The sequence below is a fragment of the Mesorhizobium sp. WSM4830 genome (genome assembly GCF_055811495.1).
In genome coordinates this window covers 34158-89320 of the sequence record NZ_JBVVQI010000013.1, presented here as the reverse complement: position 1 = coordinate 89320, position 55163 = coordinate 34158, and the positions used below count along the sequence as shown (strand labels likewise).

Annotated in this window: 55 protein-coding genes (1 of these 55 only partly in view); 28 read left to right on the top strand and 27 right to left on the bottom strand. The window is 64.5% G+C overall.

Translation table 11 applies throughout. From position 1 onward, the window contains the following. Positions 1–612, bottom strand: partial view of a FadR/GntR family transcriptional regulator gene (locus AC0L2Y_RS18050; protein WP_473558297.1) — the 5' portion only. Its footprint begins 102 nt before the window's first position; the window shows 612 of its 714 coding nt (coding positions 1–612); its start codon is at positions 610–612; its stop codon lies beyond the left edge, outside the window. A gap of 97 nt (positions 613–709) precedes the next feature. Here AC0L2Y_RS18050 and AC0L2Y_RS18045 point away from each other — a divergent pair, with 97 nt between their 5' ends. The 11 genes from AC0L2Y_RS18045 to AC0L2Y_RS17995 all read left to right on the top strand — a co-directional run bounded on the left by AC0L2Y_RS18045 (position 710) and on the right by AC0L2Y_RS17995 (position 10851). Beyond that, positions 710–1681, top strand: a complete 972-nt coding sequence (locus AC0L2Y_RS18045; RefSeq protein ID WP_352492233.1) for a Gfo/Idh/MocA family protein — start codon at positions 710–712, stop codon at positions 1679–1681. Then, the gene (locus AC0L2Y_RS18040; protein ID WP_352492234.1) at positions 1678–2673 is read left to right on the top strand and encodes a Gfo/Idh/MocA family protein; all 996 of its coding nucleotides are present in this window, start codon (positions 1678–1680) and stop codon (positions 2671–2673) included. Before AC0L2Y_RS18045 ends, AC0L2Y_RS18040 begins: the two co-directional genes overlap by 4 nt. Further along, positions 2663–3613: a dihydrodipicolinate synthase family protein gene (locus tag AC0L2Y_RS18035; RefSeq protein WP_352492235.1), complete on the top strand. Its 951-nt coding sequence runs from the start codon at positions 2663–2665 to the stop codon at positions 3611–3613. The genes AC0L2Y_RS18040 and AC0L2Y_RS18035 overlap by 11 nt, the downstream gene beginning before the upstream one ends. A 97-nt stretch (positions 3614–3710) precedes the next feature. Then, positions 3711–4790 (top strand): LacI family DNA-binding transcriptional regulator, encoded by a 1080-nt coding sequence (locus AC0L2Y_RS18030; protein WP_352492236.1) that lies wholly within the window; start codon positions 3711–3713, stop codon positions 4788–4790. Between the two features lie 61 nt (positions 4791–4851). Then, positions 4852–5958 carry an ABC transporter substrate-binding protein gene (locus AC0L2Y_RS18025; RefSeq protein WP_473558293.1) on the top strand — a complete coding sequence of 369 codons (1107 nt, stop codon included), beginning with the start codon at positions 4852–4854 and terminating at the stop codon, positions 5956–5958. Between the two features lie 55 nt (positions 5959–6013). After that, positions 6014–6856 (top strand): ABC transporter permease, encoded by an 843-nt coding sequence (locus AC0L2Y_RS18020; protein WP_473558290.1) that lies wholly within the window; start codon positions 6014–6016, stop codon positions 6854–6856. Further along, positions 6853–7650 (top strand): ABC transporter permease, encoded by a 798-nt coding sequence (locus AC0L2Y_RS18015; protein ID WP_473558288.1) that lies wholly within the window; start codon positions 6853–6855, stop codon positions 7648–7650. Before AC0L2Y_RS18020 ends, AC0L2Y_RS18015 begins: the two co-directional genes overlap by 4 nt. A gap of 43 nt (positions 7651–7693) precedes the next feature. Beyond that, on the top strand, positions 7694–8701 hold the full coding sequence (locus tag AC0L2Y_RS18010) for a dimethylarginine dimethylaminohydrolase family protein (protein WP_473558286.1): 1008 nt from the start codon (positions 7694–7696) through the stop codon (positions 8699–8701). A 47-nt stretch (positions 8702–8748) separates the two neighbouring features. After that, positions 8749–9828 carry an ABC transporter ATP-binding protein gene (locus AC0L2Y_RS18005; protein WP_473558283.1) on the top strand — a complete coding sequence of 360 codons (1080 nt, stop codon included), beginning with the start codon at positions 8749–8751 and terminating at the stop codon, positions 9826–9828. Between the two features lie 17 nt (positions 9829–9845). Further along, positions 9846–10520 (top strand): cysteine hydrolase family protein, encoded by a 675-nt coding sequence (locus tag AC0L2Y_RS18000; protein WP_473558281.1) that lies wholly within the window; start codon positions 9846–9848, stop codon positions 10518–10520. A 1-nt stretch (position 10521) separates the two neighbouring features. After that, positions 10522–10851 carry a GYD domain-containing protein gene (locus AC0L2Y_RS17995; RefSeq protein ID WP_352492243.1) on the top strand — a complete coding sequence of 110 codons (330 nt, stop codon included), beginning with the start codon at positions 10522–10524 and terminating at the stop codon, positions 10849–10851. Between the two features lie 15 nt (positions 10852–10866). Here AC0L2Y_RS17995 and AC0L2Y_RS17990 read toward each other — a convergent pair whose 3' ends face one another. Then, a complete protein-coding gene (locus AC0L2Y_RS17990; protein ID WP_473558278.1) occupies positions 10867–11832 on the bottom strand; it encodes an LLM class flavin-dependent oxidoreductase in 966 nt (321 codons plus the stop codon). A gap of 130 nt (positions 11833–11962) precedes the next feature. After that, a complete protein-coding gene (locus tag AC0L2Y_RS17985) occupies positions 11963–12118 on the bottom strand; it encodes a hypothetical protein (protein WP_023678176.1) in 156 nt (51 codons plus the stop codon). A 266-nt stretch (positions 12119–12384) separates the two neighbouring features. Here AC0L2Y_RS17985 and AC0L2Y_RS17980 point away from each other — a divergent pair, with 266 nt between their 5' ends. Beyond that, positions 12385–13152 (top strand): SDR family NAD(P)-dependent oxidoreductase, encoded by a 768-nt coding sequence (locus AC0L2Y_RS17980; protein ID WP_352669369.1) that lies wholly within the window; start codon positions 12385–12387, stop codon positions 13150–13152. Between the two features lie 14 nt (positions 13153–13166). Here the strand turns inward: AC0L2Y_RS17980 and AC0L2Y_RS17975 are convergent, their stop codons facing one another. The 10 genes from AC0L2Y_RS17975 to AC0L2Y_RS17930 all read right to left on the bottom strand — a co-directional run bounded on the left by AC0L2Y_RS17975 (position 13167) and on the right by AC0L2Y_RS17930 (position 24191). Next, complete coding sequence (locus tag AC0L2Y_RS17975) at positions 13167–14111, bottom strand: ABC transporter permease (RefSeq protein WP_473558275.1); 945 nt, start codon at positions 14109–14111, stop codon at positions 13167–13169. Next, entirely contained in the window at positions 14108–15163 is a 1056-nt protein-coding gene (locus AC0L2Y_RS17970; RefSeq protein ID WP_473558273.1) for an ABC transporter permease, read from the bottom strand. Before AC0L2Y_RS17970 ends, AC0L2Y_RS17975 begins: the two co-directional genes overlap by 4 nt. Continuing rightward, on the bottom strand, positions 15163–16653 hold the full coding sequence (locus AC0L2Y_RS17965) for an ABC transporter ATP-binding protein (RefSeq protein ID WP_473558457.1): 1491 nt from the start codon (positions 16651–16653) through the stop codon (positions 15163–15165). Before AC0L2Y_RS17965 ends, AC0L2Y_RS17970 begins: the two co-directional genes overlap by 1 nt. Before the next feature lie 205 nt (positions 16654–16858). Then, positions 16859–17890 carry a BMP family protein gene (locus tag AC0L2Y_RS17960; protein WP_352451297.1) on the bottom strand — a complete coding sequence of 344 codons (1032 nt, stop codon included), beginning with the start codon at positions 17888–17890 and terminating at the stop codon, positions 16859–16861. 169 nt (positions 17891–18059) lie between these two features. After that, the gene (gene pcaF / locus AC0L2Y_RS17955) at positions 18060–19265 is read right to left on the bottom strand and encodes a 3-oxoadipyl-CoA thiolase (protein ID WP_473558270.1); all 1206 of its coding nucleotides are present in this window, start codon (positions 19263–19265) and stop codon (positions 18060–18062) included. A 126-nt stretch (positions 19266–19391) separates the two neighbouring features. Continuing rightward, on the bottom strand, positions 19392–20153 hold the full coding sequence (locus AC0L2Y_RS17950) for an SDR family NAD(P)-dependent oxidoreductase (protein ID WP_473558267.1): 762 nt from the start codon (positions 20151–20153) through the stop codon (positions 19392–19394). A 10-nt stretch (positions 20154–20163) separates the two neighbouring features. Further along, positions 20164–20976, bottom strand: a complete 813-nt coding sequence (locus AC0L2Y_RS17945) for an ABC transporter permease (protein WP_473558266.1) — start codon at positions 20974–20976, stop codon at positions 20164–20166. Then, positions 20976–21839, bottom strand: coding sequence for an ABC transporter permease (locus AC0L2Y_RS17940; protein ID WP_473558263.1), 864 nt, complete (start codon positions 21837–21839; stop codon positions 20976–20978). The genes AC0L2Y_RS17945 and AC0L2Y_RS17940 overlap by 1 nt, the downstream gene beginning before the upstream one ends. 77 nt (positions 21840–21916) lie before the next feature. Further along, a complete protein-coding gene (locus AC0L2Y_RS17935) occupies positions 21917–23080 on the bottom strand; it encodes an ABC transporter substrate-binding protein (RefSeq protein WP_473558261.1) in 1164 nt (387 codons plus the stop codon). Next, the gene (locus AC0L2Y_RS17930) at positions 23061–24191 is read right to left on the bottom strand and encodes an ABC transporter ATP-binding protein (protein ID WP_473558258.1); all 1131 of its coding nucleotides are present in this window, start codon (positions 24189–24191) and stop codon (positions 23061–23063) included. Before AC0L2Y_RS17930 ends, AC0L2Y_RS17935 begins: the two co-directional genes overlap by 20 nt. Before the next feature lie 114 nt (positions 24192–24305). Between AC0L2Y_RS17930 and AC0L2Y_RS17925 the strand changes: the two genes are divergently transcribed. After that, positions 24306–25118: a helix-turn-helix domain-containing protein gene (locus tag AC0L2Y_RS17925; protein ID WP_473558256.1), complete on the top strand. Its 813-nt coding sequence runs from the start codon at positions 24306–24308 to the stop codon at positions 25116–25118. 8 nt (positions 25119–25126) lie between these two features. Here AC0L2Y_RS17925 and AC0L2Y_RS17920 read toward each other — a convergent pair whose 3' ends face one another. The 5 genes from AC0L2Y_RS17920 to AC0L2Y_RS17900 form a co-directional block, all read right to left on the bottom strand. Further along, entirely contained in the window at positions 25127–27196 is a 2070-nt protein-coding gene (locus AC0L2Y_RS17920; RefSeq protein ID WP_473558252.1) for a 3-hydroxyacyl-CoA dehydrogenase NAD-binding domain-containing protein, read from the bottom strand. A gap of 121 nt (positions 27197–27317) precedes the next feature. After that, positions 27318–28265, bottom strand: a complete 948-nt coding sequence (locus AC0L2Y_RS17915) for an ABC transporter permease (RefSeq protein ID WP_352492256.1) — start codon at positions 28263–28265, stop codon at positions 27318–27320. 2 nt (positions 28266–28267) lie between these two features. Next, a complete protein-coding gene (locus AC0L2Y_RS17910) occupies positions 28268–29242 on the bottom strand; it encodes an ABC transporter permease (protein WP_023678190.1) in 975 nt (324 codons plus the stop codon). 1 nt (position 29243) lies between these two features. Further along, a complete protein-coding gene (locus AC0L2Y_RS17905) occupies positions 29244–30737 on the bottom strand; it encodes a sugar ABC transporter ATP-binding protein (RefSeq protein WP_473558249.1) in 1494 nt (497 codons plus the stop codon). A 74-nt stretch (positions 30738–30811) separates the two neighbouring features. Then, on the bottom strand, positions 30812–31825 hold the full coding sequence (locus tag AC0L2Y_RS17900) for an ABC transporter substrate-binding protein (protein WP_352468173.1): 1014 nt from the start codon (positions 31823–31825) through the stop codon (positions 30812–30814). A 236-nt stretch (positions 31826–32061) separates the two neighbouring features. Here AC0L2Y_RS17900 and AC0L2Y_RS17895 point away from each other — a divergent pair, with 236 nt between their 5' ends. The 6 genes from AC0L2Y_RS17895 (at position 32062) to AC0L2Y_RS17870 (ending at position 39980) form a co-directional block, all read left to right on the top strand. Continuing rightward, positions 32062–34473, top strand: a complete 2412-nt coding sequence (locus AC0L2Y_RS17895; RefSeq protein ID WP_473558246.1) for a glucan 1,4-alpha-glucosidase — start codon at positions 32062–32064, stop codon at positions 34471–34473. A gap of 100 nt (positions 34474–34573) precedes the next feature. Next, the gene (gene gnd, locus AC0L2Y_RS17890) at positions 34574–35590 is read left to right on the top strand and encodes a phosphogluconate dehydrogenase (NAD(+)-dependent, decarboxylating) (protein WP_473558245.1); all 1017 of its coding nucleotides are present in this window, start codon (positions 34574–34576) and stop codon (positions 35588–35590) included. A gap of 22 nt (positions 35591–35612) precedes the next feature. Next, the gene (gene zwf, locus AC0L2Y_RS17885) at positions 35613–36989 is read left to right on the top strand and encodes a glucose-6-phosphate dehydrogenase (protein WP_473558243.1); all 1377 of its coding nucleotides are present in this window, start codon (positions 35613–35615) and stop codon (positions 36987–36989) included. Between the two features lie 19 nt (positions 36990–37008). Next, on the top strand, positions 37009–37713 hold the full coding sequence (locus tag AC0L2Y_RS17880; RefSeq protein WP_473558240.1) for an ROK family protein: 705 nt from the start codon (positions 37009–37011) through the stop codon (positions 37711–37713). Between the two features lie 164 nt (positions 37714–37877). Continuing rightward, the gene (locus AC0L2Y_RS17875; RefSeq protein WP_473558238.1) at positions 37878–38342 is read left to right on the top strand and encodes a Ros/MucR family transcriptional regulator; all 465 of its coding nucleotides are present in this window, start codon (positions 37878–37880) and stop codon (positions 38340–38342) included. 396 nt (positions 38343–38738) lie between these two features. Next, positions 38739–39980: an MFS transporter gene (locus tag AC0L2Y_RS17870; RefSeq protein ID WP_473558236.1), complete on the top strand. Its 1242-nt coding sequence runs from the start codon at positions 38739–38741 to the stop codon at positions 39978–39980. Here the strand turns inward: AC0L2Y_RS17870 and AC0L2Y_RS17865 are convergent, their stop codons facing one another. The 6 genes from AC0L2Y_RS17865 to hemC form a co-directional block, all read right to left on the bottom strand. After that, positions 39981–40697, bottom strand: a complete 717-nt coding sequence (locus AC0L2Y_RS17865) for a glutamine amidotransferase (RefSeq protein WP_473558234.1) — start codon at positions 40695–40697, stop codon at positions 39981–39983. It lies immediately after the preceding gene. Positions 40698–40715: 18 nt separating this feature from the next. Further along, positions 40716–41195, bottom strand: a complete 480-nt coding sequence (locus tag AC0L2Y_RS17860) for a tellurite resistance TerB family protein (protein WP_473558232.1) — start codon at positions 41193–41195, stop codon at positions 40716–40718. 39 nt (positions 41196–41234) lie between these two features. Next, a complete protein-coding gene (locus AC0L2Y_RS17855; protein WP_473558229.1) occupies positions 41235–42851 on the bottom strand; it encodes a heme biosynthesis HemY N-terminal domain-containing protein in 1617 nt (538 codons plus the stop codon). Between the two features lie 8 nt (positions 42852–42859). After that, the gene (locus AC0L2Y_RS17850) at positions 42860–44365 is read right to left on the bottom strand and encodes a COG4223 family protein (RefSeq protein WP_473558228.1); all 1506 of its coding nucleotides are present in this window, start codon (positions 44363–44365) and stop codon (positions 42860–42862) included. A gap of 350 nt (positions 44366–44715) precedes the next feature. After that, on the bottom strand, positions 44716–45426 hold the full coding sequence (locus AC0L2Y_RS17845) for a uroporphyrinogen-III synthase (RefSeq protein WP_473558226.1): 711 nt from the start codon (positions 45424–45426) through the stop codon (positions 44716–44718). A 1-nt stretch (position 45427) separates the two neighbouring features. Further along, positions 45428–46354, bottom strand: a complete 927-nt coding sequence (hemC, locus tag AC0L2Y_RS17840) for a hydroxymethylbilane synthase (RefSeq protein WP_473558224.1) — start codon at positions 46352–46354, stop codon at positions 45428–45430. 103 nt (positions 46355–46457) lie between these two features. Here hemC and tsaD point away from each other — a divergent pair, with 103 nt between their 5' ends. The 6 genes from tsaD to AC0L2Y_RS17810 all read left to right on the top strand — a co-directional run bounded on the left by tsaD (position 46458) and on the right by AC0L2Y_RS17810 (position 50597). After that, positions 46458–47543, top strand: coding sequence for a tRNA (adenosine(37)-N6)-threonylcarbamoyltransferase complex transferase subunit TsaD (tsaD, locus tag AC0L2Y_RS17835; protein WP_473558455.1), 1086 nt, complete (start codon positions 46458–46460; stop codon positions 47541–47543). Next, on the top strand, positions 47540–48550 hold the full coding sequence (locus tag AC0L2Y_RS17830; RefSeq protein ID WP_473558223.1) for an NAD(P)H-dependent glycerol-3-phosphate dehydrogenase: 1011 nt from the start codon (positions 47540–47542) through the stop codon (positions 48548–48550). Before tsaD ends, AC0L2Y_RS17830 begins: the two co-directional genes overlap by 4 nt. A 26-nt stretch (positions 48551–48576) precedes the next feature. Then, positions 48577–48873 (top strand): YciI-like protein, encoded by a 297-nt coding sequence (locus tag AC0L2Y_RS17825; RefSeq protein ID WP_473558221.1) that lies wholly within the window; start codon positions 48577–48579, stop codon positions 48871–48873. A gap of 180 nt (positions 48874–49053) precedes the next feature. Continuing rightward, on the top strand, positions 49054–49479 hold the full coding sequence (locus AC0L2Y_RS17820; protein WP_352468158.1) for an EVE domain-containing protein: 426 nt from the start codon (positions 49054–49056) through the stop codon (positions 49477–49479). Continuing rightward, on the top strand, positions 49476–50132 hold the full coding sequence (locus AC0L2Y_RS17815; protein ID WP_473558453.1) for a class I SAM-dependent methyltransferase: 657 nt from the start codon (positions 49476–49478) through the stop codon (positions 50130–50132). The genes AC0L2Y_RS17820 and AC0L2Y_RS17815 overlap by 4 nt, the downstream gene beginning before the upstream one ends. Before the next feature lie 48 nt (positions 50133–50180). Beyond that, complete coding sequence (locus tag AC0L2Y_RS17810) at positions 50181–50597, top strand: DUF1761 domain-containing protein (RefSeq protein WP_292663792.1); 417 nt, start codon at positions 50181–50183, stop codon at positions 50595–50597. 3 nt (positions 50598–50600) lie between these two features. On the opposite strand, the gene gcvA is transcribed toward AC0L2Y_RS17810, so the two are convergent. Then, positions 50601–51521, bottom strand: coding sequence for a transcriptional regulator GcvA (gene gcvA / locus AC0L2Y_RS17805; RefSeq protein WP_473558217.1), 921 nt, complete (start codon positions 51519–51521; stop codon positions 50601–50603). A 162-nt stretch (positions 51522–51683) separates the two neighbouring features. Here gcvA and AC0L2Y_RS17800 point away from each other — a divergent pair, with 162 nt between their 5' ends. Further along, complete coding sequence (locus AC0L2Y_RS17800; RefSeq protein ID WP_473558215.1) at positions 51684–51929, top strand: hypothetical protein; 246 nt, start codon at positions 51684–51686, stop codon at positions 51927–51929. Between the two features lie 69 nt (positions 51930–51998). Here the strand turns inward: AC0L2Y_RS17800 and AC0L2Y_RS17795 are convergent, their stop codons facing one another. After that, complete coding sequence (locus AC0L2Y_RS17795; RefSeq protein WP_245274862.1) at positions 51999–52535, bottom strand: L,D-transpeptidase family protein; 537 nt, start codon at positions 52533–52535, stop codon at positions 51999–52001. A 144-nt stretch (positions 52536–52679) separates the two neighbouring features. On the opposite strand from AC0L2Y_RS17795, the gene AC0L2Y_RS17790 reads away from it, so the two are divergent. Then, positions 52680–53363, top strand: coding sequence for a response regulator transcription factor (locus tag AC0L2Y_RS17790; RefSeq protein ID WP_254817802.1), 684 nt, complete (start codon positions 52680–52682; stop codon positions 53361–53363). Between the two features lie 125 nt (positions 53364–53488). Continuing rightward, positions 53489–53944 (top strand): Crp/Fnr family transcriptional regulator, encoded by a 456-nt coding sequence (locus tag AC0L2Y_RS17785; RefSeq protein WP_473558212.1) that lies wholly within the window; start codon positions 53489–53491, stop codon positions 53942–53944. A gap of 149 nt (positions 53945–54093) precedes the next feature. Here the strand turns inward: AC0L2Y_RS17785 and AC0L2Y_RS17780 are convergent, their stop codons facing one another. Next, positions 54094–54987, bottom strand: coding sequence for a sugar phosphate isomerase/epimerase family protein (locus AC0L2Y_RS17780; protein WP_473558209.1), 894 nt, complete (start codon positions 54985–54987; stop codon positions 54094–54096). Between the last annotated feature and the right edge of the window lie 176 nt (positions 54988–55163).

The window sequence follows — 55163 nt, the reverse complement described above, 5'->3', positions numbered from 1 at the left end:
GATCTCGTGATGGTCGCGCCATGTCGCCAGCGGCGTTGGATTATCGAGATTGGTGAAATTCGAGGCCTTGTTGAACGCCGTCCAGAAGATGTCGATCAGCGCGCTCAGCATGTGATTGTTCTGGCAGCGGAATAGCAGCTGATGGAATTGCTGGTCCTCTTCGGCGAAGCTCTCATGTCGCTCGGCACGTTGCCGCATGCGCTCGGTCAACTGGCGCAGCGCCTCGATGTCCTCGGCACTGATCATCTCGATCGTCTTGGCGATGAGGCCGGTTTCCAGCACGCGGCGGATTTCGCGCAGCTCTTCGACATCGCGCAGCGAATCCTGCAAACCGTAGGCCAGGTTATCCAGCAGCGGCTTGAACGAGAACTCCTTGACGAACACGCCGATGCCGCGCCGCGTCTCCAAGATGCCGATCGATTCCAGCGCCTTGATGGCTTCGCGAACAGAGTTGCGGCCGACGCCGAGCCGCTGCGCCAGGAATGTCTCCGGCGGCAAGGGATCGCCTGCCTTGAGCTGGTTGCTTTCGATATAGGCCCTGAGGCTTTCCTGCACGGTGACGTGAAGAAGCGGCGGTCTGCTCAACGGTTCAATCGACTTCAGTTCCGCCATCCCACTGCTTTCATCATCGTCCGGATTAGCCTGCCCGCTTGTCGTATAGCTACTTGTAGGATATCCTGCAAGCCCATAACAACCCTGCTGCCTTCGAATGAAGATTGCCCTCGCCGGCTCGAGCCACTGGCACGCCGAAATGCACCTCGACGCCGCACGCTTTTGCGGTGCGGAGATCGCTGGTATCTGGGACGAGGATCCTGGCCAAGCGCATGCGTTCGCCGCGCACCACGACCTGCCGTTTATCGAAGATTTCACGGAGATCCTCTCCAGCCCGCCGGATGTGATCCTGTTGATGGGGCACCCTTCGACGGTGCCGGCACGGGTTCGTGCGATCATCGCGGCAGGGATACCGCTGATCCTCGAGAAGCCGGCGGCCAGCCATACGAGGGAACTGATGGCGCTGCGCGACCTTGCCAGGCAGTACCAGGCTTTTGTCGCTGTTCCCCTGCCCAACCGTTTCGGACCGGCCGTCACGGCGTTTGAACGGCTGCGCCGGCAAGGTCGCGCCGGCCCGGTGGCGCATTGCCAGTTCCGGCTGGTCAATGGCCCGCCGCAACGCTACGTCGCCGACGGTGTCGCCTGGGTCGTCGACCCGGCGGTTGGTGGCGGGGGTGCGTTGAGGAATCTCGGCATACACGGCGTCGACGCGGCACTCAGCCTCGCAACCGGCAAGCTCGACCTGAAAAGCGTTTCGATCGCGAACCGCATTCATCCCGGCCCGGTCGAGGATCATGCGCTGCTGGTGCTGGAAGACGAGGCCGGCGCGCTGTTCATCGTCGAGGCCGGTTATACCTTTGCCTCGATGCGCCCCGGCGGTGACTTCGAGTGGCGCATCGTCAGTGCCAATGCCACCCTCATCGATCATGGCGACCGGACCATTTGCGCCACGCTCGACGACGCGGCAATCGTCGACTTGCCGGTCGAACTGCCGGCAACGCGCTATCGTCTGTTCATGCGCGATACGCTTGACCGGCTGGCCAAAAAGGCGCCTCCGCCGGTGTCCATCGAGGATTATGTTGCGGCGATGTCGCTGATCGACGCCGCTTATCAAAAGGCAGGATCATGATTGGAATAGGAATTATCGGCGCCGGCGATTTCGGCGCAGCCCATGCGCGGGCAATCCGTGAGGTTGGCGGCATTCGCCTCGTTGCCGCTTCTCGTGGAAATGCCGACGCGCTGCAGCGCTTCACCGCCGAACATGGCGGCCGCGGTTACGCCGACTGGCGCAAGCTCCTGGACGACAAGGAGGTGGACACGGTGCTCATCGCCAGCCCGCACCACCTCCATGCGGAAATGGCCATCGGCGCGGCAAACGCCGGCAAGCATATCCTGCTCGAAAAGCCGATGGCGCCGACGGCGGCCGCCTGCGATGCGATCAATGCCGCCGTGGCCAAGGGCGGCGTCAAGCTGATGGTCGCCCATCTCATGCATTTCGCCCTGCCCTGCATCGCGGCCAGGCAAATTCTTGAGGGAGGCGAGCTAGGCCGGCCGCTCACCGGATCGAGTTGGATCATCAAGCTGTGGATGGAGCACAATCGCCGCGACTGGCATCTGCGCAAGGCGACCGGCGGCGGCATGCTGTTGACGGCCGGCATCCACGCGCTCGACCGCCTCGTCTGGCTGATGGATGACGATGTCGTGTCGGTGAGCGGCATGCTCGGCGCCAAGTTCCATGACCAGGAAGCAGACGACAGCGCCTTGCTCGGACTGCGCTTCGCCGGCGGCGGCGTCGGCCAGGTGCAGAGCGTCGGCTATCGCACCGGCGCTTCCACCTACGCCATGGATCTGGTCTGCGAGCAGGGAACGCTGCGCATCGACATGGACCGCGGCACGATGCTTGGCCGCGATACGGTCTGGACCGAGTTGCCCGGTTCCTTTGAGCCGAACTGGATGCATAACGCGCTGGTGCGCGAATGGAGCGCAATGCGCGATGCCATTGCCTACGATACGCCGGTGCCGGTCGACGGTATCTATGCACGCAAGATGATCGCCATTATCGAGGCTGCCTTCGCATCGAACGAAACCCGCCGCGAACACGAGATCGCCGGTGCACGCTGACCCTAACGACCATCTGGCCCGCTTGCCCACACACGCGCCGCGCGGCGTCTGGGGTGCGGTGATGTTGGCCATCGACCATCGCGGAGCGATCGACTGGCAGGCGACGGAAGAGACGATCGCCCGGCTCTGCGCCTCAGGCGTCGAAGGCGTCTATTCCAATGGCACGGCCTGCGAATTCCATTGCCAGACCGAGCCCGAATTCGACCGGCTTTGTGAGTTGGTCGCAACCATAGCCGGCCGCGCGCGCCTTCCTTTCCAGATCGGCATCAGCCAGTCCAATCCGCGCGTCGCGCTGGAGCGGCTGACACGGGTGGCCGTACTTCGCCCGGCGGCGGTGCAGTTCACCTTGCCCGACTGGTGGCCGCCCAGCGACGACGAGGTCATGCGCTTTGCCGGCGGCCTGTGCGAAGTCGCGCCCGAAACGCCGCTGGTGCTCTACAACCCGCCGCACGCTAAGCGTCGGCTGACGCTCGACGGCATCGCCAGGCTGCGTGCGGCCGTGCCATCGCTGATCGGCGCCAAGCTGCCGGGCGGCGACGCCGGCTGGTATGCCGACATGCGCCGCAAACTGGACGGATTTTCCGTTTTCGTCCCCGGCCACACGCTGGCAACAGGTTATGCCGGGGGAGCCCATGGCAGCTATTCCAACGTTGCCTGCCTCAACCCGAAGGGCGCGGTGATGTGGTGGCGGATGATCCGTACCGACATGGCCGCCGCTGCCGAGGTCGAGGCCCGCATACAGGCCTTCCTCGCCGCACATGTCCTACCGTTTCGCACCCGTTACAATGTCAGCGATGCGGCACTCGACAAGGCGATGGCGGCGGCCGGCGGCTGGGCGCCGCTCGGCCCGCGACTGCTCTGGCCCTACAGCTCCGTTCCCGATCAGGAAATCCCGACACTGGCCAGGGCCGCTCACGCGGCTTTCCCGGAATGGTGGTAGCGCGCGATTTCACGAAACCGGTTTAGTAAAGCGGTTTACAAGCGTAAATTCCTGTGCTGAACTCTGCCCATCGGCAAACGCTGGGCGAAGTCGCCTCATGAAGAAACCCACAGCATCCACGATCAGGAACGTCGCACATGCGGCCGGCGTCTCGGTCACCACCGTGTCGCGTCACCTGAACGGCCGCATCAAGCTCCCGGCGGAAACCAGCGAACGCATCAGGGCGGCGGTGGCGGAACTGGAATATCGCCCCAACGCCATCGCGCGACGGCTGAGCAAGGGCCGTAGCGAAACCATCGGCCTGATCGTTTCCGACATCTCCTACCCATTTTTCGCCGCCATCGCGAGTGCGGCCGAAGAGGAGGCAAGCCGGCTCGGCTACAGCCTGGTGATGTTCAACAGCCGCAACATCGCCGCCAAGGAACTGGGCTTCCTGTCGCGCATCGACGACGCGCAGGTCGACGGTATCCTGCTGATGACCAACCATCCGGACGATGGCGCACTGGTCCAGAAGATCAATGCCTGCAGCAACGTCGTCCTGGTCGACGAGGACGTTCCCGGCGCCATTGCGCCGCGCCTGTTTGCCGATAACCGTCGCGGCGCCAGGCTGGCGACCGAGCATCTTCTGGATAGTGGCCACCAGGCGATCGCCTTTGTCGGCGGCCCACCGGCGCTGCTCAGCAGCAGGGAGCGGTTCGGAGCCTTCGAGGAATGCCTCGAACGCAGAGGCCTGCAGCTCGAGCCCGGCTACGTCTTTTTCGGCGACTATGACGAGGAGTCCGGCCTGCGCGCGATCCGGCGGTTCGCTGCACTCGACAACCCGCCGACCGCAATCTTCGCCTCTGCAGACATGCTGGCGCTGGGGATTTTGCAAGGCTGTCGCAAGCTCGGCATCAGCGTGCCCGCCGATCTGTCGCTGGTCGGTTTCGACGACATCCGCAATGTCGACCTGCTCGATCCGCCGCTGACGGCCATCCGTCAGTCGGCGGAGGAATTCGGCCGTCGAGCCGTCGGCCTGTTGATCGACCACATCAACGGCGTCGAAATACCGGACGCGGCGCCGGTTGCGGTGAAACTTGTCGTGCGCCACTCCGTGGGCGCGCCGCGCAGGACGCATTGGAAACTGGCTGGAAACGCCTCAGCGGAAAACCGACCGCCGGCAAGAGTGGGAATTTGAACAGAGACGGATCAAATCCGCGAAGACATGCAGTCCACCATCAACAATGGGAGAATGAAAAATGACAATCTCGCATTTCGCACAAGACGCGGCGCAGATCGCGCTGGAAAAATTCAACCGCGGTGAGATCGATCGCCGCTCTTTCCTCTTTGCTCTCGGCGGCCTCGGACTTGTGACCGCCTTCAAGCCCGGCGTTGCCCAGGCCGACGCCTCCGAAATCGTCGTCTGCAACTGGGGAGGGGCTGCGGCGGACGCCTTCGCCAAGGCCTATGGCGAACCTTTCACCCAGAAGAGCGGCATGAAAGTGGTGATCGACGGGGCAGGGCCTGCGATCGGCACAATCCGGGCCATGGTCGAGTCCGGCAAGGTCATCTGGGATGCCACCGACGGCGGCATGATCGATTCCCTGACGCTGGGCAAGGGCAATCTGGTCGAGAAGATCGACTACACGATCGTCGACAAGTCGCAGGTGCCCGAGAATTTCGCCGGCGAGTTCGGCATCTCGAACTACGTCTATTCGAACGTGCTTGCCTACGATGCCGACGCAACCAAGGGTGTCGCGCCGACAGGGTGGGCCGACTTCTTCGACACGGCCAAATTCCCCGGCAAGCGCACAATGTGCAAATGGATCCAGGGGCAGCTCGAATTCGTCCTCATGGCGGACGGGGTCGCGCCCGCCGACCTCTACCCACTCGACGTCGACCGGGCGTTCAAGAAGTTGAAGCCGATGCTCGCCGACATCATCTTCTGGGAAGGCGGCGCGCAGACCCAGCAACTGTTCCGCGAGGGCGAAGTGGCGATGGGCAACATCTGGCACACCCGCGCCAATCTCCTGCACAAAGAGACCCCCGACAAATTCAAGTGGATCTGGGAACAGAACATCCTTTCGGCCAGCGCGTGGTCGGTTCCGAAGGGCAATCCCGCCGGCAAGAAAGTGTTCGACTTCATCAATTCGACGCTCGATCCGGCCGGCCAGCTCGTGCTGCTGCAGATCATGGGCAACGGACCGTCCAACCCCAAGACGCTCGCCTTGATGACGCCGGAGGACGCCCTCGTGAATCCGACGACGAAGGAAAATGCTGCCTCGCAGATCATGCTCAATCCCGCTTATTACGCGGAACACGAGACCGAGCTCCAGAACAAATACCTAGACTTCATCTCGAGCTGAGAGGGCGAGCCAACAAGGAAAGGCCGCCCCCGGCAAAGTTGGCGGCCTATGTCCGATGCGAAATTTCAAAACAACAGCTTTGCTGCTGACGGTTCCCGCCAGCCTGGTGGCAATCGGCCTGTATGCGGCGCCGATCCTGCAGGTTCTGGCGTTGAGCCTGACCGAGCCGAAGCTCGGCCTTGCCAACTACCAGAACCTGTTCGCCAACGCAGCGGTCGGCCGCGTCGTCATGACGACGCTCAAAGTGTCCGTCATGACGACGGTGATAACGGTGCTGGCAAGCTATGTCGTCGCCTTCGCCATCATCCATATGTCGGCGGGCTGGCGCCGCATCTCGCTGTTCCTGGTGCTAGTGCCGTTCTGGATATCGGTGCTGGTCAGGGCGTTTTCCTGGATCACCATCCTGCGCCGGCGGGGCGTCCTCAACAGCGCCTTGATGGATATGGGCGTGATCTCGACGCCGCTCGACCTCGTCTACAATCTTTTCGGCGTCACCATCGGCATGGTGCACTATATGATGCCGTTCGCCATCCTGCTGCTCTATGCCAATCTGTCCGATATCGACCGCCGCATCATGCAGGCGGCACGCTCGCTGGGCGCGCGTCCGGCAACGATCTTCTGGCGCGTCTGGCTGCCGCTAAGCCTGCCCGGCATCGCGTTGGCGACACTGTTCGTCTTCGTTTTCTCGCTTGGCTTTCTGGTGACGCCGGCCCTGCTCGGCGCCGGCAAGACCCTGATGATCGCCGAATATATCTCTGTGCAGATCTCGAGCACCTCGCGCTGGGATCTAGCGACATCGCTGTCGACCATGCTGCTTCTGGTGGTCGGCATCATCGTCTTTGCCGCCATGCGCAGTCCGGCGCTGCGCGCCGCCTTCGTCGCCAGGCCGCAGCAATGAAGCCGCGGCGCATCCTCGAGATCGGACTGCCGCGCCTTGTGGCATGGTGCTTGCTCGGCTTCCTGTTCGTACCGATCCTGGTGGTGATCCCGGTCGCATTGACCGACCGCGATTATCTGTCGTTGCCGCAGGACGGCATTTCGATGGAGCATTTCGCGGCGCTCGCCGACTGGAGTAAGGGTTGGCTACCCAGCATGCTGACCAGTGCCGGCATCGCGCTTGCCTGCGCTGCGATCGCCACCGCGCTCGGCGTCGCTTTCGCCGTCGGCGCCTGGGCGGCAGGAGGCTGGTGGCCATCCCTAATGCGCATACTTCTGCTGTCGCCGATGATCGTGCCGCCGATCATATACGCCGTCGGCATGGTCAAGCTGTGGGCGCGTCTGTCGCTGCTCGACAGCTATACCGGCGTTATCCTTGTACATGTCGTGCTGGCCTTGCCGTTGACCGTGCTGGCGATCGGTGCCTCGCTGTCCAATCTCAATCAGAAGCTGGTACAGGCTGCCAGAAGCCTCGGCGCCAGGCCGATGACCGTGTTCGGCAAGGTGATCTTGCCGAACATCGTGCCTGGCGTTGCCGCGGGCGCGCTGCTCGCCTTCGTCGCCTCCTGGGACGAGATCACGGTGACGCTTTTCATCACCGGGCGCGCCGTCGTCACGTTGCCACGCCGCATCTGGACCAGCATCCAGGATGCGGTCGATCCGGCGCTGGCGGCGATAGCCACCGTCCTGCTCGTCATAACGGTGCTGGCGCTTGCCGCACGCGCGCTGGCCGCACGCCGACAACGGAAATCCTAGTTCAAGCCCCGGTCGCCGGGGACAATCGAGGAAAGGAAGACCAATGAGCACCGCAATGAGCGACAACGAGTACCGGGAGAATAAGTTCTTCAGCATATTCGGCTCCGTCCCTGAGCCGGGCTTCGATACGGCTGAGGAACAGATCCCGGTATGGGGGCGCCATTGGGGCTGTTCGAACGATGTCGGCCGCTTGCGTGCCGTCCTGATGCACCGACCCGGCGACGAGCTCTCCGTCGTCGAAAACAAGCCGATGCCCGAAGTCGGCGGCTTCGGCGATCCGGAAAAAGGCTGGTACTGGATGGGCCGCACAATGCCCGATTTGCCGGCCATGCAGCGCGCCCATGACGAGTTCACCAGTTTGCTGCGTGCGGAAGGCGTCGACGTCATTCTCGTTGACAGGGCCGCTCCCGGAGCGATGAAACAGATCTATACGCGCGACAGCGTCATCGGCGTTCCGGGCGGCGCCATCGTCACGCGCCTGGCGCGGCGGGTCCGTCGCGGCGAGGAACTGCCGGTGACCCGGGCGTTGGCCAAGGCCGGCTGCCCGATCCTCGGCACCATCCACGGCTCGGCCGTCTTCGAAGGTGGCGGCTTTGCCTTCATCGATTCCAAAACCGCCGTCTGCACCGTCAGCATCGCCTGCAACCCGGAAGGCGTGCGGCAGGTCGAAAGCATCCTCGCCGGGCTGGGCGTGGAGCTGATCAAGGTGCCTATGCCCGGATACCGCATTCACATCGACGGCGCCTTCATCATGGTCGATGTCGAGACGGCGATCGTCAACGTCAACGAACTGCCCTATCCATTCATCGAATATCTGCAGAAGCGCGGCATCAAAATGATCGAACTGCCTCCCGAGGACAGCGCCATGTCGCTCAACTGCCTGGCCGTCGCGCCCGGGCGCGTGATCATGCATGGCAGCCGCTCGCAGCGCCTGTCGGACCGGCTCGACGCCGCCGGCATCACCGTGCTGACCTGCAACTACGAGCCGGTCGAGCTGGGCGGCGGTGGCCTGCATTGCTCGACCGCGCCGCTGATCAGGGACCCGATCTGATGGTTCCGAACTGACATGGCCCCGAACTGACATGGCGCTGGTCTGACATGGCATTGCTGGTCATCGACGATCTGACAAAGACCTATGACAAGGTCACCGCATTGACCGGGATCAACCTTTCGGTCGAAGCGGGCGAGTTCGTCACTTTGCTCGGGCCATCCGGGTCCGGCAAGACGACCTTGCTGATGTCGCTGGCCGGCTTCACCACGCCGACCAAAGGGGCGATTCGCCTCGATGGCACGGACATAACCCACGTCGACCCCGAGGACCGCAATTTCGGCTTCGTCTTCCAGGGTTATGCGCTGTTCCCGCATCTCACGGTCGCCAACAACATCGCCTTCTCGCTTCGCGTCCGCAAATGGGACAAGGCGAAGATAGCCGCACGGGTCGCCGAGATGCTGTCGCTGGTCGGCCTCGACAATCTTGCCGAGCGCAAGCCGCGCGAATTGTCCGGCGGCCAGCAGCAGCGCGTCGCCATAGCCCGCGCCTTGGCCTTCGGGCCGCGGATCCTGCTTCTGGACGAGCCGCTTTCGGCGCTCGACCGTATGCTGCGCGAAGCGATGCAAAAGGAGTTGAAGCGGCTGCATCGCGAGACCGGGGTGACGTTCGTCTACGTCACCCACGACCAGGAAGAGGCGATCGCAATGTCCGACCGGATTGCGGTGTTCAACCACGGCCGGATCGTTGAAGTCGGGCCGCCGCGAGAGCTCTATAAGAAACCCTCGACGCGTTTTGTCGCCGGCTTCCTGGGCGAAAACAACTTCTTGTCGGGGCACTGCGCCGACGACGACGAAACGATGATCGAGGCGTTCGGCACGCGCTTCGGGTTTCCGAAGGGAAGGGTCCGCCGCGAGCGGCCCGGCGATATCCTGACTGTGTGGGTGCGGCCCGAGGACATCCGCATTGGCCAGGCAACGGGTGACGAGATCGGCTTTCGGGCGACGGTCATCGAGAATTCCTTTGTCGGCGCGCTTGAACGCATCCTGCTCAGGACGGCGGCGGGCGAACAGATGGTGGCGACGTTGCGTTCGGAAGCAGCCGTCGCCGCTGCGCCCGGACAGGTCGTCGATTGCCGCGTACATCCCTCCGCCATCGGCGTCCTGCCGAACGAAGCCTCGATATCCTGAATTCTGCGAGAACCAACATGATCAAGGCAGAACCGTTCGACTTTCCCTATGACGGCAGGCTGATTGCCGAAACCACTGCGCTCATCGTCATTGATCTGCAGGAGGATTTCCTGTCGACGACAGGCTATTTCGCCAGGCAGGGCTACGATCCTGGCCCGCTGCGGGCCATTCTGCCGACTGTGAACCGTCTGATCGCGGCCGCGCGGGCGGCCGGCCTCAGGATCATCCACACCAGGCAAGGCTATCGGGCGGATATGGCCGACATGACGCCCTATGAGAAATGGCGGCGCAAGCGGGCAGGCCTCGAAGGAACCGAAATTCTGCTGCGTTCGAGCCCCGGCTTCCAGATCGTTGCCGAGATCGAGGTGGCGCCTGAGGACATCGTCGTCGACAAAACCTGCAACGGTGCCTTCACCTACACGGATTTCGAGCATGTGCTGCGCGCGCAAGGCATCACGCATCTCCTGTTTTCGGGATGCACGACCGACGTCTGCGTGCACACGACCTTGCGCGAGGCCTGCGACCGCAATTTCCAGTGCCTGACCATCTCGGATGCCTGCGCCAGCGGCGACAGATATGCGCATGAGGCCGCGCTGCACATGGTGACGGTCGAAAACGGCATCTTCGGCGCGCTGACCGATTCGACCGCCGTCATTGCGGCACTGTCGCAATTACCGGGCAAGGGGCGCTGATATGTCCGAGGAGACTAGCAACAAGGTGGCGACCAAGCGCCTGTACGTGTCGCTGATGCGGCTGACCGATAAAGGGCTGGCAGAGCTGGCCGGCAGCCCCGATCGCAGAAAGGTCAGCGAGGAGCGCGTTGCAGCACTCGGCGGACGGTCGGTCGCCTTCTATGCCACCCTCGGCGCCTATGATTTCGTCCAGGTCTTCGAAATGCCTGATAACGAAGCCATGCTGCAATATGTACTGACGGCCCGGCGCGATGGTTTCGTCGAGCCGCTGATCCTGCCGGCATTCGACCCGTCGGCCTTCGGCGCAATTGTCGAGCGGGTCTTGAAATGACGCGGTAGCCCTGCCTCAGGAGGGAGCGCGCGCTTCTCCTGTCGCGCGTGACGCAAACGCCCCCGGCTGAGGGACATCGGCCTCGCGCCGTGCCAGCGAATTGCGCAGCAGTGCGATCGCCTCGCGGCCGGCGGTCGCAATCTCGCGTGGCCTGTCGACGCCGACGATCATGAACTCCTTGATCCCCAAAGCGGCGTAGGAAAGCAGCGACAGCGCGACCTGCGCCGGCGGCCCGGCAAGTTCGAGCGCCTTCTGGCAGGAAGCGGCCGGCCTATCTTCCGAACGGATTCGGTCTTCCGTACGGATTCGGACGGGAAGCGCGAAACGCAGCTTGCCGGCCCGGCCGTGTTCGGCGGCGGCGCCGCGTACGCGCTCCATTGACTGGCGGATTTCTGCAAGCGAGCCCGGCGCCAGCTCGAACACGTCCGCATGCCTGCCCGCGACCCTGAGCGCAGTGCCCGACTGCCCGCCCATGCGGATGGTCACATCGGCACCATGCGGCCCCTTGCGCGGCACATAGCCGCCTTTGATGCTGTAAAAGGTGCCTTCATGATCGAACGGCATGTCGTTTGACCACAACCGCTTCAGCAGCACCAGATATTCGTCGATGCGTTGCCAGATCACTGTGTGGCCGGCGGGACGTGTCTCGGCATCGTCGTCGCTCAGCGGCTCACTGAGCATCCTGAGCGACAGCCGGCCACCGCTTCTCTGGTCGAGAGCAGCGAGCTGCCGCGCCGCCACGGTTGGTTCGATCACGCCCGCCCAATGCGTTAGCACGACTTCGAGGGAGGAGGTCCGGTCCAGCGTCTGGGCGGCAAGGTCCATATTGGTCAGCAGTCCGGCCTGGTCGTCGATGACGATCCTCTGGAATCCGGCATCCTCGATCAGTGACAGCTTCGTCGCGGTCTCGACAAAGTCGTAGAAAAAGCTGGCGTCGGCGGCGTGGATCTTACCGGGAACATGCGTGAACTCGATCGGCATTGCCATCTCCTCCATCACGTTGGAATCAGGGCGCGCAAAAGCGCACCGGCATTCGGTTCATCAACTCCGGAATTTCTGCAAACGGCAGGCCGCTACCCCAAGGAAGCCTCGACGATCAAAGCCTCAATAATCAGGGGATCAGCCCCAGTACCACTGCCCCGGTGAATACAAACGCAAGGGCAAAGACGAGATACGCGAAAGCGCCGGCATAGGCCGGCCGCCACACCTGGTCGGAACCCAGCCTTTGGCCTTTGCGGGCAGTCTGAGCGTTCTGGCTATAGGACATATCGACCTCCGTCTCGGCGCTTAATCTATAAAATCAGTAGACTTTGTCGAGTGCTATTTTCGCCCGATCCTTAGAACAATTTTCTCCAAACGGCGGGCAAATTAGTGCTTTTACTGCTTAGCGCTGCCTTTTGAGGCACGCCGGGGTAGCGGCAGAAAACGTCAGGTCCATGTGTCTGTGGCTCCTTGGCCATCCCATGGATGCGGGATAGCATCGCTGCTTCAGCGGAAAGCCGCGACGTCGCGACAAAGCAGCAGGAGCAAAACATGGGCACAAGACTGGCCGGCAAGGTCGCCATCATTTCGGGCGGCGCGACGGGAATGGGCGGTGCGGCCTCGGAGCTTTTCGCGGCCGAGGGCGCCAAGGTGGCGATCATCGACCGCAACGGCGAAGCCGCCGCCGCCACCGCAGCGGCAATCAGGCAACGCGGCCATGTCGCCGAACACTGGGTCGCCGACGTATCGGATGAGGCGCAGGTCGAAGCGGCGGTGACGGGCGTGATGGAAAAATTCGGCCCGGTCACGGTTCTGTTCAATCACGCCGGCACCATCGTTATCAAACCCTTCCTGGAGACCACGCTGCAGGAATGGGACTGGCTGCATGCCGTCAATGTGCGTTCGATGTTCCTGATGACGCGCGCCGTGTTGCCCGGCATGATCGCCGCCGGCGGCGGTTCCATCGTCTGCACTTCGTCGATCTCGGCGGTGGCGGCGACGCCGATGGAGGTGCTTTACGACACCACCAAGGGCGCCTGTCACATGTTCGCGCGTGCCATTGCCGTCGAATTCCGCGACCGCAACATCCGCTGCAATGCGGTCTGTCCAGGCTTCATCAGGACACCGCACGGCCTGCGCGAGGTCGCCGATCTCGACAAACTCGGCGTCGATGTCTCCGACGCGGCAATGGCCGCGCAGCAAGGACGGATCGGCGAGCCGGAAGAGGTGGCGAAGGCAGCCCTGTTCCTGGCCAGCGACGAGGCCAGCTTCGTCAACGGCGCCCATCTGTTCGTCGACAACGGCTTTACCGCTATGTGAGAGGCGAAGCGCCGCTACCGCTCTTCGCGCCGGAATGGCTTGAGCAGCGCCGACGGGGCCACCGCATTGCGCGACATCACCGCCATGGCGACGATGGTGAAGATGAACGGCAGCATCAGGAACGCCTCGTAGGGGATATGGCCAAGCCCGCTCGCCTGCATGCGCAACTGCAAGGCGTCGACGAAGGCAAACAGCAGTGCAGCACCTGCCGATCGCCACGGATCCCAGCGGCCGAAAACGACGAGCGCGATTGCCACCCAGCCACGCCCCGAAACCACGCCGAAGGTGAACGCGTTGAACTGCGCCATCGACAGGAAGGCACCGGCCAGCCCCATCAAGGCACCGCCGAGGATCACCGCCTGGAAGCGCGTAGCGATGACGCTGACGCCGGCCGAATCAGCGGCGCGCGGGTTTTCACCGACCATGCGAACCGACAGGCCCCATGGCGTGCGGTAGAGCACGAAGGCGGCCAGGGGAATAGACAGCATCGCCATGTAGACCAGCGAAAACTGGTTGAACACCGCCGGCCCAAGCACCGGTATGCCGGACAGGATCGGGATCGGCAGCGTCTCGAACCCCTTGATGTTCGGTGGCACCGATTGCTGGCCGAAGATCAGCCGATAGAGGAAGTAAGCAAGACCTGAACTGAACAGCGTCACGCCGATGCCGCAGACATGCTGGCTGAGGCCGAGCGCCACCGTGAACAGCGCGTGCACGGCGCCCATCAGCGCCCCGGTCAGCACGGCGGCGAGCACGCCGAACCAAAGGCTGCCGCTGAGGCTCGCCGCGGTGAAGCCGGTCATCGCCGACAACAGCATGATGCCTTCGATGCCGAGATTGAGCACGCCGGCGCGTTCGGAAAACATTTCGCCCAGCGTCGCGAAGGCAAGCGGCGTGGCGATGCGAATGATCGCGGCCAGGAAGCCGACCTGGAAGATTTGCTCCAGCACCACGCTCATTTGGCTGTTCCCACGCGGCGGATGCGATAGGCGGTGAACAGCAGCGCCACCAGCATGGCGAGCAGCGCCGTTCCCTGGATGACTTCGCTGAGGAAGGCCGGAACGCCGGTCGCCCGCGACATCGCCTCGGCGCCGGTCATGACGGCAGCAAGGAAGATCGCCGCCGGCACCACGCCGAGCGGATTGAGCCTTGCCAGCATGGCGACGACGATGCCGGAATAGCCATAGCCCGGCGAGATGTCGCTCATTACCTGGAAATGCACGCCGCCGACCTCGCCGACGCCCGCAAGGCCGGCCAATGCGCCGGACAGCAGCGCCGTCGAAATCAGCACCCGCTCGACATTGATGCCGCCATAGCGCGCAGCCTCGGGGTTTTCGCCGGTGACCCTGATGCGGAAGCCGAGCGTAGTGCGCGCGACCACGAACCAGATCAGGGGTGCTGCGACCAGCGCCGCGACGACGCCGAGATGCAGCCGCGTGCCTTCGAGCAGCACCGGAAAATTGGCCGTATCCTCGATCGGCGGCGAGATCGGATAGCCGCTGAAACTATCCTTCCATGGCCCCTCGATCAGCGCCATCAGTGCGTAGAAAATGACCAAATTGAGCAGCAGCGAACTGACCACGTCATCGACCCTGAATTTCACCCGCAGCGTCGCAGGGATCAGGGCGACGGCCGCGCCGGCGGCGGCGCCTGCCAGCGCCATCAGCAGCATGGCGAGCGGACCCGGCATCGGAATGGCGCCGACGGCACAGCTCGCCACCGCACCGGCCAGCAATTGTCCTTCGGCGCCGATGTTCCAGAATTTGGCGCGGAAAGCGACCGCCACGGCCAGCCCGGTGAAGATCATCGGGGTGGCACGCACCAGCGTTTCGGTGATGGCATAGCTGTCGCCCAGCGACGCCGAAAACATCACGTTATAAGCCTCGACGACGCCGGCGCCAGCCAGTGCTATGAGGCCGCTGCACAGGATCAGCGTCGCCCCGATGGCGAGCAGCGGCAGCGCCAGATTGAACCAGGCGGGCGTTGAGGTGCGGGCCTCGAGACGGAACATCAAGCCTTTCCCTCTGCCCCGGTCATCATCAACCCAAGTCTGGCGACGCTGGCATCGGCGCTGTCCAGCGTGCCGACGATGCGGCCTTCATACATCACCGCGATACGATCCGAGAGCATCAGCAACTCTTCCAAATCCTCGCCGATGACGATGATGCCGCAGCCCTTGGCGCGCATGTCGAGGAATTTTTCGTGGATGAAGCGCGCCGCGCCGATATCGAGGCCGCGTGTCGGCTGCGAAACGATCAGCACCTTCGGATCGAAGGCGAGTTCGCGTGCCAGAAGCGCCTTTTGCAGATTGCCGCCGGAAAGCGCCCCGGCGCGCGTCATCGGCCCGGGGCAGCGTATGTCATAAGCCTTGATCTGTGCCTCGGTGAAAGCGCGGATCGCATCCGGCTTGAGCAGGCCGTTGCGGCTGAACGCTGCCGTGCCGATGCGCGGCAGCACCATCGAATCGGCAAGCGGCAGATTGGTGACCAGCCCGGTCGTCATGCGGTCTTCCGGGATGCGGCCGAGGCCGAGTGCCTGCACGTCGCGCGGCGAGAACCGCGAAACCGTTTTGCCGGCTATGGTCATCTTCCCGGCATCGGGCGCTCGCACGCCGGAAATCACTTCGGCAAGCGCGCGCTGGCCATTGCCGGAGACGCCGGCGATGCCGAGTATCTCGCAGCCACGAACCGATAGCGAAACATCGCGCAGCGCCATGCCGGAATGATGCGATGTCGAGATGCCGTCGAGGGTCAGCACGGCCGCACTGGGCATCGACGGTCCCCTGGCCGGAGGCACGATCTCGTGGCCGCACATCAGCCGCGCCATCTCCGAGGACGTGGTGCTGGCCGGCGCATCGACCCGGCCGGCAACGCGCCCATGCCTGAGCACGACGCAGCGATGCGTCAGTGCCCGCACCTCGTTGAGCTTGTGCGAGATGAAGATGATGCCGAGCCCTTGTGCCGCCATCGAGCGAAGCGCCGAAAACAGTCCGTCGACCTCTGTCGGCGCCAGCACCGCCGTCGGCTCGTCGAGGATCAGCAGCCTTGCGCCGCGAAACAGCGCCTTGACGATTTCCAGCCGCTGCTGCTCGCCGACCGCCAGCGCCGAGACGGGAAGGTCCGGGTCGAGCGTCAGCCCGTGCTGGCGGCCGATCTCGGCGAGCCGTGCCAGCCCGCCGGCGCGGTCGATCCGGCCCGATCTGCCGGGAATGCCGATCAAAAGGTTCTCCAGCACCGAAAGCCGCGATGCGAGATGAAAATGCTGGTGCACCATGCCGATGCCGGCGGCCAGCGCATCGGCCGAACTGTTGATCGCCACCGGCAGGCCCTGCACCAGGATCTCGCCGGCATCGGGCGCATAAGCACCGAACAGCACATTCATCAGCGTCGTCTTGCCGGCGCCGTTTTCGCCGAGCAGCCCGAGGATTTCACCCGGCGCGACGCTGAGATCGACGGCTTCGTTCGCCTTGACGGCGCCGAAGCTCTTGGAGATGCCGCGCATTTCGATGAGAGGGGCAGGCGTTGACAAGGCGGGATCCTGGTGGCGTTGACGCCGATATCCCTCCCCCTTGAGGGGAGGGTGCCGAGCGAAGCGAGGCGGGAGGGGTAACCTCAGCTGCCTCGACTTTTGACTTAAGACGACGGAGCGCGTCGCCGAGGACCCCACCCGGCCCTGCGGGCCACCCTCCCCTCAAGGGGGAGGGATCTCAGTCCGAGACCGGCGTATTCTCATCGACGTCGACGCGGAAATTGCCGTCGAGGATCTCGGCCTTCTTCTTCTCGACCAGTTCCTTGACCTCGGCCGGCAGCGTCTTGTCGAATTTATGGTAGGGCGCGAGGTAGGAGCCGCCCTTGGCCATGCGCGAGAAATCGCCGTAATCCTGCGCGGTGAAGACGCCGGCCTTGACCAGCTTGATCGCCTGCTCGACGGTCGGATACATGTCCCAGACCGGCCCGGTGATCACCGTGTCGGGGCCGAGGCTCGACTGGTCCGACATGTTGGAGATGGCGAGGATCTTCTTCTCCGCCGCCGCTTCGATGACGCCGAAGCGCTCTGCATAGATGACGTCGACGCCGGCGTCGATCTGGGCAACAGCCGCTTCCTTTGCCTTCGGCGGATCGAAGAACGAGCCGATGAAGGCGACCTTCTTCTTGATGTTGGGATTGACCTCCCTGGCGCCGGCAAAGAAGGCGTTGACCAGCCGGTTCACTTCCGGAATGCCCATCGCCGCGACGGCGCCGATCGTGCCCGATTTCGACATTTTTCCGGCGATCATGCCGGACAGATAGGCCGGCTCGTGGATCCAGTTGTCGAAAACGCCGAAATTCGGCTCGGCCGGCCCGGCGCCGGAGCCGAACAGGAAGGCGGTCTTCGGGAACTGCTTGGCGGTCCTGCGCGATTCGCGCTCGGCGGCGAAGGCATCGCCCAGCACCAGCTCATAGCCGCCCTGCGCATATTCGCGCATGACACGGCTGAAATCGGCGGTCTGCACCTTCTCCGACCATTTGTATTCGATGCCGAGTTCCTTCTCGGCCTTCTGCAGGGCAACGTGGATCTGGTTGTCCCACGGCTCCTCGATCGGCGTGGCGAAGATCGCCGCCACTTTCAGCTTCTTGGTCTTGGCAAAGGCGCTGCCCGGCAGCATCGCCGCCGCCAGGCCGAGCGCGCCCAGCTCCAGCACGTTGCGTCGCGAAAGCCCTTCGCGTTTCGATTGGATTCTGCTCTTCCCGTTGTCCATTGCATGCCCCTCTGATTGGCGCCGTGTCGAGCCGGCTCTCTTCTCTGGAATATCAGCGAAGGAACTATGGAACGGTGCCCGGCTTTTGTCCACATGGTCAAATTTGGCCGGGCGGAACTGCTGTAAACGTTCGTGTAATCGCACCTTTAGAACGACCGGAGCTGCTTGCTCACAATCTCTCCAGCGCCACCGCAATGCCTTGGCCGACCCCGATGCACATGGTCGCTAGGCCGTAGCGGCCGCCGCGTTCGCGCAGTTCCAATGCCGCCGTGCCGGTGATGCGCGCGCCGGACATGCCGAGCGGATGGCCGAGCGCGATGGCGCCGCCATTCGGGTTGACGTGCTCCGCGTCCTCGGCAATGCCGAGTTGGCGCAGCACTGCGATGCCTTGCGAGGCGAAGGCCTCGTTAAGCTCGACGACGTCGAATTGCTGAGGCGTCAGGCCGAGCCGGGCGCATAGCTTTTGCGTGGCTGGCACCGGGCCGATGCCCATGATGCGCGGCACCACGCCGGCGGCCGCACCGCCGAGGATGCGGGCGATCGGCGTCAGTCCGTATCTCCTCGCTGCCGCTTCCGAGGCAACGATCAGCGCCGCGGCGCCGTCATTGACGCCCGACGCATTGCCGGCGGTGACCGTGCCGCCTTGCCGGAACGGCGTCGGCAACTTGGCCAGCGCTTCGATCGACGTGCCCGCTCGGGGATGCTCGTCCTTTGATACGACCACCGGATCGCCCTTGCGCTGCGCGATCATCACCGGCGTGATTTCCTTTGCCAGACGGCCATTGGCTTGCGCGGCTACCGCCTTGTCCTGGCTGCGCACGGCAAACGCATCCTGGTCGGCGCGAGAGACGGCGAACTCTTTCGCCACGTTCTCGCCGGTCTCAGGCATCGAATCGACGCCGTATTGCTTCTTCATCAGCGGATTGACGAAGCGCCAGCCGATCGTGGTGTCGTAAATCTCGGCATTGCGCGAAAAGGCGGTCTCGGCCTTCGGCATGACAAACGGAGCACGGCTCATCGATTCGACGCCGCCTGATATCATCAGCTCCGCCTCGCCGGCCTTGATCGCGCGCGCTGCGATGATGACCGCATCCATGCCCGAACCGCAGAGGCGATTGACGGTCGAGCCGGGAACCTCCTTGGGCAGGCCGGCCAGCAGCAGCGCCATGCGCGCGACATTGCGATTGTCCTCGCCGGCCTGGTTGGCGCAGCCATAGACGACGTCGTCGACAGCAGCCCAATCAATGCCTGGATTGCGCTCGACAAGCGCCCTCAGGGGGATCGCGCCGAGATCGTCGGCACGTACCGCGGACAACGAACCGCCGAAGCGTCCGATCGGCGTGCGAATGTAGTCGCAGATATAGGCCTCGGCCATTATGCAGCCTTCCCTTTTCCCGGCCCGGCCATGTTGGCCGCATTTTTCTTGAGACGAAAGCACATCTCGCCGCCGGCCGTTAGGCCAAGAGCATATCTTCCGCTCCTGCATGCGGGGAGCGGCGGATCAGCCGATGCTTTCACCGCCGTCGATCACCAGCGCCTGGCCAGTCATGAAGGACGAGCGGTCGGAGACGAGGAACAGGATCGCTTCGGCGATTTCCTCCGCGCTGGCCCAGCGCTGCATGGGAATCTTGGTGCGGACATAGTTCTCGATCGCCGCCCGCCCGCCCATCTGCGTGATGAACGGCTCGTTGAAGGGCGTATCGACCCAGCCGGGGCACAGCGCGTTGATGCGGACATTGTGTTTGGCATAGTCGAGCGACATCTGCCGGGTCATCGCCACCACTGCATGTTTTGACGTTGCGTAGGCGATCATTTCGCGGTCGTAGAACACACCCGAATTCGAGGCGGTATTCAGGATCACCCCGCCGCCTTGCGCGATCATCGACGGCATGACCAGCCTGGCCGCGAGGAACTGCGCCCGCACATTGATCCGCCAGGAGGCATCCATGCCGTCGGCGTCGACTTCGGTCAGCGTGCCGCCGACCTGGATCCCGGCGTGATTATGCAGGATGTCGATCCGCCGATGCCGGCCCAGCGTTCCCGCAATGAGCTGCTCGACCGCCGCATCCTCGCCGACATCGGTGGCGACGGCCTCGGCCCGACCGCCGGCCGCACGAATATCGGAAGCGGTTGCTTCCCCCGCCGCCTGGTCCCTGTCGGCGATCACCACGAGCGCGCCTTCCCTGGCCATGATTATGGCGCCGGCACGCCCGATCCCCGACCCGGCACCCGTCACCACGGCGATGCGATCTTTCAGAATCATTTTTTGTCTTTCAGTGGGATGGTTTTCGTTGGCGCAGTTGCCATTGGGCAAGCACCACGAGCAGAACGGAGGCGACGAGCACGATCGTCGCGATGGCGTTGATCTCCGGCGTGACCCCGCGCCGAATCGAGGCGAAGACGTAGATCGGCAATGTCGTCTGCGCGCCGGCGACGAAGAAGGCAACGATGAAATCGTCGAAGGAGAATGTGAAGGCGAGCAGGAAGCCGGCGATCACCGCCGGCATGATCTGCGGCAACACGATGCTACGGAACGTCGTCAGCGGGGTGGCATAGAGGTCGCTCGAGGCCTCGACCAGGTTGCGGTCGAGGCTGCCGAGGCGCGTGCCGACAATCATCGCCACCAGTGCCATCGAAAACAGCCCGTGCGCGGCAATGATCGAGCCATAGCCGAGCGCCAGGCGCGGTGGCTGGTCGTTTGGCCACAGCGAAGCGACAAACGGGTTGACCACCCCGAATAGCTGGACCAGCGCCACCAGCGTCGAGATACCGATGACGACGCCAGGAACGACGATCGCAGCCCCCAAAAGCGCATCGAAAACGGCTCGCGTCCGCGCGCCGACGCGCGCCAGCCCGAGCGCCGCCGCGGTGCCGCAGAGCGCCGCGAGCAAGGCGCTGGTCGTGGCGATGAACAGGCTGTTCTTCAGCGCTTCGACCAGGAACGGGTTTGCCAGCGCCATGCCGTACCATTGCACCGAGAAGCCGGTGAACTCGCTGGCGTGGTGGCCGGCGTTGAACGAAAACAGCACCACCAGCGCGATCGGCAGGTAGAGAAAAGCAAAGACCGCAACGACGAAGGCACGCATCAGATCAGGTCCACCCGGCGGGCACCCGAAAGCCGGGTCGAAATGCGGTTCGCGGCAAGCAGCACGACCACGGAAACCGCCACAAGCGTAATGGCGATTGCCGATCCGAACGGCCAGTTGCGCGATTGCAGGAACAGATCGACCAGCGCGTTGCCGATGAAGAAGACCTTGCCGCCGCCGAGCAGCGTCGGGATCAGATATTCGCCGAGCAGCAGGATCATGACCAGCGAGAAGCCGGTCATCACACCCGGCAAAGAGAGCCGCAGCGTCACGCCGAGGAATGTCGAGATCGGCGTCGCGCCGAGATCGGCGGAGGCCTCCAGCAGCCGGCGGTCGAGCCGCCCGAGGCTGACATAGATCGGCAGGATCATCAGCGGCAGATAGCCATAGACGATGCCGAGCAGAACCGCTCCCGGCGTGTTGATCAGCCGCACGTCCTCGACCCCGACATAGGCCAGCAGAGCCGGGATGCCGCGCCCGCCAAGCACATACATCCATGCATAGGTCCGCATCAGCAGGCTGGTCCAGAACGGGATGACGACAAGCGCCAGCAGGATCAGCCGCCACCGTTCCGGCGCGCGCAAAGCGAGGTAATAGGCGACCGGATAGGCAACGAGAAGACAGGCCAGTGCGCCCGCCGGCGCCAGCACCATGGTGTTCCAGAAGGCTGTCGCCCGCGCCGGAAGATTGGCATACTGCGCCAAGGTGAACGCGGCCTGATAGCCGCCTTCCGGCGCCCGATCGCCGACGCTGAAAACGGCGATCGCGACGAACGGCAAAACTAAAAACACCACCAGCCACGCGGTTGCTGGACCGAGGAGCAGGGCGGTCAGGAGATTGTGACGGAGGACATTGCTGCGCATTGAAAAAACCGCCCCGGTGCCGGCGGACATCTGTCCGCCGGGGGAGTTGCCCGCATCGAGCCTGTGGCCCGCCCGATTCAAGCCGACTTGAAGCGCGCCATCAGTTCGGCCCGGCCCGGGTCGGTCAACGTCGCGGCGGCGCCGAATTCGAGCGGCTTCAGCAGATCCGCCGCCGGATAAAGGATCGGATTGTCCAGCACCTCCTTGGGCAGCAGCGCATTGACCCGCGCATCGGTGGAAGGCGCACCGTTGGCCAGGTGCTCCTTGACCGCGACTTTCGGGTTCATCAAATAGTTGAGCAAGGCATAGCCGGCAGGCTTGTTCGGCGCATCCTTGGGGATTGCATAGAAGTCGGTCCAGATCTCGCCGCCTTCCTTGCCAAGCACATAAGCGATTTCGGGGATGTCGCGGTGGAGCTGCGCCCCGTCATTGGTCCAGCACATCGTCATCCAGGCGTCGCCGGCACGCATCGACGGCTGGTAGTCGCTGGAGACCGCGAACAGATGCGGCTTGACCTTCAGCAGCAATTCCTCCGCCTTGGCGAGTTCGTCCGGCTTCAGCGAGTTGAACGAGAAGCCGAAATATTTCAGCGCGTTGCCGATCGTGGTCAGCTGGTAATCATGAACCATGGTCCGGCCGTCGCCCTCCGCCATGGCCGTGTCCCAGAATTCCTTCCAGCTCGTCATCGGCTTGGTCAGTTTCTTGGTGTTGACGGCAAAGCCGGTGGTGCCCCAATTCTTCGGCACAGCGTAGGTCACGCCATCGATGGTGCCTTCCCCAATGAAGCGCGGGTCTTCTTGCGAGCCGTCATAATTGGCAAGCTTGGCCATATCGGGCGCCTCGACGATGCCAAGCTTCTTGTAAGTCGAGATCGTGTAGTTGGTCGGAACGAAAAGGCTCCAGCCCGAGGCGCCGGCCTGCAGCTTGGCCAGCATCTCCTCGTTTGACCCGAACACGTTGACCTCGACGGCAACGCCGGTCTCGGCCTTGAAATTCTCGAACGTCGCCGGGTCGTGATAATTGGGCCAGGTGGCAATCGACATGCGATCGCCAAGCGCCTCCTGGGCGAAGGCTGGCGACGGCATGATGCCGAGTTCGCGGGCCATTGCCGCGGTAGCGAGACCAAGGCCGGTGAGGCCAAGGAACTCGCGGCGGCCGATGGAACCGCGCTTGAGGCGCATCAACTGGTCGACGAATTTTTCAGGGCTTATCGGCAGTCCGTCACGATACGATTTCGACATTTTGGTTTTCCCTCTGGTTGGTCCCGTTATTCTCCGGAAACGCCAGCGGCGTTCCGGCTTTAAAGCCGACGGCGACGGGTTCACCCGGCTTGAAGAGATTTCCACCGCCGACCAAATGATCGGCCTTGGCGAGCAGTGTCCCGATGCCCTGCACCTCGATTGCATATTCCGCGGTCGAACCGAGAAAGATCCGGTTGCGGACAAGGCCGTTCAGCCGGCCGCTTCCGGGCGCGCCGAGACTTAAGGATTCAGGACGCAGGCTGACCGAGACGGCTTCGCCCTGGGCTAGCGAAGTGCGCTTGCGCGCGGTGATGACGGTGCCGTCGGCAAGCGCCACCTCGACGAGCTTGCCCGAGAGCCCGACGACCTTGCCGCTCAAGAGATTGGTCTTGCCGACGAAGTCGGCGACGAAGAGGTCGGCGGGTTCGTCGTAGATTTCGCTTGGCTGCCCAAGCTGGACGATGCGCCCGCCATTCATGACGCAGACGAAATCGCTCATCGACAATGCCTCTTCCTGGTCGTGGGTGACCAGGACGAAGGTGATGCCGATTTCGCGCTGCAGGTTCTGCAGCTCTATCTGCATGTCGGTGCGCAGCTTCTTGTCGAGCGCCGCCAGGGGCTCGTCGAGCAGCAGCACCGCCGGCTTGTTGACCAGCGCCCGCGCCAGGGCAACACGCTGCTGCTGGCCGCCGGAAAGCTCATGGATCTTGCGGCGTCCATAGCCGGCAAGGCGAACCATGGCGAGCGCCTCGCCTGCCTTCAGGCTGATCTCCCGCGACGATAGGCGCGGCCGCGCCTGGCGCAGGCCATAGGCGACGTTGTCCTCCACATCCAGATGCGGAAACAACGCATATTGCTGGAACACCATGTTGACCGGCCGCCGATAGGGCGGCGTGCCGGCCATGTCGTGGCCACGGATGAATACCGCACCTTCGCTTGGCTGTTCGAAGCCGCCGATCATGCGCAAGCAGGTTGTCTTGCCGCAGCCGGACGGCCCGAGCAAGGCGACAAAGGCAGACGGCGGGATGGCAAGATCGATGCCGCTGACCGCGGTCACGCTGCCGTAGCGTTTGGTGACCCCGCGAAACTCGATGTCGGGCACTGCGGTCAAAGCTGCGGGCTCCTGCGGGTAGCTAACCTCGAAACGCTATCAGAGCCAATGGCAGCTAGTATATACCTCCCAGGTGGTATATTTCGTCTATTTTCCCGTTTGGAGGGGTATGAATTGGGCGTTTCGCGCAGCGATGAATACAGCCGGCTCGCTGCGCTCATCGCAGCGACGCGGGAGACGAGCGGCGAGCTTTTCGGCAAAGCGATGGTCGCCTGGCTCCGGCACCATGTCAGCTTCGATCATTGCGTGATCTTCGGCTATCGCGGCGCCTCACGCCCGCCGCTGCTGTTCGAGACATTCTCGCCGGCCGAAAGCCATGTCTTCGTCGCGCTCTATCAGGAAGGGCCTTATCTTCTCGACCCGTTCCACCATGCTGCGGTCGAGCGCAAGGAAGGCTTTTGGCGCATGCGCGAACTGGCGCCGGACCGCTTCTATGCCAGCGAATATTACCGCTCCTATTACAGCCAGACCAGACTTGCGGAGGAGGTCGGCTTCTTCGTGCCACTGCCGGGAAAGGACGCGCTGGTGGTCTCGCTGATGCGATTGCGCGCTTCGGGGCCGTTCGGAACCGCCGATGCCAGGTTGCTGCGCGACATGGCGCCTGCGGTGATCAGCCTCGTCAGGCTGCGCTGGCCTACCCTTCCGGCTGACGGACCGGTTGGGACGAAGCAAGACGAGGCGATTGCTCCGGTCAGCGAGTTCGAACGTGCTCACATCTGGAAGAGCCTTTCGCTCACGCCGCGCGAACAGCATGTCGTCGATCTGGTGCTTCAGGGTCATTCCACGGAATCGATTGCCAGGGCGATGCGCATCGTGCCGGGAACCGTAAAAGTCCATCGCCGCAACATTTACCGCAAGCTCAAGATAAAGTCGCAGGCGGGTCTGTTCGCACGTTTTGTCGAGATCATGGACGCACGGATTCGATAGTCCCAAGTTCAGCCGGCAGCGCCGTCCCAGGAACCGGTTTCAGCCATCTGCCTGAGCCGGCGCGCCACCCGAAAGACGTCCTTGCCGGTCTGCTGGTGCCAGTGATCCAGCCGCCGGATGATCTTGTCCACGCCTTCGAGGCTTGCCCAGAACATCGGTCCGCCCTTGCCGACCGGGAAGCCATAGCCGTTGACCCAGACGACGTCGACATCGGAGGCCCGGGCGGCAATCTTTTCCTCGAGGATTTTGGCTCCCTCATTGATCATCGGGTAGAGCGTCCGCTCGATGATCTGCTCGGCGCCGATTGCGCGCGGTGCAATGCCGCGTTCGGCAGCCTTGTTGCGGATCAGCGCCTCGACCTCGGGATCGGGCAGCGGCGTGCGCGAGCCGTTCTCATAGCGATAGAAGCCGCTGCCGGTCTTCTGGCCGAAATGCCCCTGTTCGCACAACGCATCGGCGATCACGGCCGTCTGGCCACGCGCCTTGCGGTTGCGCCAGCCTATGTCGAGGCCGGCGAGATCGCTCATCTCGAACGGCCCCATCGGCCAGCCGAAATCGGTGAACACCTGGTCGACCTGGCGCGGCATTGCGCCTTCCAGCAGAAGCGTCTCCAGTTCCGCACCGCGCGCCGCCAGCATGCGGTTGCCGACGAAGCCGTGGCAGACGCCGACGACGACCGGCACCTTGCCGATCCGCCGTGCCAGATCGACGATCGTCGCCAGCACGTCGGGCGAAGTCTTGTCGGCGCGGACGATTTCCAAAAGCTTCATGACGTTAGCCGGCGAAAAGAAATGCATGCCGAGGAGATCTTGCGGCCGCGACGTCGAAGCGGCGATTTCGTTGACGTCGAGATAAGAGGTGTTGGTGGCGAGGATCGCGCCCGGTTTGGCCACGGCATCCAGCCTGCCGAATACCTCCTTCTTGACCGCCATTTCCTCGAACACGGCCTCGACGATCAGATCGCAATCGGCGAGGTCGGCATAGTCGGTGCTGCCCCTGAACAAATCCAGCCGCTCGCGCTTGGCGTCTTCGCTCAGCGAGCCGCGGGTGACGGACACGGCATAATTCTTGTCGATCGTCGCCAGCCCGCGCTGCAACGCCTCCTGCGTTGTTTCCAGCAAGGTCACGGGAAGACCGCCATTGGCGAACGCCATGGCGATGCCGCCGCCCATCGTGCCGGCGCCGACGACGCCGACCCGGCCGATCCTGCGCTTGACGACGTCCTTGCCCGAGACCTTCGCCGCCTCGCGTTCAGCGAAGAACAAATGCCGCTGCGCGCGCGACTGGTCGCCGGCCACCAGCTTGAGGAACAGGTCGCGCTCGGCGGCAAGGGCTTCGTCGAAGGGCAGCGTCAGGGCGTTGCGGACCGACTGCGCACAGGCGACCGGCGCTTCGAGGCCCCGAGCCTTGCCGGCGAGCGCTGCCGCTTGCCTGTCGAAGGCCGGTAACTCGGCATCGGCGACGCGTTCGGCGCGGTCGCGCACCGGCACAAACGGCCCGCCCCTGGCCGCCATATCGCGGGCAAAACCCACCGCTTGCGCGATCAGGTCGCCATCGAAGACGGCATCCACCAGGCCGTCGGCGAGCGCCTCGGCCGCACCGATCGGCGTTCCCGAAACGATCATGCTGAGTGCCTTGAGCGGACCGACGAGACGCGGCAGGCGGACCGTGCCGCCACCGCCCGGCAGCAGGCCGAGCTTGACCTCCGGCAGGCCGAGCCTTGCCGCTCGGTCGGCAACACGGAAATGACAGCCGAGCGCCAGTTCCAGGCCGCCGCCGAGCGCAGTGCCGTGAATGGCGGCGACCGTCGGCTTGGTGATGGTTTCCAGCACGGCGACAATGGCGCGCAATTCCGGCTGCTGTGCCGGCCTGCCGAATTCGGTGATGTCGGCGCCGGCGACGAAGGTCCGCCCGGCGCAGGCTATGACGATTGCTCCCACCGACGGCTCGTCGCGCAGCGAGACAAGCGCCCGCATCAACGGCTCGCGCACATGGAAGCTCAGTGCATTGACCGGCGGATTGTCGATGCTCACCACCGCGACGTTGCCCTGCCTTGTGGTGCTGACGAAATCGGACACGCAAACCTCACGCAATGATGTTGGCCATTAGCGCGACGGGATTTACAGCGCTGGCATGCGGATGGGAACCACGTGTTTTGCGGGCCGGATCGATATCTCCTCGCCGCCGGGTGGCCTTGCCTTAGCGCAGCGCCTTCTGCCCGCCGGCGGCGGTGATGACGCCGACGATGATCAGCCCTGTCAGCACCAGGCGGACGCCGACGCTGACGCCGAACGTGTTGAGCATGGTCAACAGCAGCACCAGGAACAGCGCCGCGCCCCAGACCCCCGGCACATTGGCCTTGCCGCCCGCCACCGACGTGCCGCCGATGACGACGACCGCGATCGACGCCAGCAGATACTCATTGCCGATATCGACATTGGCGCCGCGGAAATAACCGGCGAGCAAGGCGCCGTCGAGGCCGCCGAGCGCGCCCGACAGCGTGTAGGTGAGGAAGCGGGTGCGGCCGACATTGACGCCTGCCAGCCAGGCGGCGCGGATGTTCTGGCCGATCGCCAGCACCGAGCGTCCGTAGATCATGCGCTGCAAAACGATGCCGGCGCCGATGGTGAACAGCACGGTGAGGATCGCCAGCACCGGGATGCCGAACACCTGCCAGTTGGTGAAATCGGCAAAGCCAGGCGGCGGCTTGATCTGCAAGCCGCGCCCATAGCTGATATCGACCGACTGGATGACGAAGCTGGCCGACAGCGTCGCGATGATCGGCGGAATGCGCAGCGCCCATATCAGCAGGTAGTTGACGGCACCGATCGCCATGCCGCAGGCAAGCGCTGCCGCCAGTCCGACCGCGATCATCGTATCGTTGCCGTCCATGACCTTCATGGCGACGGCGCTGGCAAGGCCGATATTGGCCGGCAGCGACAGGTCGACATTGCCCGGCCCGAGCGTGATGACGAACATCTGCCCGACGCCGACGATAACGGTGAAGACGGCGAGCGACAGCGCCGCCGTGATCATGCCGCCGCCGCCATAGCCGCCGGTGAAGGCGATGGTCGCCAGCCATACCAGCAGCGCCCCGAAGAACGACCAGATCCAGGGTCTGGCGAGCAGTGTCCGCAGCGAGGCCATGCTCACCTCTCCCTGCGGCTGATCAGCACCCGCGCCGCCAGCACGATGATCAGGATGGCGCCATTGGCGGCGACTTGCCAGTCGGGCGGAATGTGCATGAACGTCAAGAGCGGCGATGCCGCCAGCGCCAGCGTCAGCGCGCCGATGACGGCGCCGATCGGCGACACCCGGCCGCCGACGAACTCGCCGCCGCCGAGGATGACGCCGGCGATCGAAAGCAAGGTGTAGCCATTGCCGATATTGGCATCGGCCGAGGTGGTGATGCCGATCAGCGCCATGCCGGACAAAACGCCGAACAGGCCGGTCAGCGCAAACAGCGCGATCTTGGTGCGCAGCAGCGACCAGCCGGCGCGCTTCAGTGCAGCTGAATTGCCGCCCGATCCGCGCAGGATGACGCCATAGGAAGTGCGCATCAGGCCAAAGTGGACGACGGCTGCGATCAGCAATGCCGCGATGATCGGGAACGGAATGAAGGGTGGCTTGAAGGCCATCAGCGCCAGCAGCCAGTCCGGCGCCTTGCCGCCGGGCTTCGGCAGGATGAGGATGGCCATGCCCTGCCAGACAAAACTCATGCCGAGCGTCACCACGATAGAGGGCAGGTTGCGCAGATGGATCAGCGCGCCGAGCAGCGCGTAGACGCCGATCGACCCGAGCAGGATGACGACGCCGAGCAACGGCGCGTCCTTCAGCCATGTCGCCGTGACGCAGCCGACGAAGCCGACAAAGGTGCCGATCGACAGATCGAGCTCGTTGCCGGCGATGACGAACATCTGCGCGATCGTCGCCAGCGCGATCGGGATCGCCAGATTGAGCATCAGGCTGAAACCGAAATAGCTGATGGCGCGCGGGTTGAGCCAGGCGATGGCGATGAGCACCAGCGCCAGCGACAGTGCCGGCAACAGGCTGCGCAGCATCCGCGCCCGCCTCGTGGCGCGAGCCGAAGATTTTAGCCCATTCTCGACAGACACCGCTGTCATCTCAGGCCGCGTCGCCGAACGAGGACTGGATGATCTTTTCCTCCGTCAGTTCGTCGCGACGAAGGTTGGCGACGATCCGGCCGTTCTTGAACACATAAATATGGTCGCAATTGTCGAGCTCTTCGGTTTCGGTGGTGTACCAGAGGAAAGTGCGGCCATGGCGAGCCTCCTCGCGCACCAGGTCGTAGACTTCGAGCTTGGTGCCAATGTCGACGCCGCGCATCGGATCGTCCATCAGCACGATCTTGGCGTCCGAGCCGAGCGCCCGCGCGAACAGCGCCTTCTGCTGGTTGCCGCCGGACAGCGAGAAGATGTTGTTGTTCATGTCGGGCGTACGGATGCCGATTTTCCGCTGCCACAGCTGGGCGAGCTCGGCTTCGCGCGGCGGCGAGATCAAAAGCCCGTTGCGCAATCGCGCCAACGAACGGATGCCGATGTTCTCGGCAATCGACCATTGCGGAAAAATGCCGTCCGACTGGCGGTCGCCGGCAACCAGCGCCACCGGCGCGGTAACCTCGATGCCGGTTTTGGCACGGGAAGCCGCGGCAAAGATCGCCAGCAAAAGATCGGTCTGCCCATGCCCGGCAAGTCCGGCAAGGCCGATGATCTCACCGGCCCGGGCAACGAGCTCGTTGCCGTCCTGCTGTCGCGCCGGGCGCGCCCGGACCCGCAGCGGACCGGGTTCCGGCTTGCCGCTCGCAATCCCTGCTGCGGCCTTCTCGCGCGCCTCCGCTCCGCCCATCGCGGTCACCAGCCTGTCGCGGTCGAATTGATCGGCCTGCCCGACGGCGACCACCTTGCCGTCGCGCATCACGACGATGCGGTCGGCATTTCCGAGCACTTCGCCCAGCACATGCGAGATCAGGATGCAGCTCTTGCCGGCGGCGATGAAGCGGCGCACGAACGCCAGCAGCTGGCCGGCGGTATGCGCATCGAGCGAGGATGTCGGCTCGTCGAGGATGACCAGCTCGAGCGGCTCCTGCGTGACCGTGAAGGCGCGCGCCACCTCCACCATCTGCCGGCTGGTGATGGAAAGGTCGCCGACGATGTCGGATGCCGAGATGCTGTGGCCGGGGAAGATCTCGTCGAGCTTGGCGGCTATCAGGTCGGCCGCCTTGCGCCGCCAGCCGAAGCCATTAAGCGAGGCGTGGTTGATCCGCGTGTTCTCGGCGACGCTGAGATTTGGGCAGAGCGACAGTTCCTGGAACACGCAGCGTATGCCGAGCTGCTGCGCGCGCGGCACCGAATAACTTGCCTCGACACCGCCGCGGACGGCGATCTGGCCGCTGTCGGGGGTAAGCGTGCCCGCCACCATATGCATGAGCGTCGACTTTCCGGCGCCGTTATGGCCGACGAGACCGACGCATTCTCCGGCACGAACGCTGAAATCGACACCGGCGAGCGCTCTGACGGCACCGAAATGTTTTTCGGCGCCGTCCAGTCTTATGATGTCCATTCTGACGGCGCCGAAATGTTTTTCGGCGCCGTCAGGCATGATGATGTCTGTACTGGCCTCGGGCATCCCTCAACGATACCCGGTTATCCGTGGCGGCAACAATAGTGCCATGCTCACTTGATGTTGGCCTTGATCGCCGCGACGGCGTCTTCCTGCGTGTATTCGTGGCTGGCGACGCCGCCCTTCGGAATCTTCGGCAGCGCGGCCTCGAAATCGTCCTGGGTGAAGGCAAGATACGGAACCAGCAGGTCGTGCGGCACGTCGGTGCGGCCGTCGAGCACCTGCTGCGCCACCCAGAAGGCAAGCGTCGATACGCCCGGTGCGATCGATGCCGACCAGGTCTGGTAACCGTCCTTTTCCTTCTGCTCCTTCCACCACTGCAACTCGTCCTGGCGATTGCCCATGATGATGGTCGGGCGCGGCTTGCCGGCAGCGGCGAAGGCCTGTGCCGCGCCATAGCCGTCACCGCCCTGGTCGACGACACCGACCACATCCGGCAGCGACGGCAGGATCGTCGCTACTGCCTTCTGTGCCGTGGTCTGGTCCCAGTCGCCGGTCACCGAGCCGACGATCTTGAACTCGGGATGGGCCGCGACGCCTTCGAGGATGCCGGCATGGATGGCATCGTCGATCGAGGTGCCGGCGAGCCCGCGGATTTCCAGGAGGTTGCCACCCTTGGGCTGGAATTTGGCCATCTGCTCGACTTCCTGCTTGCCCATGTCCTTGAAGTCGACGACGACGCGGTAGGCGCAGGGTTCGGTGACGATGCCGTCGAAGGAAACGACGACGATGCCGGCGTCGCAGGCCTGCTTGATGGCGCCGTTGAGGGCATCCGGAGACGCCGCGTTGATGACGATCGCGTCATAGCCCTGCAGGATCAGGTTCTGCACCTGGGCTGCTTGCGTCGGCACTTCCTTGTCGGCCGTCGTGAAGACGTCCGCGGCGCCGACCACCTTGTCGGCAACCGCCTTCTTGGTGACGATGGCGTAGCTGTCCAGCATCGCCTGCCGCCACGAATTGCCGGCGTAATTGTTGGAGAAGGCGATCTTCTTGCCGCTGGTGTCGGCAAGCGCGGTGCCCGCGGCGAGCATTGCCGCAAGGGCGCCCAAAACGAATATTTTCTTCATGTCATACTCCTCCCGTGAGTTGCTGTCTTACTGGTGGTTAATGGCTGGCTGGTGGATATTGGCTGGCTGGTGGATATTGGCTGATACGCTCACAATCTTGTTTTTTATCTATTATCAGACAAATGCAGATAGGCGACAAGCTGTCAACAGCAATCCATGGCCGGCAATCAACTTGCGGTGCAATCATTGAAACCGGTTCGACTCCTGGTCTAGGGATGGCGCTGGAGACCGATTGAATGGCAGCGAACCTTGCCCCGGGTGCACCCGGCATTCCGGCGCGCTGGACGTCGAGCGCCAAGAGCGGCGTCGGCACCGCGCTGTCGCCGGCCTGCCCGATCTGGTTCACTATCAGTCACGGTATTCTCAACGAGATCTACTATCCCCGCCTCGATAGCGCCTGCACCCGCGATCTGGGGCTGATCGTCACCGGACCCGACGGCTACTTCTCGGAAGAAAAGCGCGACGCCGAGCATCGCATCGAAACCCTCGAGGACGGGGTGCCTGCCTACCGGCTGGTCAACACCGCAGCCGATGGAACCTACAGGATCGAGAAGCGCATCCTGACGGATCCGGAACGTCCCGTCCTGCTGCAGGAGATGATATTCACGCCGCTCAAAGGCGCGGCCGCCGACTACCGCGTCCACGCGCTGCTGGCACCGCACCTAGTCAACGCCGGCATGGGCAACACCGCCTGGATCGACGACCATGAAGGACAGGCTGTCCTGTTTGCATCGGGACGCGGCACCTGCCTGGCGCTCGCCTCGTCGCTGGCGTGGAAGGCGTGCGCGGCCGGCTATGTCGGCGTCTCCGACGGCTGGCGGCAGCTTCGTCAAGACGGCCGGCTCGATCCGGCCTGCCGCAGGGCCGAGGACGGCAATGTCGCGCTGACCGGCGAGATTGGCTTTTCGGCTGCGAACCCAAAAGTATTGCTGGCACTGGGCTTCGGCACGACGCCGCAACAGGCGGCGGAGACTGCTTTCGCCAGCCTGAGGCTAGGCTTTGAGCCCGCAGCCAGATCCTACATCGACAAATGGCGCAAATGGCAGGCCGGATTGCTGCCGCTGGACCGGCATGCGGCGTCCGGCCTCAACAGCTACCGCCTCAGCACGGGGGTGCTGGCGACGCACCACTCGTCTACCGGAGCCGCCGTGGCCAGCCTGTCGATCCCGTGGGGCTTCAACAAGGGCGACGACGATCTCGGGGGCTATCACCTGGTCTGGCCGCGCGATCTGGTCGAAACCGCCGGCGGCTTCCTCGCCGCCGGCGATCCGGCAGAAGCCTTGCGCATCCTTGGCTATCTGCGCTCGATCCAGCAGCCGGACGGCCATTGGCCGCAGAACGCCTGGCTCGACGGGTCGGTCTATTGGCCGGGCATCCAGATGGACGAATGCGCCTTCCCGCTGCTGCTGGCCGACGCGCTGCGCCGCGCCACCCATTTGCCGCCTGCCGCACTCTCCTCCTTCATGCCGATGATCGAGCGCGCTGCTGCCTATGTCGTGCGCAACGGCCCGGTCACCGGCGAGGACCGCTGGGAGGAAGACGCCGGCTACAGCCCGTTCACGCTTGCGGTCGAGATCGCCGCGTTGCTTGCGGCTGCGGACATCTTCGATGCCGCCGGCAAAACAGAGCCGGCAAACTATCTGCGCGAGACCGCCGATGTCTGGAACGACCAGATCGAGCGCTGGACCTACGTCGCCGGCACCGCCGCATGCGAGCAAGCCAGCGTCGAAGGCTATTATGTCCGCATCGCCCCGCCCGACACCGCCGGCGCGGCATCGCCGAGGGACGGCTTTGTACCGATCAAGAACCGCCCACCCGGCGATACGGACCGGCCGGCCGAAGCGATCGTCAGCCCGGATGCGCTGGCGCTGGTCCGCTTCGGTTTGAGGGCAGCCGACGATCCGCGCATCCTCGACACGGTCAAGGTCATCGACGCGCAATTGCGCTGCGAACTGCCGCAGGGCCCGCTCTGGTACCGCTACAATGGCGATGGCTATGGCGAGCATGCCGACGGCGCGCCCTTCGATGGAACCGGCCAGGGTCGGCCCTGGCCGCTTCTGGTCGGCGAGCGCGCCCATTACGAGCTGGCGGCAGGCCGTAGGGATAGCGCGGCAAGCTTGCTCAGGACGTTCGAGATCTCTGCCGGGCCGGGCGGCCTGCTGCCGGAGCAGGTCTGGGACGGTCCCGACATGCCGGACCGCGAATTGCGGTATGGCGGGCCCTCCGGCAGCGCCAAGCCGCTGGTCTGGGCCCATTCCGAGCACATCAAGCTGCTGCGTTCGCTGCGCGACGGCGCCGTGTTCGACATGCCGCCGCAAGGCGTCAAGCGCTATATCGAGGGCAGGACGGTGTCGCGCTTCAGGGCATGGCGCTTCAATCACAAGATCCGTAACATCCCGGCAGGCAAGGCGCTGCGCATCGAACTCCTGGCCCGGGCGGTGGTTCATTGGAGCAGCGACAATTGGGCAACCGTCCATGACACCGAGACCGCCGCGAACGCTTTCGGCATCCATCTTGCGCAATTGCCGGTTGCCGACGCCGCTCCGGGCAATAGCCCGGACAATAGCATTGTCTTCACATTCTTCTGGTCCGATACCGGCCGTTGGGAGAACGCCGACTTTTCTGTCGGCATCGGCGATACCGGATAGAGCATGATCCCGCAAAGTGGAGACCGGTTTTCGGAAAAGATCATGCTTCAATAACAGCGCCACTAGATCATCGATCCCTCAAGTAAGGCAGGACGAGACCATGCAGATAGGAATGATGGGACTGGGCCGGATGGGTGCCAATATGGTTCGGCGCCTGCTGCGCGATGGCCACGAATGCGTCGTCTACGACATCAACCCGGCGAGCGTCGCGGCGCTTGTGAGCGCCGGCGCGGTCGGAGCCGCCTCGATGGAGGAGTTCGTCGGCAAGCTGGCGAAGCCGCGCAGCGCCTGGCTGATGCTGCCGGCGGCGATCACCGGCAGGATCGTCGACCAGGTGGCTGCCCTGATGGAGCCGGGCGACATCATCATCGACGGCGGCAATTCCTATTATCACGAGGCCGTCGACCACGCCGCGCGCCTCGCCTTGAACGGCTTGAGCTATGTCGATGTCGGCACCAGCGGCGGCGTCTGGGGCCTCGAGCGCGGCTACTGCCTGATGATCGGCGGCCCCGACAGCGCGGTCCAGCATCTCGACCCGGTCTTCGCGACGCTAGCGCCGGGTGCCGATTCAGCTTCGCCCGCCCCCGCCAAGGGTGCCGGAACCGCGCCCTTCGGCTATCTCCACTGCGGACCAAGCGGCGCCGGCCATTTCGTCAAGATGGTCCACAATGGCATCGAATACGGCGTCATGGCCGCCTATGCCGAGGGCATGAACATCCTGAAGTCGGCGAATGCCGGCAAACGGCAGCGCACCGCCGACGCCGAAACCAGCCCGCTCGAAAACCCGCAATATTACCAGTTCGACATCGACATCGCTGAGGTGGCCGAGGTCTGGCGGCACGGCAGCGTCATCGGCTCGTGGCTGCTCGATTTGACGGCCGGCGTGCTGAAGGCCGATTCGTCGTTGACGCAGTTCGGCGGGCGGGTTTCGGATTCCGGCGAAGGCCGCTGGACGCTGAAGGCGGCGATCGACACCGGCGTGCCGGCGCCGGTGCTGTCCTCGGCGCTGTTCGACAGGTTCTCCTCGCAAGGCGAATCCGAATTCGCCGACAAGCTTCTGTCCGCAATGCGCTACGCCTTTGGCGGCCACGTCGAAAAACCGAAGGCCGGCGCGTGACGGGCGACAGGGAGGCACGCCCATGAGCCAGGAACGATCGGACACGCTGGTGCTTTTCGGCGCCACCGGCGATCTCGCCCACAAGAAGATCTTCCCCGCCCTTTACGCCATGGTGGCCAAGGGAACGCTGAACGAGCCGGTGATCGGCGTCGCCTTCGACCCCTGGGACCTCGCCAAGCTGCAGGCGCGCGCCCGCGACGGCATCGTCAACGCCTTGGGCAGCATCGACGACAAGATCTTCGCCAGGCTTGCTTCGCTGCTGCGCTATGTCAGCGGCGACTACCGGGCGCCCGCGACCTTCGAGAAGCTGAAGACCGCGCTCGGCAGCGCTGAGCGACCGCTGCATTATCTGGCGGTGCCGCCGGCGATGTTCGAGGTGGTCGTCCAGGGGCTGGAGCAGTCGGGCGCCGCCCAGGGCGCGCGACTGATGGTGGAAAAGCCGTTCGGCCACGATCTGCAATCGGCGCGCTGGCTGAACCGAGTGCTGCATCTGGTCTTCGACGAGAAGTCGATCTTCCGCATCGACCATTATCTCGGCAAGGAGGCGATCCAGAACCTGCTCTATTTCCGCTTCGCCAATTCCTTCCTCGAGCCGATCTGGAACCGCAATTACGTCGAGAGCGTACAGATCACCATGGCCGAAGATTTCGGTGTCGAGGGCCGCGGCCGTTTCTATGACGAGGTCGGCTGCATCCGCGACGTTATCGAAAACCACCTGCTCAATATCCTGTTGCTGCTCGCCATGGAGCCGCCGGTCGGCCGCTCGGCCGACGATCTGATCGACGAGAAGGTGCAGGTGCTGCGGGCGATCCGGACGCTGACCAGGGACGATGTCGTGCGCGGCCAGTTCGACGGCTATCTCAACGAGCCCGGCGTGGCGCCGAACTCGCCGGTCGAGACCTTCGCGGCGGTGCGCTTTTTCGTCGATACCTGGCGCTGGCAGGATGTGCCGTTCTTCATCCGCGCCGGCAAATCCCTGCCGGTGCACGCCACCGAGGTCATCGTGCGGCTGAAGCGGCCGCCGCTCGACGTCTTCGATCCAATCAAGCCCGGCGACTGCAATCACGTGCGCTTCCGCATCGATCCGCAGGTGGCGATCTCGATCGGAGCTCGCCGCAAGGCACCCGGCGACGACATGGTCGGCGAGCAGGTCGAGCTCACTGCGCTCGATGATTCGAAGGGCGACATGCCGCCTTACGAGCGGTTGATCGGCGACGCCATGAACGGCAACGGCCAGCTGTTCACCCGCCAGGACGCCAGCGAGCTCGCCTGGCGCATCGTCGGTCCGGTGCTCGGCGACACCACGCCGCCGCCTATCTACGCGCCAAAGACGTGGGGGCCGGCCGAAGCGATGGCTGGATTCGGGCCGCCGAACGGCTGGATCAATCCAGCGACATGATTTCTGGGAGGCGACGGCCATGGCGAAAGCAGTAAAGCAACCGGCACCCGACGCCGAAAAGATCGTGCTTGCGATCGATATCGGCGGCTCGCACGTCAAGATCCGCACCAGCGCCGGTGGCGACGAGCGCAAGGCCGCTTCCGGACCGGAGCTGACGCCGCAGCAGATGGTCGCGGCGGTGAAGACGCTCGCCGAAGGGCTGCACTACGATGTCGTCTCGATGGGCTATCCGGGCCCGGTGCACCACAACCGGCCGCTGACCGAACCCGCCAATCTCGGCAAGGGCTGGGTCGGCTGCGATTTCGCCGCCGAGTTCGGCAAGCCGGTGAAAGTCGTCAACGATGCGCTGATGCAAGCCGTCGGCAGTTATGAGGGCGGCCGCATGCTGTTCCTCGGCCTCGGCACCGGCCTGGGGGCCGCGATGATTGTTGACAACGTCGCCCAGCCGATGGAGCTTGCCCATCTTCCCTACAAGAAGCGCGGCAGTTTCGAAGACTATGTCGGCGAACGCGGCCTGCAAAAGCGGGGCAAGAAGAAATGGCGCAAATACGTCTTCGACGTCGTCGACCGGCTTCGCACCGCGATGCAGCCGGATTACGTGGTCATCGGCGGCGGCAATGTCGATGAACTCACCGACTTGCCCGCCGATTGCAGACGCGGCGACAACACACGCGCCTTCGAAGGCGGATTTCGACTATGGCGCGACAAATCCCTGATTATCTGATATTGCTGATTGTCTGATATTATCGAGCACCGGCTCAGGGTTGTTAATCCCGCGCTGCCGTTAGTATTATTATTCAAAATAATGTGTGACGTGGTGCGGCGTCATTGCATTGCGCAGATTTGCCGACTAGGAATTTCTGCGACCCCCACGGACGGAGAAATAGATTGATCGACGACAGCAACAACGCTCGCAAGGACATCGACCTGCTCGAGCTGACCGCCCATATCGTGTCCGCATATGTCGAGAAGAACCGCTTGCCGGCTTCCGGCCTCGGGGATCTCATCGCCAGCGTCAGCGCTTCCATAACAGGGCTCGGGCAACCGGCAGTGCCGGTCGCCGCGCCGCTGACGCCTGCCGTCAATCCCAAGAAATCGGTGACGCCGGACTACATCATCTGTCTCGAGGACGGCAAGAAGTTCAAATCCTTGAAGCGCCATATCGGCGTCCATTTCGGGCTGACGCCAGACGCCTATCGCGCCAAATGGGGCCTGCCGTCGGACTACCCGATGGTCGCCCCCAACTACGCGGCCTCGCGTTCGCAGCTCGCCAAGGCGATCGGCCTCGGCCGCAAGGCCGCCCCGCCCGCGCCCGTCAAGGGCCGGGGCAGGAAGGCCAAGGCGACGGCTTAGGCTTCGTTGGTATTTGATCGGCCTGCGAACGGCGGTCTCTGCATCCGGTAGCAGCACCAATTGCCATCGTGGCGCTGCCCCTCATCGCCCTGCCGGGCACTTCTCCCCGTAAGAACGGGGAGAAGGGGCTTGACCGCGACGCTGGCGAACCCCCTCGCCCCGTCCTCACGGGGAGAGGGTAAGGGTGAGGGGCAGCGCAAACGCCCCAAGATTGGCAGGGCGATGGAAAACCGCCTTCGACCAGCCTGTCTCCCTTGGCCAGAACGAAATTGTTGATCCAGGCCGGATTTTGCCGCGCGTCCCGCGCCGAACTGGGTTAAAGGCTCTTTTGGCCGGACCAGCGCCCATCGTGGAAGTGCCCCGCCGGCCGACATCGCCGCCACGGGGCCTTATTCCATGACCACAGAATCCCAAATACCGTCCGACCAGCGCTATGCCGCCTTTCGCCACCGGCCGTTCCTGAGCTACTGGGCGGCGCGCTTCCTCTCGACATTTTCCACCCAGATCGTGTCGGTCGCCGTCGGCTGGCAGATCTACGATCTCACCCGCGACCCGTTCGACCTCGGCCTTGTCGGCATCGTCCAGTTCCTGCCTTCGCTGCTGCTGGTGCTGGTCACCGGCGACGTAGCCGACCGCTTCGGGCGCCGGCTGATCATGGCGCTGGCGGTGCTGGTCGAGGCGGGCTGCGCCTTGGCCCTGTTGCTGCTGACGCTGCGCGGCCTCTCCGGACCGATGCCAGTCTTCATCGTGCTCGCCATGTTCGGCATCGCGCGCGCCTTCTTCGGGCCGGCCTCGTCATCATTGTTTGCCAATCTGGTGCCGCCGGAGGATTTCGCCAACGCCATCGCCTGGAACTCGTCCGCCTGGCAGACGGCAACCATCGTCGGGCCGGTGGCCGGCGGCCTGCTCTACGGGCTTTCGGCCGAAGCCGCCTATACCACCGCGGCCGTGCTGATGCTCATTGCCGCCGTGCTGATCTTCACCATCCCGAAGCCCGCCCAGCGCAGCCGGACCGACAGGCCGACGGTGCAGACCCTGTTCGCCGGCTTCGGCTATATCTGGAGCGAAAAGATCGTGCTCGGCGCGATATCGCTCGATCTGTTCGCGGTGCTCCTGTCCGGCGCCTCGGCGCTGCTGCCGGTCTATGCGCGCGATATCCTCGAACTCGGCCCGTGGGGGCTCGGCCTGTTGCGCTCGGCGCCCGGCGTCGGCGCCATCTGCGTCGCCATCTGGCTGGCCGGACACCCGATCCGCAACCATGCCGGCCTTGTCATGCTGGGCTTCGTAGCGCTGTTCGGCGCGTTCACCGTCCTGTTCGGCCTCTCGACCATCACCTGGCTGTCGATCGCAGCCCTCGCCCTGCTCGGCGCCACCGACATGTTCAGCGTCTATATCCGCGAGACGCTGATCCAGCTGTGGACGCCGGACGACGTTCGCGGCCGCGTCAACGCTGTCAACCAGGTGTTTGTCGGCGCCTCCAATGAGCTCGGCGAATTCCGCGCCGGCACCATGGCCGCGTTGATAGGCACGGTTCCGGCCGTGGTGGTCGGCGGTGTCGGGGCGATCGCTGTCGCCGGTCTATGGGCGGTGCTGTTCCCGCAGCTGCGCAAAGTGCGTCATCTCAGGGGGCGAAACTGATTACCGCAACGCCGGCTTGCCGAAAATCATCGGCAGGAACTCGCCGAGCCAGCGCTTGAGGTGCATGTCCCAGATCAGCCGGCCGCCGAGATGGTCGCGGCCGGGCTGGGCGCCGGGCAGTTCGAAGCGGTGCGCGCCGCGCACCACCCAGCGCTGCATCATCGCCCGGGTCAATTCGCCATGGAACTGGATGCCCCAGGCATTGGCGCCATAGCGGAAGGCCTGGTTGGGATAGGTTTCGGCCGTCGCCAAAAGCGTCGCGTCCTTCGGCAGCGAAAAGCCCTCGCGATGGAACTGATAGACCATCTCCGGCCAATGCATCAGCCTGCTGCCCGCTTCGGTCGCCTTCAGCGGATACCAGCCGATCTCGACGAGGCCCTCGCCATGGCCCTCGACCCTGCCGCCAAGATGCCTGACCAGCATTTGCGCGCCGAGACAGATGCCAAGCAGCGGCCGGTTCTCGTCGAGCGGAATTTTGAGCCAGTCGGTCTCGCGGCGGACGAACTCGTCGCCGTCATTGGCGCTCATCGGCCCGCCGAACACCACGGCGCCGGCATGGCCATCCAGCGTCTGCGGCAAGGCCTCGCCGAGCGGCGGGCGGCGGATGTCGAGGTCGAAGCCTTCCTCGATAAGCATATGGCCGACCCGTCCGGGGCTCGAATGCTCCTGATGCAGCACGATCAGGATCTTTGGTCTCGGAGTTGGCTTGGGCGGCATTGGAAGGCGGGATCCTGTCTATTCGTCGCTTGACGTTCCAGCAGCACCAGGAGCCGCGGCGGCCGCCTTGAGGCGCGCCTCGACACGGTCGCGACGTTCGACGCCGATCAGCTCGGCGACCCGCCAGACGGTATTGTCCTCGAGTTCGTGCAGCTCGCCATCGGCATAGACGATCTCCCACATCAGGCCGATGAAGGCCTTTCGCGCCTCGGCGTCGAGATGGCGCTTGAGCACACTGGTGAAGGCGCAGAGGTCGATCGCCTCATTGTCGGCCCGCTCGCCGGCAGCCGCCAGCGCGTCGAGTTCGTCGCCGCTGATCGAGTAGCTTTCTGCCAGCACCTTCTTGAACCGTTCCCATTCGGTATCCTGGCGCACCCCGTCGGCGTTCATCACGTGGAAAAGCAGGGCGGACGCCGCAATGCGCGGATCGTCGGCGCTGGCGCTGGCGCCACCACTGGACGGCAGATCCCTTAGAAACGACAGAACGCGTTCGAACATCAAATCATTCCCAATAAGCCCGGGTCCACTCGACCCTGATCAGAACAAACGAAACCGGCGCGGCGATTTATCCGCCGCGTCGTCGGGATCGACGCCGGGATCGTCGGGCAGCCGCGCCAGCTCCTGCGCCGGCTCGACGGCCTCGGCATCTTCCGGCACTTGGGCAAACGCCGCCGCGGTGATTGGTGTCACATGATCCTCGCCGGCACGGTCGACCGTCTTCTCCTCGGTCGCCGTACCCGGTGTCTCGGCTGCAACCGCCGTGTGCTCGATCGTCCCGGCACTTTCCTGTACCGGCTTGGCCGGAGCCGCGATGGCCGGCACCGGCGCCTCCGGCGTATCTTCATGGCTGTCGATCAACTGGCCGAGCCGCTCCATCGGCGCCCGCCATTCGAATGCATCGAGCCTGCCGGTGATCGGCGATACCGGAACCCAGCGTTCGGAGACGACGCCGTCGGCAACCCAGGCCGGATCGCGCGGCGCCCTCACTGCCTTCGACAACAGCTGCCGCACCTTGCCCTGGTCGCCCGTCTCGGCTTCCTCGATATCGGCCAGCAGAAGATAGGCGCCTTCACGGCGATCCATGCGGATGGCGGCTTCCGCCTCCCGACGGGCGGTTGAAAACTCCTGCGCATCGAGCGCGGCGCGGGCCACGGCAAGCGAGGACTCGGCATGGTTCTTCTTCAGCTCCTGCAGCTTCTTTGCCCGGTTCAGCCGGTCGAGTACGGCATCGCCCGGCCTGGCATGGGTATAGAGCTCGGCGATTTCCGGATGCGGCTCGGCCTTCCACGCCGCCTCGAGGATTTTCGAGCCTTTGCGCACGTCGTTCTGCCGAAACAGCAATTTCGCCGCGACGACCGCCGCCGGTGCAAAATCCGGCCGCAGCCGGTTGGCTTCGAGCGCCGCTGTCCGGGCGGCATTGGCATCGCTGTCGATCAGCGCCTGCGCCTTGGCGGTCAGCAGCACGGCGCGGCGCCGGTTGGCGGCGTCGCGCTCGATCTGCCGGGTCGACTTCTGGGCGTCGACCAGTTTCAGCGCGCCATCCCAGTCGCCACGCCCGGTCAGGTCTTCCAGCGTCGATTCGGCCGCCCAGGCCAGTTGCGGCGCCACCGCCGCCGCACGGCCGGCATAGTGGCGGGCCGCGTTGCGGTCGCCGAGCCGCTCGGCCTCGAGATAAAGCCCGCGCAGGCCGAGCAGCCGCATTTCGGGATCGTCGAGCATGGTCTCGAATTTTTCACGGGCGCCTTCATGGTCGCCTTCGAGCAGCGAGGCCTGCGCGTCGAGCAGCTGGATCAGCGGCTCCTGGTCTGAGCGGATCAGCTTGGCCGCTTCCTTGGTCTTCTTGCGGGCGAGCGCGCCGTCTCCGGCGCCGGCCGCGATCATCCCGGTCGACAGCGCCTGGTAGCCGCGGTCGCGGCGGCGCACGCGAAAATAGCGCGAGATCGTATAAGGGCTGGTCCACAGCGCCTTGACCAGCCACCAGACGATCATCACCGCGGCAACCACGGCGACCACCGCCACCGCCGCGACCATCAGGCTGACCTGGTATTGATAGCCGTTGAAGGTGACGAGCATTTCACCCGGCCGGTCGGCCAGCCAGGCGAAGCCGAGCCCAAGCGCAAAGACGACGGCGAGGAAGGCGAGGATGCGGATCATAGGGTTCCTCACGCCTTCATCGCGCCGGCGATCAGCGAATCGATCTGTGTCTCGACCTCCATCCGTGCTTTCAGCTTGCCGGCAAAGTCGGCGCCGGCGGCCTTGGCCGCCTCAGGCAGGGTTTCGTATTCGCTGAGCGCCTTGGCGTAGTCGCCCTGGTTGACCGCAACTTCCATGCGGGCGACGGTTTCCGGAACGCCGGCGCCTTCGACGGCGCCGATCGGCCTGACCTTGACCAGCGATTCGGCGCTCGACAGCAGCTTTTGCAGGATGCCGGCATTCTGGTCGACGGGCGTCGCGGCAGCGACCATGGCGTTGGCGGCGGCGTCCGCTTCGGCGGCGATCTCGGCCCGCGTCGGGACGCCCTTTTCGGCATAGGTGCGCAACGTCGCGAGCTCGAGAGCATCGGGTGAGATCGCGGCAAAGGTTTCGAGTTCGGCGGCGAACGGCGCACCACGGTCGAGCGCTGCCTTGAGCGCCGAGGCGGCAATGGCCAGTGCGATCTTCGGCTGCGAAGCCTGTGCATCGACCTTGCCCGAGAGCTGTGAAACCGACTGTTCCAGCGCCGCAAGCCGGCCGTCCTGCGCCTTTGCCGTGTCGCCGGCGGATTTCACCAGCGCGTCGAGCGCGGCCAGCCTTTCGTTGAGCGGGCCGAGATCGACCGGCGCCGTACCGCCGGCCTTGCCGAGGGCCGCGACCGCCGTCTCGATCTGCCGGACCTTGTCGCCAAGTGCTGCCACCCCGGCATTGTCGCCGGCGCCGCCTTGCTCGACCGTCGATTTCAACGCCGCAACGTCCGCCCTGACCTGATCCAGCGCCGACGACAGCCCATCCACCTTGGCCGATGCGTCATTGTTGGCGCCGGCCTGTCTGAGGTCCGCGACCTCGCGCTTCAGCGAAACGATCTCACCATTGACCGCGTCGAGCGACACGCCGCCTGGCCCCGGCGCACCGAGCAGGCCGGCAAATTGCAGCCCGCCGGCGGCGGCCAGGGCGATGACGCCGCCGATAATCCCGGCGGCGATGCCGTTGATGCCGCTCCGCTTCGGCTGCGCTGCCATATGGTCGTCCCTCGTCCCGGCTGTCTTCTCGCCGGAGCCTGCGATGCCCGGTTCGTTGGCTCCAGTTGGGCTGGATGCATCGTCGAAACTGTAGTCTGAAACCGTGGAGCGACCGGCCGGCGCATCCGAACCGGCGGGGTAAGGGGTTTCCGTTTCCCTGGTAGAATCGGCGCCGGCATCCGCCGGCTCTCGCGTGCCGGCCGGCGCGGCTGCGTCGGCATGTTCCCAAGGCTCGAGATCGGTCTGGTCCGCATGCACCGGCTCTTCAGGCGGCTCCGGCTGCGAGGCGTTCGCCGCTTCCTCGGCCCGCGCCTCGTCGGTCTGCGCCGCGGCTGGCTGCTGCGTGCTGGCATCCTGTTGGTCGGCGAGTCGCGAGACGGCGCCGGGCTCGAGCTCGATGGTCACCGGCTCACGGCGGCTCTTGGAATGCCGCATTTTCGGCGTCTTGACCATGCTCGGGCTCCGCAAGATTCGCTTCGGGATGGTTTGAAGGGTCTAGCACATCACCAAGCGGTGAAAAGGGGCGGCGTGATGACGCCACGGCTTGGAGTTCAGTTTTGGCAAAACGCCGCAGGGCCGAATCCACGCTTCAAGCCAAGGCCCATGCTCGGCACACAAAAAACCCGCCTCGGCGGGCGGGTCGTTGGAGCCAGTTAGCACCATACCCAAATTAGTAGCATAGCTGCCGGCACAAAGCAAGAACAAAATATGACTTGAGGGCAATCATCCACATTGGCGCTACCTGCCGAGCTGCTAATATCTCCCTTTGCGGGGCAGATCGGCAGCTTCGCGGCGAATGCCGGTCAGCGCGACGCCTGCAAAAGCCCCAGCAAGGCATCCTCGCTGGGCTCAGGCGCAATCCGGATCCCGGCGACATCGCCCAAGGCCCCGGCAATGCGCCCCGACAAGGCGAAAAAGCGCGTGTCCTGAAAAAGGCCACGCAGCGCCGGCCGGCTAGCCAGGGCCTGCATAGCGGTGGCCGCCTTGGCCGAATAGAGCAGCACCGCCTCGACCGGCCGGGCGGACAGGCGCGCAAGAACGGCCTCGTCGGAGTAATCCAGCACAACGGTGTCGTAGGTCTCGACGGCGCGGACCTGAACGCCCGCCGCCTGCAGCCGCTCTTCGAAACCCGGAAACCGCACCCGCCCGCAGAGATAGACGATCGTCTGCCCCGCGTAGCCGCCGGCAAGCGCATCGGCCAGCCCCTCGGCATTCCCCGGGCCTTCGCTGACCGACAGAAACCCGGCCGCGCGGGCGGCTTCCGCCGTCTTCGTGCCGACGGCGTGGCAGGGCAAGCCGGCGAGCGCCGCGATGACCTCCTTCGGCGCATGGCGAACCGCATTGGCGCTGGTGACCGCTACCGCCGCCGCGGCGTCGGCGAGCGCGCCGGCATCGACCGGCAGCGCCACTGTTTCGGTCAGCGGCAGCAGGATCGCCTGAAAGCCGGCATCCGCGAGCCGGCGCGCCGTGCGCGAGGCGCCCGGTTCGGGTCTCGTCACCAGGACGCGGGGCATGTCAGGTCCAGCCGTCGAAGAATGTTTCGCCGGCCTTGGCCCGAACGGTCGCGGCGGCTTCCGCGCCGATGCGCGCCGCCTCCTGCGCCGGCCCTTCCAGCCTGACTTCATGCGACTGCGTACCATCGGGCGAGATGATCAGCCCGGCAAAGGAAACCGTTCCGCCCGATATCGTCGCATGGCCGGCGATCGGCGTGCGGCAGGAGCCGTCGAGTGCCGCCAGGAAGGCGCGCTCGCAGGCCAGCGCCTGGCCGGTCGGCCCGTCGTGGATCGCAGTCAGCATCTCTTCCACGTCGCGGTCGCCGATGCGGCTTTCGATGCAGATCGCGCCTTGCCCCGGCGCCGGCGGAAAGACGTCGAGCGGCATCAGGTCGGTGACGACATCTTCGAGCCCGAGCCGCTTCAGTCCGGCATAGGCGAGGATGGTGCCGTCGGCGATGCCCTCGTCGAGCTTGCGCAGCCGCGTCTGCACGTTGCCGCGGAACATCACCACGTCGATGTCCGGCCGCATCCGCCGGATCAGCGCCTGGCGCCGCAGCGACGACGAGCCGACCCTGGCGCCTTGCGGCAGGCTGGCAATCGTTCGCGCCGCCTTGCCGATGAAGGCATCGCGCGCGTCCTCGCGCGGCAGGAAGGCGGACAGTTCCAGCCCTTCGGGCAACAGCGTCGGCATGTCCTTCGACGAATGCACGGCGATGTCGATGCGGCGCGCCAGCAGCGCCTCCTCGATCTCCTTGGTGAACAGGCCCTTGCCGCCGGCTTCCGACAGCGGCCGGTCCTGGATGCGGTCGCCGCTGGTCGAAATGACGACCACCTCGAATGCTTCGGCCGGCATGCCATGCGCGCCCATCAGCCGCGCCTGCGTTTCATGCGCCTGCGCCAGCGCCAGCGGGCTGCCGCGTGTTCCGATTTTCAAGGTTGTTTGCATGACGCGCCGTCCGTGATAACCCCCGGCAGATCGAGGCCGTTTTCCGGCTTTCTCCTATCGGGGAAAGGCCGGTTGCACAATCATCGAGGACAGCGACGAATTGATCCGCGTTCTGGGCATCGAGACGAGTTGCGACGAGACCGCCGCCAGCGTGGTGGCGCTGGACGGTCGCAGCACGCCGCAAATCCTGTCTAACGTCGTGCTCAGCCAGATCGAAGAGCATGCCGTTTTCGGCGGCGTCGTGCCGGAGATCGCCGCGCGCGCCCATGTCGAGGCGCTCGACGGCATCATCGAGGCAGCGCTGGCCGATTCCGGCGTCGACCTCGCCGATATCGATGCGATTGCCGCTACCGCCGGTCCCGGCCTTGTCGGCGGCCTGATCGTCGGCCTGATGACGGCCAAAGCAATCGCCGCGGCGGCAAAAAAACCGCTGATCGCCATTAACCATCTCGAAGGCCACGCGCTGACGGCCAGGTTGACCGACGGGCTCGACTTTCCCTACCTCTTGCTGCTGGTCTCCGGCGGCCATACCCAGATCGTCGCCGTGCGCGGCGTCGGCGACTACCAGCGCTGGGCGACGACCATCGACGACGCGCTTGGCGAGGCCTTCGACAAGACTGCCAAGATGCTCGGCCTGCCCTATCCGGGCGGACCGAATGTCGAGCAGGCGGCGGCAAATGGCGATGCGGCGCGTTTTGCCTTTCCGCGCCCGATGAAGGGCTCGGCGCAGCCTGATTTTTCCTTCTCCGGCCTCAAGACCGCGGTACGCCAGGCGGCAACGGCGATTGCCCCGCTGAGCGACCAGGATGTCGCCGATATCTGCGCCTCGTTCCAGGCGGCGGTGGCGGATGCGCTGGGCGACCGTGTTGCGCGAGCGCTGACCAGGTTCCGTCAGCAATTCCCGGACAAGGCCGGGCCTGCGCTGGTTGTCGCCGGCGGCGTCGCCGCCAACCGGACGATCAAGGCGACATTGCAGGGCCTGTGCGAGCAGGCCGGATTCAGCTTCGTCGCGCCACCGCTTAACCTCTGCACCGACAATGCGGCGATGATCGCCTGGGCCGGCATCGAGCGCCTGCGCGCCGGCATATCAGGCGAAAACGCCGCCGATTTCGTGCCGCGCTCGCGCTGGCCGCTGGACAGCGTCTCGGCCCCGATGGTCGGCTCGGGCCGGCGTGGGGCCAAGGCATGACCGGCAGCGAACACAAGGCGCCAAGCGGTTGGCGCGTCGCCGTGCTCGGCGGCGGCGCCTGGGGCACGGCGCTGGCGCTCGCCATGCTGCGCGCCGGTCATTTCGTCCGCCTCTATGCGCGCGACCCGGAGACCGTCGCGGCGATCGACCGGGGCGAAAATCCGCGCTATCTGCCGGGCATCGCGCTCCAGGCCGGCATCGTGGCGACGAGCGACATCGAGGCCGCGCTCGACGGCGCCGACTGCGTTCTGGCGGTGGCGCCGGCGCAATCGTTACGCGCCATGCTGACGGCCGCGTCCAGTCATATGCCGAAAGGCGTCCCGCTGGTCCTCTGCGCCAAGGGCATCGAGCGTGACACCGGCGCGCTGTTGTCGTCCATTGCCGAGGAGATCCTGCCGGCAAATCCGGTCGCCGCTTTGTCCGGCCCAAGCTTTGCCACCGACGTCGCCAAGGGCCTGCCGACGGCTGTGGTGGTCGCCGCCCGCGACGAGGCTCTGGCCACCGACCTTGCCGCCCGCTTTTCGGCGGAAAATCTGCGTTGTTATTCGAGCGACGACCTGATCGGCGTCGAGATCGGCGGCGCGCTGAAGAACGTCTTCGCCATCGCCGCGGGTGCAGTCACCGGCGCCGGGCTCGGCGCCAGCGCCCAGGCGGCAATGGTGACGCGCGGCTTCGTCGAATTGCGTCGCATCGGCGCCGCCTTTGGTGCCAGGCCGGAGACGCTGATGGGGCTTTCCGGCTTCGGCGACCTGCTGCTCACTTGCTCGTCCGCGCAGTCGCGCAATTTCGCTTATGGGCTGGCGCTCGGGCAAGGCAAGCCGCTTGCCGGCTTGCCTCTGGCCGAAGGCGTGCCGACGGCGGCGATCGCCGTCCGCATCGCCGGCGAGCGCCGGATCGACGCGCCGATCATCGCCGCCGTCGCCGCCATACTGGACGGCACCATAACCATAGACCAGGCTGTGTCGGCGTTGATGACACGGCCGCTCAAGACCGAAACCGACATGTAATCCCGAACGATTGCGGAGATGGAAAGATGCTGTTTGCGTTGCTTTGCAAGGACAAACCAGGAAGCCTGCAGCGGCGGCTCGATACGCGGCCCGAGCACATTGCCTTTCTGGAAGGGCTGAACGGCGACAAGAAACTGGCTTTCGCCGGCCCGTTCCTCGACGCCGACGGCAAGCCGAACGGCAGCCTCGTCGTTGTCGAGGCGCCCGATCTGGCTGCGGCAAAAGCCCTGTCGGCGGCCGATCCCTATACCAAGGCAGGGCTGTTCGAAAGCGTCGAAATCCGGCAGTGGAACTGGAGCTTCAACAAGCCTGTGAGTGAATGATCGTTCGTTCGCGCTGCCCCTCATCCGCCTGCCGGCACCTTCTCCCCGTGAAGAACGGGAGAAGGGAGAAGCTCCAGCGCTGGCGACCCCTCTCCCCGTCCTTACGGGGAGAGGGTAAGGGTGAGGGGCAGCGCCAACGCTGGATAGTGACAAACCGACAACGGCAACGGGACAACTGAGATGAACTACTGGCTGTTCAAATCCGAACCCTCGGTCTTCTCCTTCGAAATGCTGAAGGCCAAGGGCAAGGCCGGCACGCAATGGGACGGCGTGCGCAATTATGCGGCGCGCAACAACATGAAGGCGATGCAGATCGGCGATCTCGGCTTTTTCTACCATTCCAATGATGGGCTCGACATTGTCGGCATCGCCGAAGTCTGCGCTCTGGCCCATCAGGACAGCACCACCGACGACCCCCGCTGGGAGTGCGTCGATATCCGCGCCTTCAAGGACATGCCGAAGCCGGTGACGCTGGAGCAGGCCAAGGCCAATCCAAAGCTGGCCGACATGGCGCTGGTGCGGCTCGGGCGGCTGTCCGTGCAGCCGGTGACGCCGGCCGAATGGCAGGAGGTTTGCCGCATGGGCGGCCTGACGCCGGCGCCATGACGGCGCTGACGCCGGACAGCGCCAGGAAATTCATCCTCGACAACACGGAGTTGATGGCGCCGCCGCATGTGCCGGAGATCCGCCTGCACCTGGCCGATGAGGCGCACGACCTGTGGCAGCGGACCGAGGACGAGCTGACTGAAATCGGCCTGCCGCCGCCCTTCTGGGCTTTTGCCTGGGCCGGCGGCCAAGGCCTTGCCCGCTACATCCTCGACAATCCGGCGGCGGTGCGCGGCAGGCGCGTGCTCGACTTCGCCTCCGGCTCCGGCCTTGTCGCCATTGCCGCGGTGAAGGCCGGCGCCGCCGAGGTGATCGCCGCCGATATCGACCCGTTCTGCGCGACCGCGATCCGCCTCAATGCTGAGGCCAACGGGGCCGAGATAAAATTCCTCATCGGCGACTGCATCGGCATCGATGCCGGCTGGGACGTGGTGCTGGCCGGCGACGTCTTCTACGACAAGACTTTCGCCGACAGGCTGATGCCGTGGTTCGTCGCGCTGAAGGCGCGCGGCGCCGACATTCTCGTCGGCGATCCCGGCCGTTCCTATCTGCCGAAGGCGGGGCTGGAGCCGCTTGCCGTCTACGAAGTGGCGGTGACGCGGGCGCTGGAGGACGCCGAGGTCAAGCGCACGACCGTCTGGCGTCTTGCTTGACGGCATCGCCGAACAGGCGTTCCATCACGCAATCGACCGGAGGGAACCATGGATTTTTCAGCAATCAATTGGCTGGCGGTAATCGTCGCCGCCGTCGTCGCGTGGCTGTTCGGCGCGGCCTGGTATATGGGCTTGAGCAAGCCGTGGCTGAAAGCCGCCAAGCTTGATCCGGCGACGATGAGCAAATCGATGCTACCCTTCGTCGTCTCCTTCGTCGCGGAGCTCGTCATGGCACTGGTCATGTCGCTGATCATCGGCGCGGTGACCGGCGGCGAACCGAGCCTGCTTGCCGGGGTTATCTTCGGCTTCGTTCTCTGGCTGGGGTTCGTCGCCACGACGCTTTCGGTCAACCATCGTTACGAAGGCTTCGGCTGGGATCTGACGCTCATCGATGTCGGTCACTGGCTTGGCGTGCTGCTTCTCATCGGCGCGGTGATCGGCTGGTTCGGCGCGGCGGCGGCCTGACCGTCAGCTCGGGGTCTTGGCGATTTCCTCGAGAAGCCAATCGCGAAAGGCGGCAATGCGCGGATCATTCGCCGCACTTTCGGGATAGACCAGGAAATAGGCGAATTCGGGCGCGACCTTGATGCCGAGTTCGAAGGGCCGGATCAGCCGACCTTCGGACAGGTCGTTTGCCACCATGGCGAAATCGGCGAGCGCGACCGCGTTGCCGTCGAGCGCCGTCTGGACGGCATCCGTCGAATTGCCGAACACGATGGTCCGGCTGTCGTCGAAATCGTCGACGCCCGCCGCCGCCATCCATATGCTCCAATTCGGCCAGGTGACGCCTTGGCGCGACCACTCGATATGGGCCAGCGTATGATGGAATAGGTCGCGCGGTTCCTTGAGCGGCGGCCCTGACCGCAGCAAGACCGGACTGCAGACGGGAATGATGACGTTTTCGAACAGCCGGTGCGAGCGAAGCCCCGGATACTTGCCGGTGCCGAAACGGATGCCGAGATCGACGTCGTCGCGATCGAAGTCGCGCACCTCGTAGCTGATGTCGAAACGCAGCTCGATCGCCGGATGCTGCTTGCGAAAATCGTCGACGCGCCGCATCAGCCACTTCGTCGCGAATTGCGCATCGAGGGTGACCTTCAGCAGCGCCGATCCGCGCGCCGTCTTCTGCGCCCGTGAGACGGCCCTGCCAAGCAGGTCGAGCGCATCGGTCGAGGCCTCGAACAGCACCGTGCCCGCCTCGGTCAGCCGGATTGTACGGCTTGTGCGTGTGAACAGCACGATGCCGAGCTGATCCTCGATTTCCTTGATCTGGTGGCTGACCGCTGCCGGCGTCAGGCCGAGCTCGTCGGCGGCGCGGGTGAAATTGAGGTGCCGGGCCGCCGCCTCCAGCGTCCGCAGCGCACGGGTTCCAGGCAGCAGGCGCGCCATCACTGCCAGACGAGGAGGGTTCGGTCGAGCATTCCAATCCTCAAACAAAACTTGAAGATGCAGAAAAAACTACTCGTTTCCCGTTTGAATTTCAATCCGCCATGATCCGAACATCGAAGAAACATCAAACCGGATTTGATGTCCGGAGAAGCGGATTGCACCATGTCTGACGTCACCTTGCGCCCTGTAACCCTCCGCCCGGCCTGGCTGCGCGCCGTGCTTGACTGGCTTCGCCACGCGAGAATCGCGATCAGTCTTCCCTACGAGAATGTCGAGAACCTCTCCGATCGCCAGCTGCGCGACATTGGCGGCGAACGCAAGGACATCGCACGCGCCATGGACCGCGAACTCGGCCGGCTCGGCCTTCTCGACATAGGGTGGCAGAGGAGTAGGGCAGTAGGGCAGTAGGAAAAGCTAAGCGGCGCGCCCGCCCCTGTCTCTACCCTTACTGCCCTATTCCCCTACTCCCCTACTCCCTCACCTTACCACCCTCACCACCGTCCGCTCCGACAACAGCGGCAGCAGCCGTGCCATGGTGCGGGCTGTTACCGCGACGCAGCCCTGCGTCGGCGTGAAGCCGGGGCGCGCCAGGTGGAAGAAGATGGCGCTGCCGCGGCCGCGCCGGCGCGGCACAATGTTCCAGTCCAGCACCAGGCAGGCGTCATAGAGATCGTCGGTGCGCAGCATCCGCTCATGGCTGGCGCCATAGGGGATTTTGACCGGGCGGTTGTAATTGCGGTCCCCAGGCACCTCGCACCAGCCGAGGTCGCGGCCGATCGGCGTCATCGCCAGCCGCGTCCGGCGGCCGCCGGCAAAACGGTCGCCGCGAAAATATCCCGACAATATCCGCATCGAGGCGAGCGGCGTGGCGCCGTCGCCCTCGCGCTTGCCGGCCGAGATGCCGCCATGCCCCAGTGCACATGGAAACACGAGTTTGCCGGCCTGCAGAAAGCCCTGGCTGGGCTGGCCAGGCCGCGCCCGCACGGTGAGTACGGTGAGCCCTTTCGGCAAAATTGCGCCGACTGCATTGCGATCTTGTTTTTTCTTGTATGATCGAGCCACGGAACAAATCACTGTGAACGGCTGTTGTGCCGGTCAGCTTCCGCATAAACAGGCAGCGGTCAACTGAAATCTCTTTTCAAAACAACGGATTGATCCATGACTTCACGCACCATTCTGATCGTCGATGACGATGACGACCTGCGCGGCACCCTTGTCGAGCAATTGTCGCTTTATGAGGAATTCGACGTCCTGCAGGAAGCGACCGCCGCCAAAGGCATCGCCACGGCGCGCGGCGGGCTCATCGACCTGCTCATCATGGATGTCGGCCTGCCCGACATGGATGGCCGCGAGGCGGTAAAGATATTGCGCAAGGGCGGCTACAAGGCGCCGATCATCATGCTGACCGGCCATGATACCGATTCCGACACAATCCTTGGCCTCGAGGCCGGCGCCAACGACTACGTGACGAAGCCGTTCCGCTTTGCCGTGCTGCTGGCCCGCATCCGCGCCCAGCTACGCCAGCACGAACAGAGCGAGGACGCCACTTTCTCGGTCGGCCCCTACACGTTCAAGCCCAGCCAGAAGCTTCTGATCGACCCGCGCGGCGCCAAGGTGCGGCTGACCGAAAAGGAAGCCTCGATCATCAAATATCTCTACCGCGCCGACCAGAAGGTGGTGACCCGCGACGTGCTGCTGGAGGAAGTCTGGGGCTACAATTCCGGCGTCACCACGCATACCCTGGAAACTCATGTCTACCGGCTGCGCCAGAAGATCGAGCGCGATCCCTCCAACGCGGAAATTCTCGTGACAGAAAGCGGCGGCTACAAGCTGGTTCCTTAAACATTTCATTATTCAAATAAGCGATCCGGGCGGGGCGCTTTTCGGGTACGGTCCTCAGGCTGGAGGTGGTTTTGGATCGGCCTCGTAGGGGAGGAGTCGGACTGACGGTTCGGGGACATAGCTAGATGGCGCTGGATGACGACATCCGCATCCTGTCCACCGTGAGGCTCTTCGAGGGCTTTACGCAGGAACAGCTGCGTCTGCTCGCCTTCGGCGCCGAAACCACCATGCTGCAAGCCGGCCACAAGCTTTACCGCGAGGACGACGAGGCTGATTGCGCCTATATCGTGATCAGCGGCCGCATCGTCCTCTACCGCGAGCACGATGGCGAGCGCATCCCGATCGGCACCGCCGGCCCCGGCACCATGCTCAGCGAACTGGCGCTGATCGCCGACACCAACCGGCTGACCAGCGCCTCGGCCGAAATCGATTCGGAAGTGCTGCGGCTCAGCCGCAAGATGTTCCGCCGCATCCTCGAGGAATACCCGGAGCTGGCGGTTCACTTGCACCAGCGCATCTCGGAGGATTTCCAGGCGATGATCCGCCGGATCGAGGAACTGGGGCCGCGTTTTGCCGGCTAGAGCAATTCCAGGAAAAGTGTGAAACGGTTTTCCGTCCGGAATTGCGCCAAAACAGAGAGATAGACCGGTTCTGCGTTTCCGTGAAACGAGGAATCGGTCTAATGTAGCGCCTCTGGCCTATCCGGATCGATTTTCGGAACCGCGAGGGCTCAAGGCCGGTGCGTTGCGGAAACAAGCTCGGCCTTGCGCCGTGCCGTCTCCAGTCCCAACGCAATGAAGCGGCGCGCATGTTTGGCCAGCTCCATATTGTCGGTCCACAGATTGCGCCAGATCGCGGTTTTCCGCGACAGGTTCTCGTCGACGATTTCCGACGAGAAGGATTCGAAGCTGAGGTCGTCGCTGTAGCCGATGGCGGTCAGCGCATCGAATATCGCGGCGAAATCGATATTGCCGGTTCCGAGGAAACCGCGATGGCTCTCGCCGATGTGGACATAGCCGATTTTCCTTGCGGCGTTGCGGATGGCCAAGCCGACATCGGCCTCCTCGATGTTCATGTGGAAGCTGTCGAGATGCAGGAAAATGTTGTCGGAGCCGCTGTCCGCGATGAAGGCCATGCCTTGCGCGGCGGTATTGAGCAGATTGCTTTCGAAGCGGTTGACGATTTCGAGGTTGAGGGTGACGCCGGCTGATTTTGCCGTCTCCGCCACCTCGGCCAGCGTGCCGGCGCTGCGGTCCCACTGGTCGCGCGTCGGCACCTCACTCTGCAAGCCGTGGCTGGTGCTGAGGATGCCGGCAACCTTCTGGCCGCCGAGATCGCGGGTCAGCGCGATCGTACGTTTCAGGATTTCGACGCCGTGCGCGGCAATCGTTTTGTCGGCGCTCGAAATATCGCCGTCGGCCGGCAGTCCAATGCTGATCGCAACGCCGAGGCCGAGATCGGCGATCCGCTTGGCCAAGCCGTCAATGTCGACATTGGCGGGGTCTAGATAGGAGAATTCGATCAGGTCGAAGCCGGCCTCCCTGGTGTTGGCCAGCGTCCGCTCGAGGTCGCCCTGCGCCGAGCTCGCCGACCAGACGAATGAGTGGATTCCGATGCGCGACATGATTGTCTCCAGTTATTCCAGCGAACCCCAAGCCCAAAAGCGGTTGGCAATCCGTTGCTCAGAAAAAAGGTGCGGCCGGTCATAACCGCCGCACCACGCGTGGGTGGGGTATCGAGCTGCGGTCCAGCCCATGTAATAATTAAAAATTTAGGCCGGGGTAAGCTTCGGGTGGTGCA

Excerpts from the sequence above, each read along its gene's own strand:
- AC0L2Y_RS17880 (WP_473558240.1), top strand. The coding sequence starts at position 37,009 with ATGGCGAAAGCAGTAAAGCAACCGGCACCCGACGCCGAAAAGATCGTG.
- AC0L2Y_RS17860 (WP_473558232.1), bottom strand. The coding sequence starts at position 41,195 with ATGTTCGAACGCGTTCTGTCGTTTCTAAGGGATCTGCCGTCCAGTGGT.
- AC0L2Y_RS17935 (WP_473558261.1), bottom strand. The coding sequence starts at position 23,080 with ATGTCGAAATCGTATCGTGACGGACTGCCGATAAGCCCTGAAAAATTC.
- AC0L2Y_RS18020 (WP_473558290.1), top strand. The coding sequence starts at position 6,014 with ATGCGAAATTTCAAAACAACAGCTTTGCTGCTGACGGTTCCCGCCAGC.
- AC0L2Y_RS17790 (WP_254817802.1), top strand. The coding sequence starts at position 52,680 with ATGACTTCACGCACCATTCTGATCGTCGATGACGATGACGACCTGCGC.
- AC0L2Y_RS18005 (WP_473558283.1), top strand. The coding sequence starts at position 8,749 with ATGGCATTGCTGGTCATCGACGATCTGACAAAGACCTATGACAAGGTC.
- AC0L2Y_RS17785 (WP_473558212.1), top strand. The coding sequence starts at position 53,489 with ATGGCGCTGGATGACGACATCCGCATCCTGTCCACCGTGAGGCTCTTC.
- AC0L2Y_RS17870 (WP_473558236.1), top strand. The coding sequence starts at position 38,739 with ATGACCACAGAATCCCAAATACCGTCCGACCAGCGCTATGCCGCCTTT.
- AC0L2Y_RS17865 (WP_473558234.1), bottom strand. The coding sequence starts at position 40,697 with ATGCCGCCCAAGCCAACTCCGAGACCAAAGATCCTGATCGTGCTGCAT.
- AC0L2Y_RS17900 (WP_352468173.1), bottom strand. The coding sequence starts at position 31,825 with ATGAAGAAAATATTCGTTTTGGGCGCCCTTGCGGCAATGCTCGCCGCG.
- AC0L2Y_RS18025 (WP_473558293.1), top strand. The coding sequence starts at position 4,852 with ATGACAATCTCGCATTTCGCACAAGACGCGGCGCAGATCGCGCTGGAA.
- AC0L2Y_RS17960 (WP_352451297.1), bottom strand. The coding sequence starts at position 17,890 with ATGGACAACGGGAAGAGCAGAATCCAATCGAAACGCGAAGGGCTTTCG.
- AC0L2Y_RS17970 (WP_473558273.1), bottom strand. The coding sequence starts at position 15,163 with ATGTTCCGTCTCGAGGCCCGCACCTCAACGCCCGCCTGGTTCAATCTG.
- AC0L2Y_RS17910 (WP_023678190.1), bottom strand. The coding sequence starts at position 29,242 with ATGACAGCGGTGTCTGTCGAGAATGGGCTAAAATCTTCGGCTCGCGCC.
- AC0L2Y_RS17845 (WP_473558226.1), bottom strand. The coding sequence starts at position 45,426 with ATGCCCCGCGTCCTGGTGACGAGACCCGAACCGGGCGCCTCGCGCACG.
- AC0L2Y_RS17950 (WP_473558267.1), bottom strand. The coding sequence starts at position 20,153 with ATGATTCTGAAAGATCGCATCGCCGTGGTGACGGGTGCCGGGTCGGGG.
- AC0L2Y_RS18015 (WP_473558288.1), top strand. The coding sequence starts at position 6,853 with ATGAAGCCGCGGCGCATCCTCGAGATCGGACTGCCGCGCCTTGTGGCA.
- AC0L2Y_RS17940 (WP_473558263.1), bottom strand. The coding sequence starts at position 21,839 with ATGCGCAGCAATGTCCTCCGTCACAATCTCCTGACCGCCCTGCTCCTC.
- AC0L2Y_RS17975 (WP_473558275.1), bottom strand. The coding sequence starts at position 14,111 with ATGAGCGTGGTGCTGGAGCAAATCTTCCAGGTCGGCTTCCTGGCCGCG.
- AC0L2Y_RS17985 (WP_023678176.1), bottom strand. The coding sequence starts at position 12,118 with ATGTCCTATAGCCAGAACGCTCAGACTGCCCGCAAAGGCCAAAGGCTG.
- AC0L2Y_RS17915 (WP_352492256.1), bottom strand. The coding sequence starts at position 28,265 with ATGGCCTCGCTGCGGACACTGCTCGCCAGACCCTGGATCTGGTCGTTC.
- AC0L2Y_RS17825 (WP_473558221.1), top strand. The coding sequence starts at position 48,577 with ATGCTGTTTGCGTTGCTTTGCAAGGACAAACCAGGAAGCCTGCAGCGG.
- AC0L2Y_RS17965 (WP_473558457.1), bottom strand. The coding sequence starts at position 16,653 with ATGCGCGGCATCTCCAAGAGCTTCGGCGCCGTCAAGGCGAACGAAGCC.
- AC0L2Y_RS17905 (WP_473558249.1), bottom strand. The coding sequence starts at position 30,737 with ATGCCTGACGGCGCCGAAAAACATTTCGGCGCCGTCAGAATGGACATC.
- AC0L2Y_RS17780 (WP_473558209.1), bottom strand. The coding sequence starts at position 54,987 with ATGTCGCGCATCGGAATCCACTCATTCGTCTGGTCGGCGAGCTCGGCG.
- AC0L2Y_RS17995 (WP_352492243.1), top strand. The coding sequence starts at position 10,522 with ATGTCCGAGGAGACTAGCAACAAGGTGGCGACCAAGCGCCTGTACGTG.
- AC0L2Y_RS17815 (WP_473558453.1), top strand. The coding sequence starts at position 49,476 with ATGACGGCGCTGACGCCGGACAGCGCCAGGAAATTCATCCTCGACAAC.
- AC0L2Y_RS17855 (WP_473558229.1), bottom strand. The coding sequence starts at position 42,851 with ATGATCCGCATCCTCGCCTTCCTCGCCGTCGTCTTTGCGCTTGGGCTC.
- AC0L2Y_RS17800 (WP_473558215.1), top strand. The coding sequence starts at position 51,684 with ATGTCTGACGTCACCTTGCGCCCTGTAACCCTCCGCCCGGCCTGGCTG.
- AC0L2Y_RS18040 (WP_352492234.1), top strand. The coding sequence starts at position 1,678 with ATGATTGGAATAGGAATTATCGGCGCCGGCGATTTCGGCGCAGCCCAT.
- hemC (WP_473558224.1), bottom strand. The coding sequence starts at position 46,354 with ATGCAAACAACCTTGAAAATCGGAACACGCGGCAGCCCGCTGGCGCTG.
- AC0L2Y_RS17850 (WP_473558228.1), bottom strand. The coding sequence starts at position 44,365 with ATGGTCAAGACGCCGAAAATGCGGCATTCCAAGAGCCGCCGTGAGCCG.
- AC0L2Y_RS17820 (WP_352468158.1), top strand. The coding sequence starts at position 49,054 with ATGAACTACTGGCTGTTCAAATCCGAACCCTCGGTCTTCTCCTTCGAA.
- AC0L2Y_RS17945 (WP_473558266.1), bottom strand. The coding sequence starts at position 20,976 with ATGCGTGCCTTCGTCGTTGCGGTCTTTGCTTTTCTCTACCTGCCGATC.
- AC0L2Y_RS18045 (WP_352492233.1), top strand. The coding sequence starts at position 710 with ATGAAGATTGCCCTCGCCGGCTCGAGCCACTGGCACGCCGAAATGCAC.
- AC0L2Y_RS18030 (WP_352492236.1), top strand. The coding sequence starts at position 3,711 with ATGAAGAAACCCACAGCATCCACGATCAGGAACGTCGCACATGCGGCC.
- AC0L2Y_RS18010 (WP_473558286.1), top strand. The coding sequence starts at position 7,694 with ATGAGCACCGCAATGAGCGACAACGAGTACCGGGAGAATAAGTTCTTC.
- AC0L2Y_RS17980 (WP_352669369.1), top strand. The coding sequence starts at position 12,385 with ATGGGCACAAGACTGGCCGGCAAGGTCGCCATCATTTCGGGCGGCGCG.
- gcvA (WP_473558217.1), bottom strand. The coding sequence starts at position 51,521 with ATGGCGCGCCTGCTGCCTGGAACCCGTGCGCTGCGGACGCTGGAGGCG.
- zwf (WP_473558243.1), top strand. The coding sequence starts at position 35,613 with ATGAGCCAGGAACGATCGGACACGCTGGTGCTTTTCGGCGCCACCGGC.
- AC0L2Y_RS17990 (WP_473558278.1), bottom strand. The coding sequence starts at position 11,832 with ATGCCGATCGAGTTCACGCATGTTCCCGGTAAGATCCACGCCGCCGAC.
- AC0L2Y_RS17830 (WP_473558223.1), top strand. The coding sequence starts at position 47,540 with ATGACCGGCAGCGAACACAAGGCGCCAAGCGGTTGGCGCGTCGCCGTG.
- pcaF (WP_473558270.1), bottom strand. The coding sequence starts at position 19,265 with ATGGCCGAGGCCTATATCTGCGACTACATTCGCACGCCGATCGGACGC.
- AC0L2Y_RS17810 (WP_292663792.1), top strand. The coding sequence starts at position 50,181 with ATGGATTTTTCAGCAATCAATTGGCTGGCGGTAATCGTCGCCGCCGTC.
- AC0L2Y_RS17895 (WP_473558246.1), top strand. The coding sequence starts at position 32,062 with ATGGCAGCGAACCTTGCCCCGGGTGCACCCGGCATTCCGGCGCGCTGG.
- gnd (WP_473558245.1), top strand. The coding sequence starts at position 34,574 with ATGCAGATAGGAATGATGGGACTGGGCCGGATGGGTGCCAATATGGTT.
- AC0L2Y_RS18000 (WP_473558281.1), top strand. The coding sequence starts at position 9,846 with ATGATCAAGGCAGAACCGTTCGACTTTCCCTATGACGGCAGGCTGATT.